Annotated in this window: 49 protein-coding genes and 1 tRNA gene (1 of these 50 running past the window's edge); 27 read left to right on the top strand and 23 right to left on the bottom strand. The window is 67.0% G+C overall.

Annotated features, from left to right (window positions below; translation table 11 throughout):
* From OZ10_RS03985 to OZ10_RS03965, 5 genes are all read left to right on the top strand, one after another.
* Positions 1-1,543, top strand: partial view of an MDR family MFS transporter gene (locus tag OZ10_RS03985; RefSeq protein ID WP_039563992.1) — the 3' portion only. 44 nt of this gene lie to the left of the window's left edge; only the last 1,543 of its 1,587 coding nucleotides appear in the window; the start codon falls outside the window, past its left edge; its stop codon occupies positions 1,541-1,543.
* Between the two features lie 4 nt (positions 1,544-1,547).
* Positions 1,548-3,035: an efflux transporter outer membrane subunit gene (locus tag OZ10_RS03980; protein WP_039564005.1), complete on the top strand. Its 1,488-nt coding sequence runs from the start codon at positions 1,548-1,550 to the stop codon at positions 3,033-3,035.
* A 276-nt stretch (positions 3,036-3,311) separates the two neighbouring features.
* The gene (locus OZ10_RS03975; RefSeq protein WP_039407850.1) at positions 3,312-4,442 is read left to right on the top strand and encodes an ABC transporter ATP-binding protein; all 1,131 of its coding nucleotides are present in this window, start codon (positions 3,312-3,314) and stop codon (positions 4,440-4,442) included.
* Positions 4,439-5,353: an ABC transporter permease subunit gene (locus OZ10_RS03970; RefSeq protein ID WP_039407848.1), complete on the top strand. Its 915-nt coding sequence runs from the start codon at positions 4,439-4,441 to the stop codon at positions 5,351-5,353. Before OZ10_RS03975 ends, OZ10_RS03970 begins: the two co-directional genes overlap by 4 nt.
* A complete protein-coding gene (locus tag OZ10_RS03965) occupies positions 5,350-6,198 on the top strand; it encodes an ABC transporter permease subunit (RefSeq protein WP_039407846.1) in 849 nt (282 codons plus the stop codon). The genes OZ10_RS03970 and OZ10_RS03965 overlap by 4 nt, the downstream gene beginning before the upstream one ends.
* A 145-nt stretch (positions 6,199-6,343) precedes the next feature.
* On the opposite strand, the gene OZ10_RS03960 is transcribed toward OZ10_RS03965, so the two are convergent.
* Positions 6,344-6,757 (bottom strand): hypothetical protein, encoded by a 414-nt coding sequence (locus OZ10_RS03960; RefSeq protein ID WP_228890899.1) that lies wholly within the window; start codon positions 6,755-6,757, stop codon positions 6,344-6,346.
* A gap of 235 nt (positions 6,758-6,992) precedes the next feature.
* Between OZ10_RS03960 and OZ10_RS03955 the strand changes: the two genes are divergently transcribed.
* Positions 6,993-8,384, top strand: a complete 1,392-nt coding sequence (locus OZ10_RS03955; protein ID WP_425511544.1) for an NAD-dependent succinate-semialdehyde dehydrogenase — start codon at positions 6,993-6,995, stop codon at positions 8,382-8,384.
* 241 nt (positions 8,385-8,625) lie between these two features.
* On the opposite strand, the gene OZ10_RS03950 is transcribed toward OZ10_RS03955, so the two are convergent.
* The 9 genes from OZ10_RS03950 to OZ10_RS03910 form a co-directional block, all read right to left on the bottom strand.
* A complete protein-coding gene (locus tag OZ10_RS03950; RefSeq protein ID WP_039407843.1) occupies positions 8,626-9,627 on the bottom strand; it encodes a magnesium and cobalt transport protein CorA in 1,002 nt (333 codons plus the stop codon).
* A gap of 14 nt (positions 9,628-9,641) precedes the next feature.
* Positions 9,642-10,892: a lipoprotein N-acyltransferase Lnb domain-containing protein gene (locus OZ10_RS03945; RefSeq protein ID WP_039407841.1), complete on the bottom strand. Its 1,251-nt coding sequence runs from the start codon at positions 10,890-10,892 to the stop codon at positions 9,642-9,644.
* Entirely contained in the window at positions 10,889-11,767 is an 879-nt protein-coding gene (locus OZ10_RS03940) for a CorC family transporter (RefSeq protein ID WP_039407839.1), read from the bottom strand. Before OZ10_RS03940 ends, OZ10_RS03945 begins: the two co-directional genes overlap by 4 nt.
* 95 nt (positions 11,768-11,862) lie before the next feature.
* Positions 11,863-12,381 carry a hypothetical protein gene (locus OZ10_RS03935; RefSeq protein ID WP_039407836.1) on the bottom strand — a complete coding sequence of 173 codons (519 nt, stop codon included), beginning with the start codon at positions 12,379-12,381 and terminating at the stop codon, positions 11,863-11,865.
* Positions 12,381-12,866 (bottom strand): rRNA maturation RNase YbeY, encoded by a 486-nt coding sequence (gene ybeY / locus OZ10_RS03930; RefSeq protein WP_039407834.1) that lies wholly within the window; start codon positions 12,864-12,866, stop codon positions 12,381-12,383. Before ybeY ends, OZ10_RS03935 begins: the two co-directional genes overlap by 1 nt.
* Positions 12,867-12,891: 25 nt before the next feature.
* Complete coding sequence (locus tag OZ10_RS03925; RefSeq protein WP_039407832.1) at positions 12,892-13,389, bottom strand: hypothetical protein; 498 nt, start codon at positions 13,387-13,389, stop codon at positions 12,892-12,894.
* The gene (locus OZ10_RS03920; RefSeq protein ID WP_039407887.1) at positions 13,386-14,375 is read right to left on the bottom strand and encodes a PhoH family protein; all 990 of its coding nucleotides are present in this window, start codon (positions 14,373-14,375) and stop codon (positions 13,386-13,388) included. The genes OZ10_RS03925 and OZ10_RS03920 overlap by 4 nt, the downstream gene beginning before the upstream one ends.
* Positions 14,376-14,987: 612 nt before the next feature.
* Positions 14,988-16,457 carry a tRNA (N6-isopentenyl adenosine(37)-C2)-methylthiotransferase MiaB gene (gene miaB / locus OZ10_RS03915; RefSeq protein WP_039407830.1) on the bottom strand — a complete coding sequence of 490 codons (1,470 nt, stop codon included), beginning with the start codon at positions 16,455-16,457 and terminating at the stop codon, positions 14,988-14,990.
* A gap of 38 nt (positions 16,458-16,495) precedes the next feature.
* Positions 16,496-17,137, bottom strand: a complete 642-nt coding sequence (locus OZ10_RS03910) for a glutathione S-transferase family protein (protein ID WP_039407828.1) — start codon at positions 17,135-17,137, stop codon at positions 16,496-16,498.
* A 93-nt stretch (positions 17,138-17,230) separates the two neighbouring features.
* On the opposite strand from OZ10_RS03910, the gene OZ10_RS03905 reads away from it, so the two are divergent.
* The 7 genes from OZ10_RS03905 (at position 17,231) to OZ10_RS03875 (ending at position 24,155) form a co-directional block, all read left to right on the top strand.
* Positions 17,231-18,196: a helix-turn-helix transcriptional regulator gene (locus OZ10_RS03905; protein ID WP_039407826.1), complete on the top strand. Its 966-nt coding sequence runs from the start codon at positions 17,231-17,233 to the stop codon at positions 18,194-18,196.
* Between the two features lie 48 nt (positions 18,197-18,244).
* Positions 18,245-19,237, top strand: coding sequence for a lytic transglycosylase domain-containing protein (locus tag OZ10_RS03900; RefSeq protein ID WP_039407824.1), 993 nt, complete (start codon positions 18,245-18,247; stop codon positions 19,235-19,237).
* 368 nt (positions 19,238-19,605) lie between these two features.
* On the top strand, positions 19,606-20,250 hold the full coding sequence (gene petA, locus OZ10_RS03895) for a ubiquinol-cytochrome c reductase iron-sulfur subunit (protein ID WP_039407822.1): 645 nt from the start codon (positions 19,606-19,608) through the stop codon (positions 20,248-20,250).
* On the top strand, positions 20,250-21,509 hold the full coding sequence (locus tag OZ10_RS03890) for a cytochrome b (RefSeq protein WP_039407820.1): 1,260 nt from the start codon (positions 20,250-20,252) through the stop codon (positions 21,507-21,509). Before petA ends, OZ10_RS03890 begins: the two co-directional genes overlap by 1 nt.
* Complete coding sequence (locus OZ10_RS03885) at positions 21,502-22,260, top strand: cytochrome c1 (protein WP_039407818.1); 759 nt, start codon at positions 21,502-21,504, stop codon at positions 22,258-22,260. Before OZ10_RS03890 ends, OZ10_RS03885 begins: the two co-directional genes overlap by 8 nt.
* 740 nt (positions 22,261-23,000) lie before the next feature.
* On the top strand, positions 23,001-23,636 hold the full coding sequence (locus OZ10_RS03880; RefSeq protein ID WP_039407816.1) for a glutathione S-transferase N-terminal domain-containing protein: 636 nt from the start codon (positions 23,001-23,003) through the stop codon (positions 23,634-23,636).
* A gap of 78 nt (positions 23,637-23,714) precedes the next feature.
* Positions 23,715-24,155: a ClpXP protease specificity-enhancing factor gene (locus tag OZ10_RS03875; RefSeq protein ID WP_039407814.1), complete on the top strand. Its 441-nt coding sequence runs from the start codon at positions 23,715-23,717 to the stop codon at positions 24,153-24,155.
* A gap of 488 nt (positions 24,156-24,643) precedes the next feature.
* Here OZ10_RS03875 and OZ10_RS03870 read toward each other — a convergent pair whose 3' ends face one another.
* Positions 24,644-24,988: a DUF3301 domain-containing protein gene (locus OZ10_RS03870; RefSeq protein ID WP_039563991.1), complete on the bottom strand. Its 345-nt coding sequence runs from the start codon at positions 24,986-24,988 to the stop codon at positions 24,644-24,646.
* 295 nt (positions 24,989-25,283) lie between these two features.
* Here OZ10_RS03870 and OZ10_RS03865 point away from each other — a divergent pair, with 295 nt between their 5' ends.
* The gene (locus OZ10_RS03865) at positions 25,284-29,678 is read left to right on the top strand and encodes a DEAD/DEAH box helicase (RefSeq protein WP_039407810.1); all 4,395 of its coding nucleotides are present in this window, start codon (positions 25,284-25,286) and stop codon (positions 29,676-29,678) included.
* Here the strand turns inward: OZ10_RS03865 and OZ10_RS03860 are convergent.
* Positions 29,618-30,241: a DNA-3-methyladenine glycosylase gene (locus OZ10_RS03860; RefSeq protein ID WP_039407808.1), complete on the bottom strand. Its 624-nt coding sequence runs from the start codon at positions 30,239-30,241 to the stop codon at positions 29,618-29,620. The two genes, OZ10_RS03865 and OZ10_RS03860, sit on opposite strands and share 61 nt — an antisense overlap.
* A 296-nt stretch (positions 30,242-30,537) precedes the next feature.
* Here OZ10_RS03860 and OZ10_RS23295 point away from each other — a divergent pair, with 296 nt between their 5' ends.
* Together OZ10_RS23295 and OZ10_RS03850 are read left to right on the top strand one after the other, a co-directional pair.
* The gene (locus OZ10_RS23295; protein WP_039563990.1) at positions 30,538-32,196 is read left to right on the top strand and encodes a methyl-accepting chemotaxis protein; all 1,659 of its coding nucleotides are present in this window, start codon (positions 30,538-30,540) and stop codon (positions 32,194-32,196) included.
* A gap of 11 nt (positions 32,197-32,207) precedes the next feature.
* Positions 32,208-32,717, top strand: a complete 510-nt coding sequence (locus tag OZ10_RS03850; protein WP_039563989.1) for a chemotaxis protein CheW — start codon at positions 32,208-32,210, stop codon at positions 32,715-32,717.
* 37 nt (positions 32,718-32,754) lie between these two features.
* Here OZ10_RS03850 and OZ10_RS03845 read toward each other — a convergent pair whose 3' ends face one another.
* The 4 genes from OZ10_RS03845 to OZ10_RS03830 all read right to left on the bottom strand — a co-directional run bounded on the left by OZ10_RS03845 (position 32,755) and on the right by OZ10_RS03830 (position 34,930).
* Complete coding sequence (locus OZ10_RS03845) at positions 32,755-33,843, bottom strand: GGDEF domain-containing protein (protein ID WP_039407802.1); 1,089 nt, start codon at positions 33,841-33,843, stop codon at positions 32,755-32,757.
* A 197-nt stretch (positions 33,844-34,040) separates the two neighbouring features.
* Positions 34,041-34,217 carry a hypothetical protein gene (locus OZ10_RS22670; RefSeq protein WP_202902981.1) on the bottom strand — a complete coding sequence of 59 codons (177 nt, stop codon included), beginning with the start codon at positions 34,215-34,217 and terminating at the stop codon, positions 34,041-34,043.
* Positions 34,218-34,366: 149 nt separating this feature from the next.
* Positions 34,367-34,442, bottom strand: a tRNA-Ala gene (locus OZ10_RS03835).
* An 86-nt stretch (positions 34,443-34,528) separates the two neighbouring features.
* Entirely contained in the window at positions 34,529-34,930 is a 402-nt protein-coding gene (locus OZ10_RS03830; protein ID WP_039407796.1) for an H-NS histone family protein, read from the bottom strand.
* Positions 34,931-35,149: 219 nt separating this feature from the next.
* On the opposite strand from OZ10_RS03830, the gene OZ10_RS20530 reads away from it, so the two are divergent.
* Together OZ10_RS20530 and ligD are read left to right on the top strand one after the other, a co-directional pair.
* Positions 35,150-35,326 (top strand): DUF3606 domain-containing protein, encoded by a 177-nt coding sequence (locus OZ10_RS20530; RefSeq protein ID WP_068835655.1) that lies wholly within the window; start codon positions 35,150-35,152, stop codon positions 35,324-35,326.
* A gap of 13 nt (positions 35,327-35,339) precedes the next feature.
* Positions 35,340-37,922 carry a DNA ligase D gene (ligD, locus tag OZ10_RS03825; RefSeq protein WP_039563988.1) on the top strand — a complete coding sequence of 861 codons (2,583 nt, stop codon included), beginning with the start codon at positions 35,340-35,342 and terminating at the stop codon, positions 37,920-37,922.
* An 81-nt stretch (positions 37,923-38,003) separates the two neighbouring features.
* Here ligD and rnd read toward each other — a convergent pair whose 3' ends face one another.
* Positions 38,004-39,098, bottom strand: coding sequence for a ribonuclease D (rnd, locus tag OZ10_RS03820; protein WP_039410662.1), 1,095 nt, complete (start codon positions 39,096-39,098; stop codon positions 38,004-38,006).
* A 118-nt stretch (positions 39,099-39,216) separates the two neighbouring features.
* On the opposite strand from rnd, the gene OZ10_RS03815 reads away from it, so the two are divergent.
* Complete coding sequence (locus OZ10_RS03815; protein ID WP_039563987.1) at positions 39,217-41,061, top strand: formylglycine-generating enzyme family protein; 1,845 nt, start codon at positions 39,217-39,219, stop codon at positions 41,059-41,061.
* Positions 41,062-41,364: 303 nt separating this feature from the next.
* The gene (locus tag OZ10_RS03810) at positions 41,365-42,612 is read left to right on the top strand and encodes a virulence factor family protein (protein ID WP_039563986.1); all 1,248 of its coding nucleotides are present in this window, start codon (positions 41,365-41,367) and stop codon (positions 42,610-42,612) included.
* A 293-nt stretch (positions 42,613-42,905) separates the two neighbouring features.
* On the opposite strand, the gene xseA is transcribed toward OZ10_RS03810, so the two are convergent.
* Both xseA and queG read right to left on the bottom strand, forming a co-directional pair.
* Positions 42,906-44,243: an exodeoxyribonuclease VII large subunit gene (xseA, locus tag OZ10_RS03805; protein ID WP_039410668.1), complete on the bottom strand. Its 1,338-nt coding sequence runs from the start codon at positions 44,241-44,243 to the stop codon at positions 42,906-42,908.
* Positions 44,244-44,389: 146 nt separating this feature from the next.
* Positions 44,390-45,457, bottom strand: coding sequence for a tRNA epoxyqueuosine(34) reductase QueG (gene queG, locus OZ10_RS03800; protein ID WP_039410671.1), 1,068 nt, complete (start codon positions 45,455-45,457; stop codon positions 44,390-44,392).
* A 24-nt stretch (positions 45,458-45,481) separates the two neighbouring features.
* Here queG and OZ10_RS03795 point away from each other — a divergent pair, with 24 nt between their 5' ends.
* From OZ10_RS03795 to OZ10_RS03770, 6 genes are all read left to right on the top strand, one after another.
* The gene (locus tag OZ10_RS03795) at positions 45,482-46,969 is read left to right on the top strand and encodes an NAD(P)H-hydrate dehydratase (protein WP_039410673.1); all 1,488 of its coding nucleotides are present in this window, start codon (positions 45,482-45,484) and stop codon (positions 46,967-46,969) included.
* Positions 46,966-47,466, top strand: a complete 501-nt coding sequence (gene tsaE / locus OZ10_RS03790; protein WP_039410676.1) for a tRNA (adenosine(37)-N6)-threonylcarbamoyltransferase complex ATPase subunit type 1 TsaE — start codon at positions 46,966-46,968, stop codon at positions 47,464-47,466. Before OZ10_RS03795 ends, tsaE begins: the two co-directional genes overlap by 4 nt.
* Before the next feature lie 70 nt (positions 47,467-47,536).
* Positions 47,537-49,198 (top strand): N-acetylmuramoyl-L-alanine amidase, encoded by a 1,662-nt coding sequence (locus tag OZ10_RS03785; protein ID WP_039410679.1) that lies wholly within the window; start codon positions 47,537-47,539, stop codon positions 49,196-49,198.
* Between the two features lie 139 nt (positions 49,199-49,337).
* Entirely contained in the window at positions 49,338-51,203 is a 1,866-nt protein-coding gene (gene mutL, locus OZ10_RS03780; protein WP_039410681.1) for a DNA mismatch repair endonuclease MutL, read from the top strand.
* Positions 51,203-52,138: a DUF1684 domain-containing protein gene (locus OZ10_RS03775; RefSeq protein ID WP_039410683.1), complete on the top strand. Its 936-nt coding sequence runs from the start codon at positions 51,203-51,205 to the stop codon at positions 52,136-52,138. Before mutL ends, OZ10_RS03775 begins: the two co-directional genes overlap by 1 nt.
* 33 nt (positions 52,139-52,171) lie before the next feature.
* A complete protein-coding gene (locus tag OZ10_RS03770) occupies positions 52,172-53,122 on the top strand; it encodes a TraB/GumN family protein (protein ID WP_425511555.1) in 951 nt (316 codons plus the stop codon).
* Positions 53,123-53,306: 184 nt separating this feature from the next.
* Here OZ10_RS03770 and phaR read toward each other — a convergent pair whose 3' ends face one another.
* The 3 genes from phaR to gluQRS form a co-directional block, all read right to left on the bottom strand.
* On the bottom strand, positions 53,307-53,882 hold the full coding sequence (phaR, locus tag OZ10_RS03765; RefSeq protein WP_039410688.1) for a polyhydroxyalkanoate synthesis repressor PhaR: 576 nt from the start codon (positions 53,880-53,882) through the stop codon (positions 53,307-53,309).
* Between the two features lie 159 nt (positions 53,883-54,041).
* Entirely contained in the window at positions 54,042-54,782 is a 741-nt protein-coding gene (phbB, locus tag OZ10_RS03760) for a beta-ketoacyl-ACP reductase (RefSeq protein ID WP_039410690.1), read from the bottom strand.
* A gap of 73 nt (positions 54,783-54,855) precedes the next feature.
* Positions 54,856-55,755, bottom strand: a complete 900-nt coding sequence (gluQRS, locus tag OZ10_RS03755) for a tRNA glutamyl-Q(34) synthetase GluQRS (RefSeq protein ID WP_039410693.1) — start codon at positions 55,753-55,755, stop codon at positions 54,856-54,858.
* Between the two features lie 97 nt (positions 55,756-55,852).
* On the opposite strand from gluQRS, the gene htpX reads away from it, so the two are divergent.
* A complete protein-coding gene (gene htpX, locus OZ10_RS03750) occupies positions 55,853-56,731 on the top strand; it encodes a protease HtpX (RefSeq protein ID WP_039410695.1) in 879 nt (292 codons plus the stop codon).
* Between the two features lie 216 nt (positions 56,732-56,947).
* Here the strand turns inward: htpX and OZ10_RS22020 are convergent.
* The coding region (locus tag OZ10_RS22020; protein ID WP_139051267.1) for an EAL domain-containing protein at positions 56,948-57,098 on the bottom strand (151 nt) is incomplete at its 5' end.

The following is a 57,098-nucleotide window of genomic DNA, read 5'->3' as shown; positions in this document are numbered from 1 at the left end:
CAGCCGCGAGAAGGCCGAGCCCGGCGCTTGGTTGGCGGTGCTGGCCGGCACCATCGGCTCGTTCATGGCCACGCTGGACATCTCCATCGTCAATGCCGCGCTACCCACCATCCAGGGTGAGGTCGGCGCCAGCGGCACCGAGGGTACCTGGATCTCCACCGCGTATCTGGTCGCCGAGATCATCATGATCCCGCTGACCGGCTGGTTCGTGCGCACGCTGGGCCTGCGCAATTTCCTGCTGATCTGCGCGTTGATGTTCACGGCGTTCTCGGTGGTCTGCGGATTGTCGACCTCGTTGACGATGATGATCATCGGCCGCGTGGGGCAGGGGCTGGCCGGCGGCGCGCTGATTCCTACCGCGCTGACCATCGTCGCCACACGCCTGCCGCCCAGCCAGCAGACCATGGGCACCGCACTGTTCGGCATGACCGTGATCATGGGCCCGGTGATCGGCCCGCTGCTGGGAGGCTGGCTCACCGAAAACGTCAGCTGGCACTACGCGTTCTTCATCAACGTGCCGATCTGCGCGGGCCTGGTGGCGCTGTTGCTGCTTGGCCTGAAGCACGAAAAGGCCGACTGGGCCGGCCTGCTCAACGCCGATTGGCTGGGCATCTACGGCCTCACTGCCGGCCTGGGCGGGCTCACCGTGGTGCTGGAAGAAGGCCAGCGCGAGCGCTGGTTCGAATCCAGCGAGATCAACATGCTGAGCCTGATCTCGTTGAGCGGGTTCATCGCGCTGGTGATCGGCCAGTTCCGCAGGCGTGCGCCGGTGATCCGGCTGTCGCTGCTGCTGCATCGCAGTTTCGGTGCGGTGTTCATCATGATCATGGCAGTGGGCATGATCCTGTTCGGTGTGATGTACATGATTCCGCAGTTTCTGGCGGTGATCTCCGGCTACAACACCGAGCAGGCCGGCTACGTGCTGCTGCTGTCCGGCCTGCCCACCGTGCTGCTGATGCCGATGATGCCCAAGCTGCTGGAGGTGGTGGACGTACGCATCCTGGTGATTGCGGGGCTGATCTGTTTCGCTGCCGCCTGCTTCGTCAATCTGGGGCTGACCGCCGACACGGTGGGCATGCATTTCGTGGCCGGGCAGTTGCTGCAGGGCTGCGGACTGGCGCTGGCGATGATGTCGCTCAACCAGGCGGCCATCTCCTCGGTGCCGCCGGAGCTGGCCGGCGATGCGTCGGGCCTGTTCAATGCCGGCCGCAACCTGGGCGGTTCGGTCGGCCTGGCGCTGATCTCCACCTTCCAGGAGCGCCGCATGACCTTCCATACCGAAACCATCGGCAGCGCGATCACCGCCAACGCACCGCGCGCGCAGGAATTTCTGGCCGGCGTGACCGCGCAGATGCAGGGCAGCGCCGGTGGCGAAGCGGCGATTCGTTCCGTCGCCCAATTCGCACGCGTGGTGCAACAGCAGGCGTTGGTGATGACCTACAGCGACCTGTTCTGGATCTTCGGTGTGATCGTGGTCTGCACGATTCCGCTGGCCTTTTTGCTCAAGCCGTTACCCAAGGGGACGCACCTTGCAATGCACTGATTCCCTGCGCGCGATGCGCCTCCCACTGGCTGCGGCGCTGAGTGCCGTGCTGCTCGGCGGCTGCATGCTCGGCCCCAACTACACCAAGGCACCGGCCGTGGCCGATGCCGCCATGCAGGCGCCCGCGCTGCATCGCGCCAGTGGCGCGCAGGTGGTTGCCGCCGCGCCGCTGAACCACTGGTGGGAGCAATTGAACGACCCGCAGCTGACCCAGTTGGTGACCCAGGCGCTGGCCGACAGCCCCAACCTGCGCGCGGCGCAGGCCAGGTTGCGCGCCAACCGCGCGCTGGCGCGCCAGCGCCGCGCCGAACGCCTGCCCAAGCTCAACGCCAGCGCCGTGTACGCGTATGCCGAGCCGCCGCAGACCATCGTCGACACGCTGGGCGGGCTGCAGCAAGGCCAGCCTGGGCAGCCGGGACAGGGCGATCAGGCGCTGGATCTGGAAAAGACCCAGATCTACAGTGCCGGTTTCGATGCCAGCTGGGAGCTGGATCTCTTCGGCCGCCGCCGCCGCGCCGCCGAAGGCGCACTGGCCCAGGCGCAGGCCTCCGAAGCCGAGCTGGCCGATGCGCAGGTGCAGTTGGCCGCCGAAGTAGGGCAGGTCTATCTCAACTACCGCGGCTTGCAGGCGCGGCTGGCCATTGCCGATGCCAATCTGGACAAGATCCGGCAGTCGCTGCAACTGGTGCAGCAGCGCCGTGACCAGGGCGCCGCCTCCGACCTGCAGGTCGAGCAGATCGCCACCCAGGTGCAGCAACAGGAGGCGCAGCGCCTGCCGCTGGAGATGCAATCGCAGGAAGCGCTGGACCAGTTGGCGCTGATGGTCGGGCGCGAACCCGGCGCACTGGATGCGCAGTTGCGCGCGCCGCAGCCGCTGCCGATGCTGCCCAGCGAAGTGCGCGTGGACGATGCGGGGGCATTGATCCGCCGCCGCCCGGACGTACGCAAGGCCGAGCGCGAGCTGGCCGCGTCCAGCGCGCAGATCGGCGAAGCCTTGAACGGCTACTTCCCGCAGGTGACCTTGCTGGGTGGCCTGAGCTGGGTGGCCGGCTCGCCGAGCGATTTCAATTCCGACGCGTTGACCACCCTGGCGGTGCCGATGCTGCGCTGGTCGATCTTCGATTTCGGCAAGACCCGCGCGCAGGTGGAGCAGGCACGCGCGGGCAATGCCGGGCGCGAGGCGGCGTATGAAGGTGCGGTGCTGGCTGCGTTGCAGGATGCAAATTCGGCGTTGGCGCGCTTCGGTTCGGCACGCAAGCAGCTGGTGGTCGCGCGGCAGGCCGAGGCCTCGGCCACGCGCTCGGCCGGGCTGATGCAGCAACGTCGCGATGCCGGGGCTACCTCGTCGATCGATCTGCTGGACGTGCAGCGCCAGCAGCTGTCGGCGCAGGACGCCGCCGCGCAGGCGCAGGTGCAGTTGCTGGTCAACTACGTCGCGCTGCAGAAGAGCCTGGGCCTGGGCTGGAGCGGGGCACCGCCGGAAACGCGCTGACCGGCAGGGCGGTCGCCCTGCGGCCGCCGCAGCCAGGGCAGCATTGCCTGCCGCAGGTCGCAGGCAGTGCCGCCATTGCCCCTGGCCACGCTCGTCCCACGCGCGGCGGTGAATGCATGAGTCCGTGTCGGCCGCCTTCGTGGTTATGGGCTGCCCCACCGTTGATGCTGCACGCCGCGTCCCGGACCGCGCGCACGGCGGTGGACACATGCTTTTGCCATCATGGCGCCCAGGCTCCGCACACGGCGCCTGCGCGTCCCCCCAGCGAGAGGAACCATGTCACTGACCGAGGCCTTGCCGCCCATTACCAGCAGCGCAGATGCCGGCTACCTGTCCATCAGCCAGGTCCGCAAGGAGTTCGATGGATTCGTGGCGGTGGACGATGTCAGCCTGCAGATCCGCAAGGGTGAAATCTTCGCGCTGCTGGGCGGGTCGGGCAGCGGCAAGTCCACCTTGCTGCGTTGCCTGGCCGGATTCGAGCGGCCGACCAAGGGGCACATCACGCTCGATGGCCAGCCCATCGATGCGCTGCCGCCGTACGAGCGGCCCATCAACATGATGTTCCAGTCGTATGCGTTGTTTCCGCACATGAGCGTGGAGCAGAACATCGCCTTCGGGCTGAAGCAGGAAGGGCTGTCGAAGGCGGCCATCGCCGCCCGCGTCGGCGAGATGCTGGAGCTGGTGCAACTGGGCGCGCTGGCCAGGCGCAAGCCGCATCAGCTCTCCGGTGGTCAGCAGCAGCGGGTGGCGCTGGCACGCTCGCTGGCCAAACGGCCCAAGCTGCTGCTGCTGGACGAACCGATGGGCGCGCTGGACAAAAAGCTGCGCTCGCAGATGCAGCTGGAACTGGTCAACATCATCGAAACCTCCGGCGTCACCTGCGTCATGGTGACCCACGACCAGGAGGAAGCGATGACCATGGCCACGCGCATCGCGTTGATGGACCAGGGCTGGATTCAGCAGGTCGGCACGCCCGATGAAATCTACGAACAACCAGCCAATCGCTTCGCCGCCGAGTTCATCGGTTCGGTCAATCTGCTCGACGCAGTCATCGTCGAAGACCAGCCGCAGTACGTCAGCTTGCAGACGCCGGCCTTCCCCGCCTGCATCCGCATCGGCCACGGCATCACCGGCTTCGAAGGCCAAGTGGTGGCCTTCGCGCTGCGCCCGGAAAAGCTCGCCATCGGCAAGGACGAGCCGGCGCAGGCCTGCAACAAGGCGCAGGGGGTGATCGAAGACATCGCCTATTTCGGCAGCCATTCGGTCTACCACGTGCGCCTGCCCAGCGGGGTCAAGCTGATGGCCAACTTCGCCAATCGCCAGCGCTGGGCCAGCGAGGCGCTGACCTGGGGCGACACCGTGTGGGTGGGCTGGGGCGAGGACGACGGCGTGGTGCTCACCGCATGAGGTCGCGTCTGTTCCGTCGCCGCTTGCCAGGCGCGCGCTGGGGCGTGATCGCCGCGCCGTATCTGTGGCTGCTGGTGTTCTTCGCGATCCCGTTCCTGATCGTGCTGAAGATTTCCTTCGCCGAGCGTGCCACCACCATGCCGCCGTATACGCCGCTATTCGCCTACGCAGCCGATGGGGCAGTGAGCGTCAAGCTGCATCTGGGCAACTACCTTGCATTGGTGCGCGACAGCCAGTACGTGGCCGCGTACCTGAGTTCGATCAAGATCGCGGTCATTTCCACCGCGCTCGCGTTGTTGATCGGTTACCCGATGGCGTATGTCATCGCGCGCCTGCCGTTGGCCACGCGCAACGTGGCAATGATGCTGGTGGTGTTGCCGTCGTGGACCTCGTTCCTGATCCGCGTGTACGCCTGGATCGGCATCCTCGATGGCAACGGCCTGCTCAATCGGGCACTGCTGGCGCTGGGCGTGATCAAGCAGCCACTGCAACTGCTTTACACGCCGATCGCCGCCTACATCGGCATCGTGTACTGCTATCTGCCGTTCATGGTGTTGCCGCTGTATGCCAACCTGGTCAAGCACGACAGCCGCCTGCTGGAAGCGGCCTACGATCTTGGCGCGCGCCCGTGGCGCGCGTTTGTGCGCATCACCTTGCCGCTCTCGCGCAACGGCATCGTGGCCGGTTGCATGCTGGTGATGATTCCAGCGGTGGGCGAGTTCGTGATCCCGGAAATGCTCGGCGGGCCGAACACCTTGATGATCGGCCGCGTGCTGTGGGGCGAGTTCTTCAACAACCGCGACTGGCCGGTGGCCGCCGCCGTGGCCACCGTCATGCTGGTGTTGCTGCTGGTGCCGATCGTGATCTTTCACCGCTACCAGCAGCGCGAGCTGGAAGGACGGCTGACATGATGCCCGCCTCCCGCAGCGGGCGCCTGCTCGGTGGCGCCGTCCTCGCGCTGGGGTTTGGCTTCTTGTACCTGCCGATCCTGTTGCTGATGGTGTACTCGTTCAACGCCTCGCGCCTTGCCACGGTGTGGGGCGGATTTTCGACACGCTGGTATGGCGAGTTGCTGCGCGACCGACAACTGCTGGAAGCGGCCTGGGTGAGCCTGGAGGTGGCGTTCTGGACCGCCGGTGCCGCCATGGTGCTTGGCACGATGGCGGCGATGGCGATGGTGCGCATGCGCCGCTTTCCCGGCAAGACCGTGTTCGGCGCATTGATCACTGCGCCACTGGTGATGCCCGAGGTGATCATCGGCTTGTCGATCCTGCTGCTGTTGGTCTCGATGGGTGGCGTGCTCGGCATCGCACCGCGTGGCGAAGTGGCCATCTGGGTGGCGCATGTCACCTTCACCGTGTCGTTCGTGACGGTGGTGATTTCGTCCCGCCTGCAGGAGCTGGATCGGTCGCTGGAAGAAGCGGCGATGGATCTCGGCGCAACGCCGCTGAAGGTGTTCTTCCTGATCACCCTGCCGCTCATCGCCCCGGCCTTGGCATCGGGCTGGCTGCTGGCCTTTACGCTGTCGCTGGACGATGTGGTGATCGCCAGTTTTCTGGCCGGGCCCAGCTCCACCACGCTGCCGATCAAGGTATTTGCGTCAGTGCGGTTGGGCATCAGCCCAAAGATCAACGCACTGGCCACACTGATGGTGCTGGCGGTATCGGTCGCTGCAGTGATCGGTTGGTGGCTGCTGGCACGCAGCGAAAAGCGACGCCTGCGCGATCAGCAATTGGCGCAGCAAACTCTTGCCTGAGAGCACCAGCGCTGAGGTGGCCAATGAACCGCAGCGAACGTCCGCCAGTTAGACGCAAACGCTGGAGCCCCCGACGTGTGCGAAGGCTGCTTGCCTACTCAGACCGCTTAATGCGCCTGCTGGGGACTGAGCGTAGCACTTCATATCACCTGGCTGCTGGCGTGTAACCATTGTCCCAGGGCTCTGGCTTGGTCAGGTAGCACTGGTACTCGGCCCTGATGTTGTAGCCGTGTTGCTCGACCCTAGGTTGTTCGTCCGCGCTGTCCCTGCGGTTGTTCTTTTCGTCGTCCTTGGACTTTCGCTTGTCGGGAAAGATCATGACCATATTCGGCGACGAAAACGTGGTGATGAGTTGGCGGATGGCAGTGTCCGCGCAGGCACGCAGCGCCTCTTCCTCGCAGGGTTGCGCGGGATCGGGCTGCAGGCTGGTGCAGTTCACAGTGACAAACCCGGCCTGGTCGGGCCGCGGGCCACGCAAAAAATCCTGCATGACCGCACATCCAGGCAGGCACACGCTTGTGGCAAGTACAGCCATAAAAATGTGATTGCGGCGCATCATGGTGATCCTCCCTGGATGAATGCATCTGCCGATTGCCGCATGCTAAAGCACGTCGCGCGGCGGAACATTGTGTGAGGGCAGGGCTACTCGTGACGGTGTTGTGCCGTATGACTCCAGGCCCATGACAACGCGCTTTGTGCGGTGAAGATGCGGCGTTGCGTCGCAGCGCAGGTAAACACAGCGTTGCAGTGGTTTGCAGCGGTTGTGACGCGGCTACAACTTTCCGGCGATTAGCATGGCGGCCTTGCTACTGGAGACCGTCATGTCCTACGACACCGTGAACCCGGCCACCGGCCAGGTCGAGCACACCCAGCAGACCCTGGACGCCGCCGGCATTGAAGCGCGTCTGGCCGCCTCCGCCAGGGCGTTTCCGGCATGGGCCGCGCTGCCGCTGGCCGAGCGGGGTGCCTTGCTGCGCCGCGTTGGCGAAGAGCTGACCAGGCGACGCGAGGACCTGCAACGCATCATGACCGCCGAAATGGGCAAGCTGCGCGTCGAGGCGCTGGCCGAGATCGACAAGTGCGCGCAGGGCTGCGCCTATTACGCCGAACACGCAGCCGAGTATCTGGCGCCGCGCAATATTCCTACCGAAGCGCAATCGAGCTATGTGCGCTACGAACCGCTGGGCTGCGTCTTCGCGGTAATGCCGTGGAATTTCCCGCTGTGGCAGGTGTTTCGGTTTCTGGCGCCGGGCCTGATGGCCGGCAACGTGGCACTGCTCAAGCACGCCAGCAATGTGCCGCGCTGCGCCGATGCCATGAAGGAGGTGCTGGACGCCGCAGGCATCCCGCCGGGCGTGTTCGATGTGCTGCACATCGACAACGACCAGGCCGCCGACGTGCTGCGCGACGACCGCATCGCCGCAGTGACGCTGACCGGTAGCGAACGCGCCGGGCGTTCCCTGGCCGCGAATGCGGGCGACCAGCTGAAGAAATGCGTGATGGAGTTGGGCGGCAGCGATGCGTTCGTGGTGCTGGAAGACGCCGAGTTGGAGCACGCGGTGCAATCGGCAGTGCAGTCGCGCTTCGACAACAGCGGGCAGACCTGTATCGCCGCCAAGCGCTTCATCGTGGTGGACGCGATTGCCGACCGGTTCATCGAGCGCTTCGTCGCTGCGACGTCCAAGCGCGTGGTTGGCGACCCGCAACAGGAAAGCACCACATTGGCGCCGATGGCACGCGCCGATCTGCGCGAGGAACTGCACAAGCAGGTGCAGGCCAGCGTCGCCAAGGGCGCCACCGTCCTGCTGGGCGGCGAACCGGTGGCCGACTCGCATGCGGGCTACCCGGCGACCATCCTGGACAATGTGGCGCCCGGCATGCCGGCCTACAACGAAGAATTCTTCGGCCCGGTCGCTTCGATCATTCGGGTGGCCGACGAGGCAGAGGCGGTGCGCGTCGCCAACGACACCACCTTCGGGCTGGGCGGCAGCGTGTGGACGGCAGACGCCAAGCGCGGCGAACGCGTCGCCCAGCAGCTGCAGTGCGGCGCGGCCTTCGTCAACTCGGTGGTCAAGAGCGACGTGCGCCTGCCGTTCGGCGGCATCAAGCGCTCAGGCTTCGGCCGCGAGCTGGCCGATCACGGCATTCACGAGTTCATGAACATCAAGACGATTTATGTAGCTTGAAAGCCGGGATTCGGGAATCGGGATTTGGGATTCGCAAAGGCCAGGGTGCTTCCTTCTCCCGCCGGGAGAAGGTGCCCGAAGGGCGGATGAGGGGCACCGGCAGAGCTTGAGCAGTCTGGGTGAAACGATCAGCGCAACAGCAATTGAAACACAACCATCGCTCAAGCTGGATCAGCAAGCAGCAAACCCGCTCTAGCGACTCCCCAATCCCGACTCCCCAATCCCAAGCCGCTACGCGGCTCTAAAGCCACCGAGCGCGCTTGAACAGGCGATACAACACCAGGCACGAAGCAACCACGCCGCCCACCAGCAGCGGGTAGGCGTAGGGTTTGTCGAGCTCGGGCATGTGGGTGAAGTTCATGCCGTACCAGCTGGTGATCAGGGTGGGGGCGGCCAGCAGCGCGGCCCAGGCGCCCAGGCGCTTGACGGTTTCGCCCTGGGCCAGGGTCACCATCGACAGGTTGACGCTCAGCGCGGTGCCCAGCATTTCACGCAAGGTGTCGATGGCATCGTTGATGCGCACCGCATGATCGAGCACGTCGCGGAGATAGATGCCGACCTCGTCGTGAATCAGCCCGCCGGGGTTGCGCTTGAGGTGCGAGAGCACATCCTGCAGCGGCGCCACCACCAGGCGCATCTTGTTGAGCTCGCGCTTGAGCTCATACAGGCGCACCACGGTTTCGCGCTTGTAGTTGTCGGCGAAGATGTCCTTTTCCAGGCCTTCCAGCGTGTCGCGAAACTCGTCCATGATCGGCAGGTAGTTGTCGACCACGAAATCCAGCACGCCATACAGGCAGAACGAAGCGCCCATGCGCAGCATCGCCGGTTCGCGTTCGACCCGGTGCCGCACCGGCGCATACGACAACGATGCGCCGTGGCGTACCGTCAACAGAAAGCGTGCGCCCAGAAACGCATGCGTTTCGCCGTAACGGATGCGTTCGTTGACCAGCTGTGCGGTGTTGACCACCACGAACAACGAGTTGCCGTAGCTCTCCGCCTTGGGGCGCTGATGCGCCTTGAGCGCGTCCTCGATCGCCAGATCGTGCAGGCCGAACTCGTCCTGCAACTTGTGCAGCACCGATTCCTGCGGTTCGTACAGCCCGACCCACACACAGCCGTCGGGGCGCTGCAGCACATCGCTGATCTGCTCCAGGCTGATGTCGTGGCGTGTGCCGTCACCGTCGTAATAGGCGCAGGTGATGACGCAGGACGGATTGTCTGGATGACGGCCGTGGGTGTTCATGGGCGCATCCTGGATCAGCGCGTGTGGACGGGCAAATCACGCCGGCGCAGGGCGACCGCGAGCGCAGCGTGGATGGGCAACAGCAGCATCACCCACTGCAGGTTGTCCTGGGCCTGGAAGGAGAGCCAGTGGATCACCAACGCCACCAATGCGCCGGCGGCCACCAGCCATGCCAGCACGTTGAACCAGCGGCCCGGCCGACGGCCCAGCTGCAGCCGGATGCCGCCAAACCACAGCAACACGCATAGCGGATTGACCAGTAGCAGGTTGCGGTTGGCCCACGCGGATTGATGCGCGGTGAAGCCCCACAGATACACCAGCAGGCCGCCGCCGATGGCGCACAGCAACCACAACGGCAGTGCCAGCCCGGCCAGCAGACGTTGCCGGCGGCGCAACGCCAGCACGCCGGCGGCCACCAGCACGCCGGCCAGCAGCCACGGCCACCAATGCCGCTGCCGTTCGGCAGGCTCGGGGGCCACGCGGTGCGGCAGCAGTACCTGGGTGGATTGCACCAACGGCCGGCCGGCGCTGTTGTGCACCTGGGTCAGGCTGTCGGCCAGACGCATCGGCACGAACGCTTCTTCCCAACGCGACAGCGGACGATCGGCATATGGCCCAAGGCCGAGGTCGAAGCCCAGCCACATCCACGGCGCAGGGGAGGCCAGGCGTACCGCTTCGCTGCGGTAGGTGTTGCCGCGCGAGCGGCCGGCCAGTTGCGACTTGAGCGTGCCGCCCATGGCACGATCCAGTGCATCGCGCACCATGGTGGCGCAATTGGCTTCGAAGTAGTCGTAGTGATACCGCGCGTTTTCCGGCCGGCTGCGGACAGCCAGTCCGTCGGCCAGGGCGCGTGCCTGTGCGGGCGGCAGATCCAGCCACTGGATGCTGACGCCACGGCCGACGCTGCGGTACTGCGACAGGTCTTCTTCCAGCGGCAACGCCACCAGGTAGTACATCATTTCGCCGCGCGCAAAGCGCGGTACGAAGTCCGGCTCGCTGGGGTCGAAGAAGCCGAAGTTGTAGGAGGTCGCCTGCTGGGTGAGCGGGTCCACCACCACGATGGCGTCGTGCCCGAACCGTTCGAAGAACACTTCGCCGGGCTGCATGGTGACCACGCCCACCCGCGGCGCCGGCGGCTGTGCGTTCTGGGCGAATGCAAACGGCGCCAGCAGCGACATCAACAGCAACAACGCGCAGGCAGCCAGCCATTGCCGGGCGCCACGGCGCGGCGGCGCAGTGGCGGTGCTGCAGGTGGTCGGGTTCAAGCGTCGTCCTGCGGGTCGGGCGGGAGAATGGTGACGTGGAAGGCATGCACGCGGCGCGCATCGGCCTTGGCCACACGGAACGCAAACCGACCCAGGGTCAGCTCTTCGCCGGTCTCGGGCAGATGGCCGATCGCATCGGTGACCAGCCCGCCGACGGTGTCGTATTCGTCGTCCGGGAATTCGGCGCCGAAGCGCTCGTTGAAGTCCTCGATCGGCGTCAGCGCATCGACCACGTAGCGGCCATCGGCCTGGATCGCGATCAGCGAATTCTCTTCCTCGGCGTCGTCGTGCTCGTCGTCGATCTGGCCGACGATCTGCTCCAGCACGTCTTCGATGGTGACCAGGCCGGCAACGCCGCCGTACTCGTCCACCACGATCGCCATGTGGTTGCGCGAGAGGCGGAATTCCTTGAGCAGCACGTTGAGCTTCTTGGACTCGGGGATCAGCACCGCCGGGCGCAGCAGTTCGCGCACGTTGCCGGGCCCGTTGTCGGCAACCACGCCGCGCAACAGGTCCTTTGCCAGCAGGATGCCGAGTACTTCGTCTTTGTTCTCGCCGTGGACCGGGAAGCGCGAATGGCCGGATTCGACCACCTGCTTCATCAGGTCGATGAAGCGCGCTTCTACCGGCAGCGAAACCATCTGCGAGCGCGAGATCATCACATCGCCCACGGTGAGCTCGGACACGGAGATCGCGCCTTCCATCATGCGCAAGGTGTCTGCGGCGATGAGACCGTCCTGCTCGGCGGTGCGCAGCAGCGCGACCAGTTCGTCGCGGGTGTGGGGCTCACCGGAGAAGGCCGCGCTCAGGCGTTCGAGCCAGCTGCGGCGTTTTTCGGAGGGTTCTGAGGTGTAGCTACTGTCGTCTTCGGACATCGTGACGGGGAAGGGCACCCGGCAAACCAGGCATTAGCGATCAGTCTAGCAGGAAGCCGCTAACACGCTGTGGATGCGCGGGCAGGGGCCAGGTTTCAGGGCAGGTCCAGGCTGTATCCGCAGCCGACCACGGTCTTGCCGGGGTGCGATTTGACGTTGGTCGCGCTCAGCACCACCGATTCGATCATCGCCTCGCCGGTCTTGGGGTTGGTGGTGTCCTCGCTGACCAGCTCGCGGCCGTACATGACCTTCTCGGCGTTATCCACGCCCAGTTCCAGCTGCAGCTGCCTGGCCAGCGGGCGCGGATCGGGCAGGTCCAGGATCGCCATGATGCTGGCGCCGGAAAAGGCGATGTGGTTCGTGCTGTGGCCAAACACGCGGATCGGCGTGTTGAGGGTGTACTCGGTCATGAACAAGTTGGACTGATCCAGCGGCGTCCAGCCCAGCGCCACCGCCTTGAGCGGGTCGGCCAGCACCGGCGCCAGCGCGTTGAAATCGCCGATGCGCTGGCGGCACTCGATCAATGCCGGCAGGTCGGGACGCACCGGGGCGGCCTGCGCCCAGCCCGTCACCGGACTCAGCAACAGCCCCGCGATGACGATGGCAGCGCGCATCAACGCTCCCCCGCGTAGGGATCGCCGATGCCCAGATCGGCCAGGATTTCGCGCTCCAGCTGTTCCATCGCATCGGCCTCCTTCTCGTCTTCGTGGTCCCAGCCCAGCAGGTGCAGGGTGCCGTGCACGGTCAGGTGCGCATAGTGTGCAGCCAGCGACTTGCCCTGTTCGGCGGCCTCGCGCGCCACCACCGGCGCGCAGATCACTAGATCGCCCAACAGGGGCATCTTGATGCCCTTGGGCAGGCCCTCGGGCAGCTCGGCCGGAAAGCTCAGTACATTGGTGGCGTAGTCCTTGCCGCGGTAGTGATGATTGAGCGAGCAGCCTTCCTTCTCGTCGACCACGCGCACCGCCAGATCGGCCTCGCGGATGCGGCCCTTCAGCGCAGCAGCCACCCACTTGCGAAAACTCACCGCCGAGGGCAGGCCGGCGCGTGGCAACGCATAACTGACGGCGACGTCGAGGCGGACGGGTCCACGGGTCATGGCGAGCGCTTCCTGGGCAAAGAGATCAACGAGTGCAGGTGATCAGCAGGAGCACCGTGGGCCCATTGGGCACGCGGTAGCTTGAGCTGCCAAGCGGGCCGCGCCCGCAACCGTGATTGTAATCGCGCACCCGCACGCTTGAAACGAACCCGGGCTGATCGTGCAACCAGACCGCCGCAATGCCGTCTTCCAGCAACTTGCCGATCAGCAACTGGCTGGCACGGTGCGCATGCGCGACCGGTGAACTTTCGCAACCGCGTGCATCGTTGACGGTTCCAGGCAAATCGAGCAACCAGCGTGCCGAGGGATACCCGGGCACCATCGCCTGCAGCGTTGCGGTGGGAACACTGATGCTGACAGCTTCGGTAGCCAGGGAAATACAAGGAGGCGTCACCTGGACGGCCGGAATGACATCGCGGTCGACGATCTCTGGCGGTAGCGGCGTCTGGCTGGCGTTGACTGATGCCGGCGTCGCCATTGCAATTGCAATTGCCAGCATCAGGCCGGCAATTGTCCTGCTCACTGGGGATTGCCCTTGGCAGCGCTTTCCTGCTGATCGCGCTTGTCGTAGGCAGTGACGATGCGTTGCACCAACGGGTGACGTACCACGTCGCGCGCTTCGAAGAAGGTGAAGCTGGCACCTTCCACGTCGCGCAGCACCTCGATGGCATCACGCAGGCCGGATTTGACGTGCTTGGGCAGGTCGATCTGGGTCAGGTCGCCGGTGACCACGGCAGTAGAACCAAAACCCAGGCGGGTCAGGAACATCTTCATCTGCTCGATGGTGGTGTTCTGTGCCTCGTCCAGGATCACGTAGGCATCGTTGAGCGTGCGGCCGCGCATGTAGGCCAGCGGCGCGATCTCGATGACGTTCTTCTCCAGCAGCTTGACCACTTTTTCCACGCCAAGCATTTCGTAGAGCGCGTCGTACAGCGGCCGCAGGTACGGGTCCACCTTCTGGCTGAGGTCGCCGGGCAGGAAGCCCAGCTTCTCGCCGGCTTCCACCGCGGGGCGCACCAGAATCAGGCGCTGCACGCGCGACTCGTTCAAGGCTTCCACCGCGCTGGCCACGGCAAGAAAGGTCTTGCCGGTACCGGCCGGGCCGATGCCGAAGTTGATGTCGTGGGTGGCGATCGCATGCAGGTATTTGGCCTGGTTGGCGCCGCGGCCACGCACGGTGCCGCGTTTGACCTTGATGGCCACATCCTGGGGCTGGTAAGCGCGTTCGGCCACCTGCCCGACATTGGCATCGTTCAAGCGCAGGTGGATGGCGTGGTTGTCGAAGGTGACCGAGGCCGCTTCGTCATACAGCGCGGTCAGCAGCGACTGCGCGGCGGCGATTGCCGGCTCCGGGCCGGTGATGCGGAAGATATTGCCGCGGTTGGCGATCTCAACGCCCAGCTTGAGTTCGATCTGGCGCAGATGCGCGTCGAAGGGGCCGGCAAGATTGGCCAGGCGCTCGGTGTCGTCGGGTTCCAGGGTGAAGTCGCGGTAGGCAGGTGAGTTCATGGTCGGATCGGACAGCGCGCGCAGGCGGCGTCGGTAGGGCGGCAGACGAGGGTAGCGCGCGGCATGTGATCCCACCAACAAACCGGACGGCGCAGCGTGGCGGCCTGCGGGCGGGGATGTTCTCCACAATCGCTGTGGAGTCACGCATCACTAACCTGTGGATAGAGTGCGGCAGCCCTGCTGGCACAAGGCCTGGTAGGTGAGTGGCGAAAAAATCGCCAGTGCGCGGACGGTTGTCCACAAACGATGTGGATCGAATTCGGCAAAGCCTGTGGGTAAGTGCGGCGGCACCTTGTGCAGCAAGGCGCCTCGGATGTGTGGTGAAATTTTGACCAGCGGCCGAAGGCTGCAGCCACGGCACGCGGAGCAGCCAGCCACGCGCGCACGGCGCCGGGCACGCAGATGGCGTGCACGCAATGCGTGATCCCGCTGAGAACGCTGTGCCGGGGCACGCGCATGCAAACGGCGTGCGCCGCTGCCGATCACCAGCCTCGCGATCGATGGCTGATGCAGGTTACTGCGCGCGCCGAAATGCGCGTCAGCTCGCTCGACAGACGCACTGCTGCGGTCGATGCTGCGACCGGCAACGACGACTGCGCTGCCGGAATCGGATCAAGCCTCGTCGTCTTTCAGATGAAGGCGGCCGCGCAACGAATTGCTCATCGCCTCGGTGATCAGGACATCGACAAACTGCCCGATCAGCCGCGGATGGCCGGGGAAATTCACCGGGCGCATGTTTTCGCTCTTGCCGGTCAGCTCGTTCGGGTCGCGACGCGACGGGCCTTCCACCAGCACGCGTTGCACGCTGCCGACCATGGACTGCGAAATGCTCGCCGCATGCGTGTTGATGTGCGCCTGCAAGCGGGCCAGGCGCGCCTGCTTGACCGCTTCGGGCGTATCGTCCTGCAGGTCCGAGGCCGGCGTGCCCGGCCGACGCGAATACACGAACGAAAAGCTTTGATCGAAGCCCACGTCTTCGATCAACTTCATGGTCTTTTCGAAATCCGCTTCGGTCTCGCCGGGGAAGCCGACAATGAAGTCCGAGCTGATCGAGATATCCGGACGCACCGCCCGCAGCTTGCGGATCTTGGATTTGAATTCCAGCGCGGTGTAACCGCGCTTCATCGCCGACAGGATGCGGTCGCTGCCTGCCTGCACCGGCAGATGCAGGTAGTTGGCCAGCTGCGGCACATCGCGATAGGCATCCACCAGCGAATCGGAAAATTCCAGCGGGTGCGAGGTGGTGAAGCGGATCCGGCCAATGCCCTCGATCTGCGCAATGGTGCGAATCAACAGCCCCAGGTCGGCGTACTGCGCCGCGTCGCCGGCGTCGGCACCGTAGGCGCCGCGGTAGGCATTGACGTTCTGGCCAAGCAGGTTGATCTCGCGCACGCCTTGCGCCGCCAGCTGCGCCACTTCCACCAGCACGTCCTCGAACGGCCGGCTGACTTCCTCGCCACGTGTGTAAGGCACCACGCAGAACGAGCAATACTTGGAGCAGCCCTCCATGATCGACACGAACGCCGACGGGCCCTCGGCGCGCGGTTCGGGCAGGCGGTCGAACTTTTCGATCTCCGGGAAGCTGATATCCACCTGCGACTTGCCGGACGCGCGCCGTGCACGGATCAGCTCCGGCAGCCGGTGCAGCGTCTGCGGCCCGAACACCAGGTCCACGTATGGCGCACGCTTGACGATGCCATCGCCTTCCTGCGACGCCACGCACCCACCCACGCCGATGATCACCGGCGTACCGCCGGCCTTGGCGCGGCTTTCCTTGAGCAGCCGCCAGCGCCCCAACTGGCTGAACACCTTCTCCTGCGCCTTCTCGCGGATGGAGCAGGTGTTGACCAGCACCACGTCGGCTTCTTCGGGGTTGTCGGTCAACTCCAGGCCTTCGGCGGCGGCGAGCACGTCGGCCATCTTGGCCGAGTCGTACTCGTTCATCTGGCAACCGTGGGTCTTGATGTACAGCTTGCCGCGCACCACGGCAGGCGTCGCCGGGCGGGCGACCGGCAACGGCAGCAGGGCAGGGGCGTCCACGGCGGTGGCCGCGGGCAGATCGGAAACGGATGTCCCGGGCATGGCGCTTAATCCAGGCGGGTTGAAGTGAGCCGCGCAGTTTACCCGCTTGGGCAGGCAGCGTCCGCACCGGGCCGGCCGTCGACCGCTGCAGCGCGGGCCACCGCCGGCCGTGCGGCCATCCGGGCGATGTAGGCACGGGTCGGTGCCGGCGGGTCGATCAGGCCGAATTCCACCATCCAGCCCAGTGCGCCGCCCCACAGCACATCGGCCGCGCTACAGCGCGCACCCAGCAGGTAATCGCCCTGCGCCAGCTGCGCATGGACCACCGCCAGCACGGTATCGGCGTCGGCATAGGGCGAGAGCGAGCGCGGTGGCGCCTCGCGCTTGAGCGCAAGATCCATGATCGCCGGCTCGAAGGCCGAGCCGTAGAACGCCAGCCAGCGCAGGTAGGCGCCACGGTCGGCGTCGCCTGGCGCCGGCGACAGCCCGGCTTCCGGATACATCTCTGCCAGGTACTGGTAGATGGCGCCCTGTTCGGTGACGACGCTGCCCCCATGGACAATGGTCGGGATCTTGCCCATCGGGTTGATCGCCAGGAACTCCGGCGAGCGCTGCTGGGCGTGTTCCAGATCGACCAAGCGAACATCGTAGCTGGCGCCCAGCTCTTCCAGCAGCACCAGCACACCGCGCGAGCGCGAACGGGGATTGTGGAACAGGGTGATATGGCGGGCGTCGGACATTGCGGGCTCCTGGAATGTGGCTGGGCAGTGATGGCTGGTATGCAGATCTTAGGGTCTATTGCGGACAGTTTCCGTCCGCAATACGGTTACGTCATGGCTTCGACCGCTGCCCGTCTGTTGCGACTGCTCTCCCTGCTGCAAGGTGGCCGGCACTGGCCCGGCACGGCCCTGGCCGAATGGCTGGAAGTCCACCCGCGCAGCCTGCGCCGCGACATCGAGCGGTTGCGCGAGCTGGGTTACCCGGTGCATGCCACTTCCGGCAGCGGCGGCGGCTATTCGTTGGGGCAGGGAGCGGCCGCCTTGCCGCTCCTGTTCGAGGAAGAAGAAGCGTTGACCGTGGCGATCGCACTGCGCGCGGCAGCGCCGGCCATCGCCGGGATGGACACCGCCGCCGCGCGGGTATTGGCCAAACTGGACCCGTTGCTGCCGCGGCGCAGCGGCCAGCGTGCCAGTGCCGCGCACGCGGCCATGGCCAGCATGCCGCTGGCCGAGGCCGGCACCCTGGTGGACGCGGCGATGCTGGCGCTCCTGGCCGGCGCGTGCCGCGACCGTGCCACGCTGCGGCTGCACTATCGGCGCCACTCCGGTGCGGCCATCATGCGCTGCGTCGAGCCGGCGCTGCTGGTCAACTACGGCCGGCGCTGGTACCTGCTGGCCTGGGACTGCGAGCGCCAGGACTGGCGCACCCCGCGCGCCGACCGGATCGACCAGGCCATCGCCACCGGCGCCCGGTTCGCCGCGCGTGCGCTGCCGGAGGAGCCGCTGCAACTGCTGCGCAAGGCCATCGGCGAGGCGCCGTTCCCGTGCCGTGTCCGAGTCCGCCTGGCCGGATCGCTGGAAACGCTGGCCGCGCAGATCCCGCCATGGCTGGGCGCGCTGGAAGCCGACGGGGCGGGCCATTGCTGGCTCGGCCTGGGAGCGCCGAGCCTGCCTGCGTTGGCAGCCAACCTGCTGCTGCTCGACTTGCCGTTCGAGGCGATCGCGCCGGCTGAGGTGGGCGCGTCGTTGCGCATTGCCCTGGAGGCATTGCAGACGCGACTGGACCGGTTATCGGCCTGAACGCTGACGCCCTTGGCAAGCCCGGGGCAAGCTGGGACACTCCGCCGCATGAAGGGGATGTCAAGAACGTTGGGGCTGTTGCTTTTCACGTTGTCGGCCGCGCCGGTCAGCGCCGGCACGCTGTACAAGTGCGTCAGCAGCGACGGCATCACCAGCTACCTGAGCAAGCGCCAGAGCGGGGCGACGTGCAACGTCATCAGCAGCTACGCGCCGGATCGTTCGGCGCGGCGCGTGCCGCCGGTGTCATCGCTGGCGGCACCGGGAGTGTCCGCCGGGTCCGCGCGGCCAATTGCCAGCATCAACAGCATCGACAGCGGCGCGCCTGCCACGATCATCAGCCCCCTGCCGCCACGGCGCACTGCCGAGACCGCGGCGGTTGCGGTGCCGCGTCCGCCGGCAGAGCGCGCGACATCGCTCATGCCGGTCCCCGCGCCGGCTGCAGCGGTCAATCCGCGCCGGGTGGTCAGCGGGCAGGTCTATTCCTATATGAAAGACGGCGTGCGCCACTACACCAGCGCACGCCCACGCCAGGTGGCCAGCATCGAAGGGCTGCGCACCATCCACTACAGCTTCATCGAGACCTGCTACGCCTGTGGCGCCAAGCCGGGCGTCAACTTCGGCGCGATCCGGCTCAACACGGCCGCCTACCAGCAGGAGATCGCCTCGGCAGCGCGCGAATTCGGGGTCGAAGAAGCGATCGTGCGCGCCATCATCCATGCCGAGTCAGCCTACAACCCGCTGGCACTCAGTCGCGCCGGAGCGCAGGGGCTGATGCAGCTGATGCCCGGCACCGCACGTCGCTTCGGTGTCAGCGATGCTTATGATGCATCGCAAAATATTCGCGGCGGTGTGCAATACCTGTCGTGGTTGCTCAAGCGCTTCAACGGCGATCTGACCCTGGCGGCGGCCGGCTACAACGCTGGCGAAGGCGCGGTGGATCGCTACGGCGGTGTGCCGCCCTATAGCGAGACCCAGCGTTACGTCCAACGCGTCGGCCTGCTGGCCGGCCGTTATCGCGGGCAGAACGCAAGCGCCAACTGAGCGCGCACCTCGCACGCTCACCCTGCGATGCAGCATGGCACGCTGTCGCGTGCCGGCCGATGCTGCGACGCAGTTCGCAGTGTGGTCGGCGCCGCACCCGTGTCGTGATGCAGTGACAGTGCGGCGCACTGGGTTCGCGGTGGGCCGCTTGCACGTGTGACAGCGCTGCGATGCACCGTGGTCCTGCAAGGAGTGCACAGGGCGCACCGCGGTCGTCTGCAGCGGCCATTGCATCGCGCAGCTCCGACTGCGTACATTGCATTGTCTGTGCATTAAGCGTTCCGCTACACTGCGGTCGATTCATCACGGCTGGACCCCCCGCCAGCCGTTGGCAGCCTCACGCTACCTAATCAAGATCGGAGAGCCGGATGGCCAACGATGGGGTTAACGCACCTGCCGATACCGGGCGTCGTCGGTTTTTGACCGCGACAACAGCCGTGGTCGGTGCGGTCGGAGCAGGATTTGTCGCAGTTCCGTTCGTGAAGTCGTGGAACCCCAGTGCACGCGCCAAGTTGGCCGGCGCACCGGTGACCGCCGACATCAGCGCCTTGCAGGAAGGGCAACGGCTGGTCCTGGAATGGCGCGGTCAGCCCATCTGGATCGTCAAACGCTCCAAGGCGATGCTTGATGCATTGCCGTCGCTGGACGGCCGGCTCAAGGACCCCAAGTCCGAGAACAAGGACCAGCAGCCGGAGTACGTGCTGAAAAATCCGGAATACCGCTCGATCAAATCCGACATCTCGGTGCTGGTGGGGCTGTGCACGCACCTGGGTTGCTCGCCGGAAATGGTCGCCGAGATCCGCCCCGAGCCCTACGACCCGCAGTGGAAGGGCGGTTACTTCTGCCCCTGCCACAAGTCGCGCTTCGACATGTCCGGCCGCGTCTTCGACGGCGTGCCCGCACCGATCAATCTGCTGGTGCCCCCACACCATTACGTGGACGACAACACCCTGGTGATCGGCGTCGATCCGGACGGTGCCGGTTCGTCGGCGAAAAGCACGGGGGCTGCCTGATGAGCAATATCCTGGTCCGTACTGCCAACGGCGTGTTCGATTGGGTCAACGAACGCGCGCCCGGGCTCATGCCCATGTACCGCAAGCACATCAGCGAGTACTACGCGCCGAAGAACTTCAACCTCTGGTACTACTTCGGCTCGCTGGCCATCGTGGTGCTGGTCAACCAGATCGTCACCGGCATCTTCCTGACGATGCACTACAAGACCAGCGCCGCCGATGCATTCGCCTCGATCGAATACATCATGCGCGACGTGGAGTGGGGCTGGCTGATCCGCTACATGCACAGCACCGGCGCCTCGCTGTTCTTCATCGTGGTGTATCTGCACATGTTCCGCGGCCTGATGTACGGCAGCTACCAGAAGCCGCGCGAGCTGGTGTGGATCCTGGGCATGCTGATCTACCTGGTGCTGATGGCCGAAGCCTTCATGGGCTACGTGTTGCCATGGGGGCAGATGTCGTTCTGGGGCGCGAAGGTCATCATCTCGCTGTTCGGTGCCATTCCAGTCATCGGCAATGGGCTGACCGAATGGATCATGGGCGATTACCTGCCCGGCGATGCCACGCTCAACCGCTTCTTCGCGCTGCACGTGATCGCGCTGCCGCTGGTGCTGTTGCTGCTGATCGTGCTGCATATCGGCGCGCTGCATGAAGTGGGTTCCAACAACCCCGACGGCGTGGACATCAAGAAAGGACCGAAGGGCAATCGCTGGGATGCGCACAAGCCCGCCGATGGCATCCCGTTCCATCCGTACTACACGGTCAAGGATCTGGTTGGGGTCGGGTTCCTGCTGCTCATCGCCGCCTTCATCATCTTCTTCGCGCCGGCCTTCGGCGGCCTGTTCCTGGAACACGACAACTTCACCGAGGCCAACCGGCTGGTGACGCCGGAGCACATCAAACCGGTGTGGTACTACACGCCGTACTACGCGATGTTGCGCGTGGTGCCCAACAAACTGGGCGGTGTGCTGGTGATGTTCTCGGCGATCGCCATCCTGTTCCTGGTGCCGTGGCTGGACCGCGCGAAGGTGCGCTCGGTGCGCTATCGCGGCTGGATTTCCAAGCTGGCGTTGGGCGTGCTGGTGGTGTGCTTCGTGTGGCTGGGCGTGATCGGCTCCGGCCCCGGCACCGACGCGCACGAGACCTATGTCGGGCGGGTGCTGACCTTCCTGTATTTCGCCTTCTTCATCACCATGCCGGTGTGGACGCGGCTGGACAAGACCAAGCCGGTACCGGAGCGGGTGACCACCCATGACTAATTCCAACGTGAGGTCATGGAGGTCGCGCGTGTTCGCCTTGCTTTGCGGCCTGGTGGTTGCTGGCGGTGCGGTGGCGGCCGAAGGTGGGGCGGTGCAGCAAGCTGGTAATGATTTGAGCGATCGCGCATCGCTGCAACGCGGTGCGCAGCTATTCATGAATTACTGCTCCGGCTGCCACTCGTTGAAGTACCTACGTTATTCGCGCATGGCCAGCGATCTGGGCTTGAGCGAAGCGGAGGTCATGACCAACCTCAACTTCACCGGTGCCAAGATCGGCGAGCACATCGAAGGCACCATGCCGCACGATGCGGCCACCAAGTGGTTCGGCAAGGCGCCGCCGGACCTGACCTTGATTGCACGCGTGCGCGGTACCGACTGGGTCTACACCTATCTCAAGTCGTTCTATCTGGATCAGACCCGCCCGCTGGGCTGGAACAACCAGTTGTTCCCCAACGCCTCGATGCCCAATCCGTTGTGGGAGCTGCAAGGTCTGCAACAGGCGCAGTTCGGCCCGGCCGACAAGGCCACCGGCGACAAACCGGTCGAAGCGCTCAAGCTCGGGCAGCCTGGCCGTCAGACGCCAGTGGAATTCGACCAGACCGTGCGCGATATCGCCAATTTCCTCGAATACGCGGGCGAACCTGCCGCGTTGAAGCGGCAGAGCATGGGCGTGTGGGTGATCCTGTTCCTGGCCCTGCTGACCTTCATCGCCTACCTGCTGAAGAAGGAATACTGGAAGGACGTGCATTGAACGGACCGCACGCGCACTGATCCGGTAGTAAGCAGGCAGCAAGACCAGGCAGCAAAGCCAGGCGGCAAAGCCAGGCAGCAAAGCCAGGCGGCAAAGCCACGCAGCCCCTCTCCCGGCGGGAGAGGGGTTAGGGTGAGGGTACGGCGCGCAAGTGGAGCCTGGCGCTCGCAAGCAAGCGCACTCAGCCTATCGGTCACCAGCATCCTTCGAGATGCTGCGCGGCACACGCCGTTGAACACAGCACACGATTGCGCAGGCCTAACGCGCCAAGTCGCGCTTGATAGCGCGCGCAGCCCTTTCATCAGACCTGGGTCCGCGCTCCTCGTGCGTGCACATTTTGCTGTTGCTGCAGTAATTGCAGCCCGAGCCGTCGACCGGCCATCGCAGCAGCCGACCCGGCCCCGCATCAACACGCCAGCTGCCACATCGAACGTCCTGATCGCGTCATGTACCGGTCAAACAGCATCGATGCACGGCACGCCGACGTCGATGCCCATCCAGCTGCCAGCCTCCGTGGACACTGGGCGGCGCGCACGTCACCGACGCTGGGTCGATCCGTCAGGCCACGCCCTCCATCCCTGACTGACCCGCAACATCACCTGCTGCCCAGGTGTCAATGCGCCCTAGCACTCTTGGCTTTTGCGTGACGTGATTGCACACTCGATAGACCGTGGTGACGGTCGGCGTTGGGCCGGCCGCGCCGATGCGGCCGGCGGATTCCGGTCGTCGGAGAGCCTTGAATGGCGACGAGTGTGCGTATGCGGAATACCTTGACTTTGTTTTCGTCCAACGACGACGTGTTGTGCCACCGGGTCCGTCTGGTCCTGGCGGCGAAAGGGGTGACCTACGACCTGGTGCCGGTCGACCCGCAAAATCCTCCCGAAGATCTGATCGATCTCAATCCCTATCATTCGGTGCCAACCCTGGTGGAGCGCGATCTGGTGCTGTACGCGGCCTCGGTGGTCAGCGAGTACCTGGATGAGCGTTATCCGCATCCGCCACTGATGCCGGTCGATCCGTTGTCGCGCGCGCGCCTGCGCCTGGCGATGCTGCGCATCGAACACGATTGGGTGCCACAGGTGCAGGCGATCCAGCTCGGTAACAAGACCCAGGCCGAGGCCGGCCGCAAGCGTCTGAAGGAGTTGCTGACCGCGTCGGTGCCGCTGTTCAAGGCCAGCAAGTTCTTCCTCAATCCGGAAATGAGTCTGGCCGATTGCGCGATGGCGCCGATCATCTGGCGACTGGATGCGTTGGAGATCGGCCTGCCCAAGGATGGCAAGGCCATCGAGGACTATGGCAACCGGATCTTCCGCAATCCCGGTTTCATTCGCAGCCTCACCGAGCAGGAAAAGAAGCTGCGCGACCTGCCGGGCTGATGCGACGGCTGTATGCCAACAGACCGACTTGCGATCCGCTCGCCGCCGTTGCGGGTCGTGTCCGGGTAAAATGACGCCATGAGCGAAGATTTCCCCCGCATGACCAGCCACCGCCCGTACCTATTGCGGGCCTTGGTCGAATGGATCAACGACAACGGCATGACGCCGCACGTTCTGGTGGACGCAGGACTGCCGGGCGTGCAGGTGCCGGCAAGTGCCGTCAAGGACGGCCGGGTCGTGTTGAACATCGCCGAGCGTGCCGTCGTCGGCCTGCAGGTCGACAACGACAGCGTGAGTTTCACTGCGCGCTTTGGCGGCGTCAGCTATCCCGTCATGGTGCCGATGGCTGCGGTATTGGCAGTGTATGCACGCGAAACCGGGCAGGGCATGGCGTTGCCGGACGACATCCCCGGCACCAGCAGCGAGCCGCCGGATCCCGGTACACCGCCGCCGAGCGCACCGGCGCCGGACGAGCCGCCCAGCGGCGGCAAGCGCCCGCATCTGCGCGTGGTCAAGTAGGCTTGCCGACGGTCACGTTCCAGTCCCGGTGGAGCGCGTCCGTCACATCGCGCACGATGCAGCGGATGCCTCCGGCACGTGCGTTTGCCCCGACCAATACGTCATCTAGCGCGTCATTGAAGGCGCGGCGTGTCTGGTTGCGCGCAGCGACACCGACACGCCCGCTGCCGCGTGCCTCTTCGGCACCGAGAACGACGCCATATCTCGCCTGCCGACGCGTGCCGGGCGTGCGATCGGCTGTGCGCATGCGCGCGGACGCATTGACCGCATCTGCGCGGGGAGACGAGGTAGAGCTGCCCTGATTGAGGGGGGGAGACGGATACCAGCCATTGCCGGTGAGCTCGCAGCCAATTGGCCGAACCGTTCCGTACGCCGTGCTGGCTGGCACAATGCGACCGACCGGCACTTGCAGCGCAGCGGGTTTCCGACGCGTCGTCGCGGTGTCAGATGTCGCTACGTGGAAGGATGCGCGCGGCGATCACGGCGCATCATTCCAGCCGCTCCTGCTCCGGATGCAGCGCGCGCACGGTGGCGACCTGCGGAGCGGTAAAGGCGATCAGCTGGTCGCCGCGCAGCACCAGCTTGCCGCTGTGGCGGTCGGCTCCGTCGTAGGAATATTCGAAGCGGAAGGTGCGCTCGAAGCCGAGCCATCCGTTGGGCATTCTGCAGATGCGGATGTTGGTGGAGTGCACGCTCTGATCCAGCCACTGCACATCGGCGGCGCGGCAGGCATTGCGGCCGAGGATATCGGCACGTTCGGCAGCGGCGCGCGAGGAGTTCCAGAACGCGAACAGCGCGGCGCCGGCAATCATGAAGAGAATGAGACTGGGCATGGCAGCCAATGTGCCATGGCGGGCGGCTGGACGACAATCCAGTGGTGCCGCCGCGTTGCAGGTGCGAGGACGCGACGACTTGGACGGCGCGCTTGTCCGCGCGTTCGGCATGAGGTCCTGAAATCCTTGCGCAAGCGATCGACTGTCGGTGCAGGACACAACCGCACTAAACCGTTCACGCGCTTGCGTGGGTCAGCCTTGCATGCACGGCATCGAACCCCCATCCAGTGCAGTCCCGCCGAGTTGAATCCGATCGCCGCGCGGCCGGTTGCCGTGGTGGCGTCGGGCACTGCCCATGCATTCTGTTCTGCAGCAATTCCATCCCGTTGTCGCTGCGTGGTTTGCGCAGACCTTTGCTGCGCCCACGCCTGCGCAGATCGCCGCATGGCCGGCAATCCAGGCCGGGCGGCATACGCTGGTGGCCGCGCCAACCGGCTCGGGCAAGACGCTCACTGCCTTCTTCGCAGCCATCGATGCATTGATCCGCGACGGACTCGAGCATGGCGGGATGCTGCCCGATGAGACCCGCGTGGTCTATGTGTCGCCGCTGAAGGCGTTGTCCAACGATATCCATCTCAACCTGGAGGCGCCGTTGCAGGGCATCCGCGCGGCGCTGGCCGCCAGTGGCCTGCCGGATGTGCCGGTGCGCACGGCGGTGCGCACCGGTGATACCCCGCAACGCGAGCGGGCGCAGGCGCGGCGTGTGCCGCCGCATATCCTGGTGACCACGCCGGAGTCGCTGTACGTGCTGCTGGGGTCGGCCTCCGGCCGCAACGCGCTGCAGCATGTGCGGACCGTCATCGTCGATGAAATTCATGCGGTTGCCGCAGACAAGCGCGGCAGTCACCTGAGCGTGACACTGGAGCGGCTGCAGCGGCTGGCCGAGCGGCCGATCACGCGGGTTGGGCTGTCGGCCACCCAGAAGCCGATCGAGACGGTGGCGCAGTTCCTGGTTGGCGTTGGTGAAGACGGCGCGCCGCCGCCCTGCGAGATCGTGGACATCGGCTACACGCGCGCGCGCGATCTGGCGCTGGGGTTGCCGCCGACCCCGCTGAGCGTGGTGATGTCCAACGACCAATGGCTGCAGGTGTATGCCGAAGTGGCTGCGCTGGCGCAGAAGCATCGCACCACGCTGGTGTTCGTCAACACGCGGCGCATGGCCGAGCGTGCGGCGCGGCACCTGGGCGATCTGTTGGGCAAGCAGCGGGTCGCCGCGCATCACGGCAGTCTGTCGCGCGAGACGCGCCTTCTGGCCGAGCAGCGCCTCAAGGCCGGCGATCTCACCGTGCTGGTGGCGACCGCCTCGCTGGAGCTGGGGCTGGATATCGGCGATGTCGATCTGGTGTGTCAGCTCGGCTCGCCACGCTCGATCGCCACGTTCCTGCAGCGTGCGGGCCGCTCCGGGCACAAGGTCGGCGGCACCCCGAAGGCGCGGCTGTTTCCGCAGACCCGCGACGAGCTGGTCGAATGCACTGCCTTGCTGGACAGCGTGCGCCGCGGCGAACTGGATGCCTTGCGCATTCCGCTGGCGCCGGTCGATGTGCTTGCGCAGCAGATCGTGGCCGAAGCGGCATGCGAGGACTGGGACGAGGATGCGCTGTTTGCGCTGATGCGCCGCGCCTGGCCGTTCGCTCGGCTGAGCCGCGCCGCCTTCGACAGCGTGGTGCGGATGCTGTGCGAGGGTTTCAGCACCCGGCTGGGCCCGCGCGCCGGCTATCTGCATCGCGACGCGGTGCATCGTCGGCTGCACGCACGTCGCGGCGCGCGCATGACGGCGCTGACCTCCGGCGGCACCATTCCGGAAACCGGCGATTACAGCGTGGTGCTGGAGCCGCAGGCCGAGAAGATCGGCACGGTGAACGAAGATTTCGCAGTGGAAAGCCTCACCGGCGATGTGTTCCAGCTCGGCAATGCCAGCTACCGGATCCTGCGTGTGGATGCAGGCCGCGTGCGGGTGGAGGATGCCCGCGGGGCGCCACCCAATATTCCGTTCTGGTTGGGCGAGGCGCCTGGCCGCAGCAATGAGTTGTCGGCGGCGGTGTCGCGCCTGCGTGGCGAGATCGCGGCGCGGCTGGACAGTGCCCCGCAGCAGCGCGCGCGTGACTGGCTGTGCGAGACCTTGGCGCTGTCTGCCGAGGCAGCGCAGCAACTGGTGGACTACCTTGCCCAGGCGTGCACTGCGCTAGGCGCCATGCCCACCCAGCAGTGCCTGGTGATGGAGCGTTTCTTCGATGCCAGCGGCGGCACCCAGTTGGTGATCCATTCGCCGTACGGCAGCCGCATCAACCGCGCCTGGGGCCTGGCACTGCGCAAGCGCTTTTGCCGCACCTTCAACTTCGAGCTGCAGGCCGCAGCGACCGAAGACGCCATCGTGCTGTCGCTGTCCACCAGTCATAGTTTTGCCCTGGAAGAGGTGGCGCGTTACCTGCATTCGTCGTCGGCCGAGCATGTCTTGATCCAGGCATTGCTGGACGCGCCGTTGTTCGGCGTGCGCTGGCGCTGGAACGCCACCAATGCGATGGCGCTGCCGCGGTTCACCGGCGGCAACAAGGTGGCCCCGCAGTTGCAACGCATGAAGTCCGAAGACCTGCTGGCTACCGTATTTCCGGATCAGGTCGCCTGCGCGGAAAACCTGGCAGGCGAGCGCGAGGTGCCGGACCACCCGCTGGTGACCCAGACGCTGGAGGACTGCCTGCATCAGGCGATGGATAGCGAGGGGTGGTTGCAGGTACTGCGCGGGCTGGAATCGGGAGCCATCCGCCTGGTGGCGCGCGATCTGGCCGCACCGTCGCCATTGGCGGCCGAAGCCTTGAACGCGCGTCCGTATGCGTTTCTGGACGATGCGCCGCTGGAAGAGCGGCGCACCCAGGCGGTACAGGGCCGGCGCTACACGCCGCAGAGCAGCGACGATCTGGGGCGCCTGGACCCGCAGGCCATCGCATCGGTCCGCGAAGAAGCGTGGCCGCAACCGCGCGATGCCGAAGAGATGCACGAGGCACTGGTCGGGCTGGGCGTGCTGCCGGTGGACGAGGCGTCCGATGCGCAATGGCAGGCCTGGTTGGCCGCGCTGGCCGCCGCTGGCCGCGCCAGCTGCCTGATCATCGACGCTGCGCCCGCGCTGTGGATCAGCGCCGAGCGCATCGAGTGGTTCATGCCGCTGTATGCAGGCGCCGTGGCGCAACCGCCATTGCAGGTGCCCGCCGATTGCCGGGTGCCCGACTGGGAACGCGACCGTGCAGTGCGCGAGCTGTTGCGCGGGCGGCTGACGGCTGTGGGCCCTGCGCAGGTGAGCGGGCTCGCCGGCGCCCTGCGCCTGCCCGAGGAGGAAATCGCCCTGGCGCTGCTGGCCTTGCAGCGCGAAGGCTATGTCATGGCCGGGCAGTTCAGTGCGCAGGCAGCATCGCAGGAGTGGTGCGAGCGTCACCTGCTGGCGCGCATCCACCGCTACACGCTGGGGCGGTTGCGGCGCGAGATCGAGCCGGTCTCGCAGCGCGACTACGCCCGCTTCCTGTTCGAATGGCAGCATCTGGACAGCGCCAGCCGGGTCGCGGGCCCGGATGCGCTGGCGGGCGTGGTGGGGCAGCTGGAAGGGTTCGAAGCCCCGGCCGTGCTGTGGGAAGGCGAGTTGCTGCCGGCGCGCGTGCGCGACTACCAGCCGGCCTGGCTGGACGAACTGTGCACCGCCGGGCGCACGGTGTGGGCGCGCCTGCGGCCCGGCGGCGGGCGCAGCGGCGCGGCGCTGCGGGCCACGCCCATCGTGCTGCTGCCGCGGCGTGAGGCGCAACGCTGGAGCGGGCTGGCGCGTGCGGCCGACGACGAGCCGCTGGGTTCGCGCGCGCAGCGGGTGGTGGAAGTCCTGCAGCAGCAGGGCGCGCTGTTCTTCGACGAAATTGCCGATGCCGCGCATCTGATGAGCACCGAGCTGGAAGATGCCTTGAGCGAACTGGTGATGCGCGGCCGCGTGCATTGCGACAGTTATGCCGGGCTGCGCGCGCTCCTGGTGCCGGCCTCCAAGCGGCCGTCGGCACTGTCGCGCCAGCGGCGTCGCGCCAGTGCGCTGGGCATCCGCGATGCCGGCCGTTGGGCGCCGGTCCGCGCGCTTGCGGAGTTGCCGCTGGCCGAGGCCGGCGAGCGGCATCAGGAGATGCTCGAACATGTGGCGCGCACGCTGCTTCGCCGCTACGGCGTGGTCTGCTGGCGGCTGCTCGAGCGCGAGGCGGCGTGGTTGCCGCCGTGGCGCGAGTTGCTACGCATGTACCAGCGCCTGGAAGCGCGTGGCGAGATCCGTGGTGGCCGCTTCATTGCCGGCCTGTCCGGTGAACAGTTTGCGTTGCCGGAGGCGATTGCCGCACTGCGCCGCGTGCGGGCGCAGGCTCCGCAGCAGCAGTGGGTCTGCGTGAGCGCCAGCGACCCGGCCAATCTGCTGGGCAGCCTGCTGCCCGGCGAACGCGTCGCGCGGGTACCCGGCAACCGCGTGGCCTCGCTCGATGGCCTGCCGATGGCGGTGTGGGCGGCAGACCGTTTCCAGCCACTGCAGGAACTCACGCCGGAACAGTCCGGGCAGGCCTTGCGCCTGCTGCAACGCGGGCCTGGTGCCGCCGAGCCGACGCCGATGGAGCAGTGGCTGGCTCAGTCGCCCGCCACCGGCGCACGGGTGCCGGTGACGCGTGGCAGCGGGCGCGACAGATAGGCACTGTCCGGGACCACCCAGCGCCAGGGCAGGTCGACCGCCTTGCGGATGCCGATGCGCGGCGTCGCCAACGGCACCGAAGGGGGCGGCATGCCGTCATCCTCCACCCACAGGCGTGCCGTGGCAGCAGTCAGGTCCAGCCCGTTGTCCGCCGCGGTTACGCCGAAGGCCTGCGCCAGGCGGCCGGGGCCGGTGGTCAACAGCCTGGCCGCTGCGGTGCCGCCACGCGCGGCCTGCATGGCCTCCAGCCCGGCCAGCGGCTGCAATGCGCGGATCAGCACCGCATGCCCGGGGGCACCGCCGCACACGGCGTTGATCGCCCAATGCATGCCGTAGATGAAATACACATACAGGTGCCCGGGGGCGCCGAACATCACCTGCGTGCGCGGGGTCATGCCGCGGAACGAGTGCGCGGCCGGGTCTTCGCTGCCGCAATACGCCTCGACCTCGGTGATGCGGCCGCGCCGGCCGTCTGCACTGACCAGCACCTTGTTGAGCAGGCAAGGCGCGACCTGGCGCGCATCGTGGGCGTAGAAGGTGCGGGGTAAGGGCGTGGACGACATGCGGCAAGCCTAGCGGCCGCGCCGTGATGTCCCTGCGGACTCTCCTGGACAGTTGGGCGAGCGGGGGTAGGGGTTTTCCGAATGGAGACGCGCAGGAGCGTCTGACCTGTCACAAAAGCGCATATCCAATCGGCTGAATAGGCGCGTTGGCGGCGCTCGCATCTCAAGCAGGTTTTGCCATCGCCGATAGCTATCAACGATTGGTTAGACGCGTCCGCATCCCTGTGATCGGCACGCCCAGCACGGTCGATTGCCATGCACTGCATGTCGCCCACGCATCACTTACGAGAACTCCAATGTTAGGCAACTTCAAAATCGGAACCCGGCTGATCGTGGCGTTTCTGATCGTCTCGGCGATCGGCGCATGCATCGGGTGGGTGGGCTATTCCAATTCCGGACGCATCAGCGACCTGTCGACCTCGCTGTACGAACGCGAGTTGCTTGGCTTGTCCAACGTCAAGGAAGCCAACATCAACCTGATCTATGCCGGCCGCGCACGCGCCAACCTGCTGCTGGCCAGCAGTGCGGAAGAGCGCCAGTCGCACGTGCAGAACATCGACAAGTACACCGCCAAGGTGGTCGATTACATGACCCGTGCACGCGGTAGCTTCCAGACCGAAGAGGGCAAGGCCAAGCTGGCGCAGTTCGACCGCGCGTGGCAGACCTATCTGGATGAGCGCGGCCGCTTTATCGAAGCCGCCAATCGCGAAGCATTGCGCGAGGCCAACCCGGAACTTGCCGCACTGTCGCGTGCGGTACGCGCCAGCTCGGACGAAGTGGATGCCTTGATGACCGACCTGAGCGGCCTGCGCGAACGCAGCGCGGCCTCGGCCAATGCGGAGACCGGCGCCATCCATGCACGCAGTTCCAAGCTGTTGATCGCCATCATCTGCAGCGGCGTATTGCTGGGCGCCGTGCTGGGCGTGGTGATCAGCCGCAGCGTCACCGGCCCGATCCGGCGCGCGGTCACCGTGGCCAACGGCCTGTCCGAAGGCGATCTGACCATGCAGATCGATGTGCACGGCCGCGACGAAACCGCGCAATTGCTCGAAGCGATGCGCACCATGGTGCAGAAGTTGTCGCAGGTGGTGGGCGAGGTGAATACCAGCGCCGAAACCCTGACCAGCGCCTCCGAAGAAGTCAGCGCCACCGCGCAATCGTTGTCGCAGGCTGCCAGCGAACAGGCTGCCGGCGTCGAGGAAACCAGCGCGTCGCTGGAGCAGATGACCGCCTCGATCAGCCAGAACACCGAGAACGCCCGCATCACCGACGGCATGGCCACCCAGGCCGCCAAGGAAACCATCGAAGGTGGCGAGGCGGTGGTTGCCACCACCCAGGCGATGAAGCAGATCGCGCAGAAGATCGGCATCATCGACGACATCGCCTACCAGACCAATCTGCTCGCGCTCAATGCCGCGATCGAAGCCGCACGTGCCGGCGAGCATGGCAAGGGCTTTGCGGTGGTCGCCGCCGAAGTGCGCAAGCTGGCCGAACGCAGCCAGGTGGCTGCGCAGGAGATCGGCGAGGTGGCCGGCTCCAGCGTGGAACTGGCCGACCGTGCCGGGCGCCTGCTCGATACCATCGTGCCCAGCATCAAGCGCACCTCCGACCTGGTGCAGGAGATCTCCGCCGCTTCCGAAGAACAATCCTCCGGCGTCAGCCAGATCAACTCGGCCGTGGTGCAGTTGAGCCAGACCACCCAGCAAAACGCCAGCGCGTCCGAAGAACTGGCCGCCACGGCCGAAGAGATGAGCGCGCAGGCCGAACAGCTGCAACAGAGCATGGCGTTCTTCCGGTTGGGCGGGCAGGGCACCGCAAGCACGCCGCCCAAACGCGGCAAGCAGGTGGCCGCACGCCCGGTCCGTGCGGCCGGTACCCGTGGCTGGCGCAGCAGCGCCGCGCCAGCCTATGCGATGTCCGAGGGCCCGGACGAAGGCCAGTTCGCCCGCTTCTGAGAGACCGATCGATGACCGCACAGACTTCCGATGGCATGCCGGGCGACGCCGACGCGGCCGCCCAGTACCTCACCTTTCAGCTGGACGGCGAAACCTTCGCCACCAGCATTCTCGGCATCCGTGAAATCATCCAGTACCGCGCGCCCACGCCGGTGCCATCGATGCCGTCCTGCGTGCGCGGGGTGATCAACCTGCGTGGCGCGGTGGTGCCGGTGGTCGATCTGCAGGCGCGGCTGGGGCGGGCCGGCGGTGCCATCAACAAACGCAGTTGCATCGTGATCCTGTCCACCGGGCAGGCGCAGGGCACGCAGGCGATCGGGGTGCTGGTGGATGCGGTCAATGCCGTGATCGAGCTGGCCGACCAGGACATCGAAGCGGCGCCGGCGTTTGGCACGCATATCCGCCGCGATCTGCTGCGCGGCATGGGCAAGGTGGGCGAGCGCTTCGTGGTGCTGCTGGACATGGAGCAGGTGCTGCAGGTGGACGAGATCGCCGGCACTGCCGACACGCTGGCTGCCTGAGCGGCGCAGATCACCGATACAGGAGCGGGCGCGACGCTCAGTCGTGCAACTGCCATCCGCTGAATCGGTGCACTCGGTTGCGTCCGTCGCGGATCGCACGCTGCAAGGCATGCCGGGCGCGTGCCAGCAGGATGCTGCTGTCCGGGGCCTCGCCCGCCGCCACGTCGACCAGCCCGACGCTGATGGTCAATGCACCGATGGGCCAGGTCGCCGCTTCGATGGCCTGCCGGATGTCGTCGGCGGCCTCTGAGGCGGCCGATGGCGAGGGACTGGCAAGTGCCACGCAGAAGCGGTCGCCGTCCAGCCGTGCCACGAGCGCGGAGGGCGGCAACCGAGTCTCGATCAGCTGCGCGGCCTGGGCCAGGGTCGCATCGGCCGCGGCCGCACCTGCCTGCAGCTTCTGGCGCTTGAAGCCGTCCAGATCGATCAGCACAAACCCCAGCGCGTGCTGCCCGGTCTCGTCTGCGCGCGTGGTCGCAAGGTCCTGCAAGCCGCGCTCCAGCCCGGCGCGGTTCCAGAGCCCGGTGCGTTCGTCGCGCAATGCGTCCAGCTCAACCAGCCTGGCCGCACGCCGCAGTTCGATGGTGTCCACCACCTGCCGGGCCAGTGCGCGCAGCGCGTCACGCTCGGCACCGGACAGACGCCGCGGCGTCCGGTCGAGCACGCACAGGGTGCCCAACGCAATGCCGTCGGATGTCAGCAGCGGAGCGCCGGCATAGAAGCGGATCTGCGGCTCGCCAGTGACCAGCGCGTTGTCGACGAAGCGCGCATCCAGATGGGTGTCGGACACTTCCATCAGCTGATCGGGTTCGAGAATGGCGTGCGCACAGAACGACAGCGTGCGTGGCGTTTCGGCCGGCTGCATGCCGATCCGTGACTTGAACCATTGCCGCTGCGTATCGACCAGCGAAATCAGCGCCATCGGCGTGCCGCACACGGCTGCTGCGTCGGCGGTGAGCGCGTCATAGGGCTGCTCGGCAGGGGTATCCAACAGCTGACAGGCGTGCAGCGCCGCCACACGCTCGTCCTCGTTGGCCGGTGCGCGCGCACCCAGCACCGCGCCGACCTCGCCCGGCAACAGGGTCGCGTGGATCAGATGCAACGCGGGCGCGTCTGGAAGCTGCATGCAAGGCCTTTGCAACAAGACGCCATCTAGGCGTGGAAATGTCGGCGGCAATGATCGCTGCCGTGGTGCGAGCCGGCCATCCGGCGGTCGCCGACCCCTTGGCGGTCAACGTTGTCCGGATCTTGCCACATCCCGGGGCCGCGGCAGGCGGCCTGGATCCCAGTCCGGCCGTGCCGCGGGCGATGAGGCTGGGTGGATCATTCGCCCTGGCCGGCGTTGCCCTTGGGGCGACGGCTGTGCTTGTCATGCACCTTGAGGTCCTCCTGGCCTGGGCGTTGCTTGGCCGCTTCGTCCTGCTCGCGCGACTCCTGGCTCTCGGAGACGCCACTGGCGTCGTCGGCGTCGGTGTCAGGTGGGCGCTGTTGGTTGCTCATGGCGTCGGCTCCGGTGTGTTGGTGCGGCGCACGTTAGCGCAGCGGGTGTGATCCCGGTGCCATGGCGGCGGCTGCCCGGCACGCACGCGGGGTGCCCCCATACGCAAGAGCCCCGGACGCGGACGTCCGAGGCTCTTGGTTTGATGCCGTGGTGGAGCGGAAGGGGATCGAACCCTCGACCTTCGCGATGCGAACGCGACGCTCTCCCAGCTGAGCTACCGCCCCACGTGTCTGGATTCTAACCACATGCCACCAGGTTCGCCAAGACAACCGGCAATTGACCGCGCCGCAAGGGCGCGATCCTGCACTGCTTACTCGCGTACCAGCGGGAACTTGAGGTCCGGGTTCTTGGCCTTCCATTCCTTGTACGACACCGAGCCTTCCCACGCGGCAAAGGCCTTCGGGGTACGGCCACGGCCGGACCAGGTCTCTCCGGTGTGCGGCAGTTCGTACTTCGGCTTCACTTCGCTGCGGCCGCTCTTGACCACTTCCTTGCGCGCAGCGGTGGTGCCCAGGTAAGCGGCGATGTCGTTGCGTTGCTTGGTGCTGAAGTGACCGGCGAACTGCTCGAGCAGCGAGACGATGGTGGCGTGCGCAGAGGATGCCTCGCTCGCGCGCTCGGTTTTCTCCTGTTCTTCCAACTTCTGCAGCTCGTCCAGCAACTTGGCTTTGGCTTGCGCGATGGAATCCAGTTTCGAAGAGGTATTGCTCACAGAGGTATGGCCTCGGAATAAAGAGTGGAGACGCCGCCGGGGGCGCGCGCCATTATGGCATGCGGCCCGGGGGCGGCCGCTGCGGGTGCGGTTGCTTGCACATGGCGTGAACAGGCCTTTCACGAGATCTGTTCGGCCGCTTTCGCATCGTCGTTGCAGGCGTTGTCCAGCTTACACGCACGCCAGCAAACCCGACCACGACGATACAGGAGCCAGCTGATGAGCGACGACAAACACAACACCGGCTCGCCCGACCGCGACCGCATCAATGTCAACGAAGCCTATGAGCTGCAGTACTGGACCAAGGCGCTGGGGGTCAGTGCCGACGAACTGCGCGCTGCCGTAAAACAGGTCGGCCCGGTCGCTGCCAGCGTGCGTGAGCATCTGCGGAAGTAGCCCCGGCGCCCCGATGAGCCTGAGCGAGTACCGCCGCAAGCGCCGCTTCGACAAGACCCGCGAGCCGGAGCCCGGCAAGACCGTGCCGGCCGGGCAACGCGCGATCTTCGTGGTGCAGCTGCACCACGCCAGCCGGCGTCATTACGACTTCCGCCTTCAGGTGGGCGATGCGCTCAAGAGCTGGGCGGTGCTGAAAGGGCCGAGCTATGACCCCAAGGTCAAGCGCATGGCCGTGGAGGTGGAGGATCACCCGGTCGACTACGCAGAGTTCGAAGGAGAGATTCCCAAGGGCGAGTATGGCGGCGGCCACGTGGCCCAGTTCGACCAGGGGGTATGGGCCACTGCTGGCGACCCCGAGGCGCAATTGGCCAAGGGGCATCTGCGGTTTGAGTTGTTCGGCAGCAAGTTGAAGGGCGGCTGGCACCTGGTACGGTCCGGCAAGCCGGCGCGGCAGCCGCAGTGGTTGCTGTTCAAGGAAGACGACGCCTATGCCGGCACGCTGGAGGCCGACGACCTGCTGGCCGATGTCGCTGCCGCGCCAGCCGCCGATGTGCGTCGCGCCGGTGCCGGCAAGGCCGGGCGCAAGGCACTTACGCACGTGCCTGCGCCGGTCGCCGGCAAGCGCCGGGACTGGGCGAAACAGGCGCTCGCCCTCAGCAACGCGCGCCGCGCCGAGCTGGCCGATGCGCCGTTCGAGCCGCAGCTTGCCAAGCTGGGCCAGGCGCCCCCCGATGGCGCGCAGTGGGTACACGAAATCAAGTGGGATGGTTACCGCATCCTGGCGACCGTGAGCGACGGGCAGGTGCGGTTGTGGTCGCGCAATGCGCTGGAGTGGACCGACAAGACGCCCGAAATCCGCGATGCGATCCAGTCGCTGGGTCTGCGCTCGGCGCAACTGGACGGCGAGCTGATTGCCGGGCGCGGCACCAAGCAGGACTTCAATCTGCTGCAGGCGACCTTGTCCGGTGAGCGCCAGATGCCGCTCGCGCTGGCAGTCTTCGATCTGCTGCATGTGGACGGCGTGGACATCAGTCAGGCGCCCCTGATCCAGCGCAAGCAACTGTTGCAGGAGGTAATGGCCGCCGCGCCGACGGCGCACCTGGCGTACAGCTCGCATGTGGAAGGCGACGGACAGCAGGCGTTCCGCGTCGCGGGCGAGCAGCATTTCGAAGGCATCATCTCCAAGCGCGCGGACCGCCCGTATCACGGTGGGCGCAGTGACGACTGGCGCAAGACCAAACAATTGGCCAGCCAGGAATACGCGGTGGTGGGCTATACCGCACCCAAGGGCAGCCGCACGGGGTTCGGTTCGCTGCTGCTGGCCACACCCGACCCGGTGCACGGCTGGCTGTACGTCGGCCGGGTGGGATCGGGCTTTTCCGATGCGCTGATGCGCGAGGTGACGCCGCAGCTGGAGGGCGGCACGCGGACACCCACCGCCCATGTGCCGACCGACGATACCGATCTGCGCGGCGCAACCTGGTTTGCGCCGCGGTTCGTGGTGGAGGTGTTCTACCGCGGCATCGGTGGTCAGCAGCTATTGCGGCAGGCCTCGTTCAAGGCGCTGCGCCCGGACAAGCACATTGCCGACCTGGCCGACAGCGATGCGGTCGGCGGTGCGGCGGCCGGTCTGCGCAAGACGCCATCACGCCGGTCCAAGGGAGCGCCTACGTCGTCGCCTGCATCGTCTTCGCCGCCCAGCGCGCAGAGCGCCACGTCCGCGTCGGCGGTGCCGGCGCTGTCCAGCCCGAGCAAGCTCATCTACCCGGATATCCGCGCGACCAAGGGCGACGTCTGGGACTACTACCAGGCCGTGATGGACCATCTGCTGCCGGAAATCGTCGGCCGCCCGCTCTCGATCATCCGCTGTCCGAACGGGGCAGAGAAGCCGTGCTTCTTCCAGAAACACCACACCGCCGGGCTGGAGCGCGTCAGTTCGGTCAGGTTGAAGGAAGACACCGGTAGCAATGCCTATTACCTGGTCGTGGACGATGCGCCCGGGCTACTGGAGTTGGTGCAGTTCAACGCGTTGGAGTTTCATCCCTGGGGCTCGCATGCTGCCCGCCCCGATGTGGCCGACCGGGTGGTGTTCGACCTGGACCCGGGCCCGGACGTACCGTTTGCCGAGGTCAAGCGCGCGGCGACCGATATCCGCAAGCTGCTGGCGCAGCTGGAACTGGAATCGTTCCTGCGCGTGTCAGGCGGCAAGGGGGTGCATGTGGTGGTGCCCCTGAACCCGGGCTGCGACTGGGACCTGACCAAACGCTTTGCCAAGGGCTTTGCCGATGCGCTGGCGCAGTCGGAACCGGAGCGCTTTGTCGCCACCGCGACCAAGCGGTTTCGCAACAAGCGCATCTTTGTCGATTATCTGCGCAACGGGCGCGGCGCCACGGCGGTGGCGTCGTATTCGCTGCGGGGCCGGCCGGGCGCACCGGTGGCCTTGCCGCTGCCGTGGTCGGATCTGCCCAAGCTGCACCGTGCCGACGCATTCACGCTACGCGATGTACCGGAGAAACTGCGCCGCCGGCGCAAGGACCCATGGGCAGACATGGACCATATCCAGCAGAACCTGGCACGTTGGGCGGCGCAGGATTGACGCCTGCCAGGGGATCGCAGGTGGGCCGATGCACGCAATGAAAAGCCCGCATGGCTGCGGGCTCTTTGCGTGAAGCCGATCTTACTGCGCGGCAGGATCGGCCAGCAGCGGCAGCAGCTGTGCTTCCAGCAGCTGCCGGCGCCATTGGCCCAGGGCCGCGGGCCAAGCGTGTTGCTCGATCAGCGTTTCAAGATGTCGCCGCGAAGCAAGCAGGCCGTCCGGTAGGCCCAGTTCGCGACTGCGCTGCGCCACGGCGTCCTGCAGGCGCTTGAGCACCGCCTTGTTTCCATCGGTGGCCGCTTGCGCCAGCGGGGCGCTGTCTTCGTCCGGCAGCGGCGTGTTGAGTGCCTCCCAGACCGCAGCGGCGAGCTTGCGCGGGGCCTTGGGGAACTTGTCGAACTGGCGCAGCAGCGCGTCCAGGTCCGCAGGCGGAAACCGCGCCAGCTGGCTGGCCAATTCGTTGTCCAGGATCCAGCTGCGCGGACGGTCGCTCTGGCGCGCCTGCAGATCGCGCCAGCGCAGCAGCCGCAGCAGCCGACGTTGCGCGGCCGGCTCCAGAAACTGCGCGGTGCGCAGGCTCACATGCGGCCAACGCTCGCCATCGTCGTGCTCGACGGTGGCGAGCAGCCGCTCTGCATCTTCGGCCAGCCAGCCCAGGCGGTGCTGCTCGGTCAGGCGACGGGTCAGCTCATCGTGCAGCGCAAACAGATAACGCACGTCGTCGGCGGCATATTCCAGCTGCGACGGAGAGAGCGGGCGGCGCATCCAGTCCGAGCGCGTCTCGCCCTTGGTCAGCAAGGTGCCGGTCACTTCCTGCACCAGTTTCTGATAGCCCATGCCGCCGCCGACACCGGCCAGGGCGGCAGCGATCTGGGTGTCGAACAGCGGCCGCGGCAGCACCCCGCACGCGCACTTGAAGGTGACCAGGTCTTCGCTGGCGCTATGCATCACCTTGACGATGTCGGTGGCCGTCAACCACTCCTTGAGCGCCGCGTTCATGCCCGGGATCAGCGGGTCGATCAGCAGGATCTCCTCGCCGATGGCCATCTGCACCAGCGCCAGCTGCGGCCAGTAGGTGCGTTCGCGAATGAATTCGGTATCCAGGCCGATGCGCGATGGGCGCGCTGCCTGCAGGCGCTCGGTCAGCTCGGAGGGGTGGGTGATCCAATGGGGCACGTGATTTCCGTCGACAGCAAGGGTTTGCGCAGAACGCGCAGAATAGCCTAACGTCGCGATCGCCTGTCGTGCGGCAGAGCACTGGAAGGAGCAGGTGGTGGGCAAGTGCGGTAACCGGATGGCAACGTGGGCACTGGTGGCGCTCAGCATGTGTGCCTGTTCACGTGCCCCGGCACCGACTCCGGCGCCGGCTGCACAAGCGCCGGCGGCGACGCGGCAGCCAGGCACACCCAATGTCTCCATCGGCGGCGAAGAATCCGCCGAGACCGTTGCACAGTGGCAACCGCCGGCCGTGGATCTGGGCGATGAGCCCCTGGCGCAGGCGCGCAAGCGCGCCGACGCGGCCTTGCAGGACGATCGCCTGTACCGCGACGCCGACGATGCGATCCCGTTGTACCTGGCCATCCAGCAACGCGCCGGCGGCAAGGACGCGGCCAGCCGGCGCGGGCTGGAGCAGGCGCGCGCGCGCTTGCTCGAGCGCGGGCAGGCCTTGATTGCCCAGACCGAGCGTCAGGACGATGCGCTGGAACAGGCGCGCGAGCTGGCCATCGTGGCGCTGGCGCTCGCACCGCAGGACCCGAAGGTGCGTGCGCTGCAACGCGAAGTGGAAACCGCCCAGCGCGTGCTCGGGTTCAACCGGGCCGGTGAAGACGATCTGCGCGGAGGCCGGTTGGGCGAAGACGGCAACGGCGCGCTGGTGAACTTTCGCGATGCCGCGCAGCTGGACCCGGACAACCCACGCACGCGCCAGGGCCTGGCCGCAGTGGAAAGCGGACTGCTCGAACGCGCCGAACAGGCCGCCGACGCCGGCGATTTCGTCGGTGCGCGGTACTGGCTGCAGATGGCCGGGCAGGTGCGCGACCGCGCGCCCACCATTGCCGATGCGCGCGCGCGCATCGAGCGCACGCGGCGCGCGCAGATCGCGGCCCTGCACGATGCCGGCCTGCACGACCTGACGTCGCCGCGCGGTCTCAAGGCCGCCGGTGAGAAACTGGCCGAGGTGCTGCGCATCGCCGACCCCGGCGACCCGATGGCGGGCGATCTGCGCCGTCGGCTGGAATTGGCCACCCATTACGGCAGCTTCCGGCCCGGGCAGGTGTTCACCGACGGGCTCAAGCTGGGCGGGCGCGGACCGCAGATGATCGTGGTGCCGCATGGTGCCTTCCAGATGGGTGCCGGCGATGCCGAACCGGGGGCCTCCGACAACGAGCGCCCGGCGCATTACGTGCGCTTCGCACGCGGCTTTGCGTTGTCGATCACCGAGGTGACGGTGGCCGAGTTCCGCCAGTTCGTCGAGGCCACCGGTGCGCGACCACGGGCCACCCGGCGCGGGCATTCGGTGGTGTACGACGAGCGCAGCGGCAACTTCATCCGCCGCAGCGGCGTGGACTGGCAGTCCGACTACAACGGCGCACGGGCCGCGCCCAACAGCCCGGTGATGCACGTCAGCATCCGCGACGCCGAGGCGTATGCGTCCTGGCTGTCGGAGCAGACCGGCCGCCATTATCACGTGCCCAGCGAGGCCGAGTTCGAGTACGCGGTGCGCGCCGGCACCACCGGGCGCTATCCGTGGGGGAATGCCGGCTCGCCACCGCGCGACACGGGCAATTTCACCGGCGGCAACGACGTATCGCGCAGCGGCCGGCACTGGAACAACGGCTTCGTCGGCTACGGCGACGGCTTCTGGGGCCCGGCACCGGTAGGCAGTTTCCGCGCCAACGCCTGGGGTCTGCACGACATGGGTGGCAACCTGAGCGAATGGGTGGCCGACTGCTGGCACGCCAGCTATCGCCGGGCACCGGCCGATGGCGCGGCATGGTTCAACCCGGGCTGCCGGCAGCGCATGATCCGCGGCGGCAGCTGGGCCAACTCGCCGCAGCAGACACGTGCGGCGTGGCGGCAATCGCAGGACTCCGATACCACCAGTGCGCGGATCGGGTTCCGGCTGGCGCGCGGGATCTAGAGTGAGGAGATGGATGCTTCGGGACGGCGGTTCGATTCCGCCCACCTCCACTAATCCGCTCACCTCCACCAAACAGCGTTTCCTGAGACGAGCGACTACAGCCTGGAATTCTCGATGCAGAGATTTTTCGGCCTTCGATGCGCATTGCGGATGCCGGATGCAGGCTGCGTAGCGCCGGCCCAGCCACCATGCATGACATGTCTGGATCCGTTGGCTTAACCGCAGCGAACACTGCCCGCCCGGGGATGGAACCGGTAAGGCGTGCGGCGGTCGAAGCGCCAGCGCTTCTGAAGGACTGCCGCGATGAGCATGGGGATCACGATGTTTCGTTGGGTCATGGCGGCCTTGCTGATCGGCGGCAGCGGCTATGCCGTGGCGCGGCACATGCAGGAGGGCAACACCGCCGGGCACTACCACGCAGTGGAGATCGTGCGCCCGGAAGGCACGCCCAAGGCCATGGTGGTGTTGCTGCCCGACAGTGCCCATCCGCAGGACGGCCAGCACCTGGCCGACATGCTGAGCGATGACGGTGCGCTGGTTGCGGTGGTCGATACCGCCAGCTACCGCGAGCGCCTGCGCTCGCACCACGCGGCCTGCAGCTCGCTGGCCGACGACGCCGAGCGGCTCGGCAAGAAATTGTTGCGCGCCGAACATGTGGATGCCTTCCTGCCGCCGGTGCTGGTGGGGCAGGGCGATGGCGCTGTGCTGGCACGCCAGGCGCTGGCGTCGTCGGCGCCGGACGTGCTGGGCGGTGCGGTGGTTGCCGATGCCGGCACCACCGACACCGGCCTGGCCTGTTCGCGCGACGTGCCCGATGCCAATCAGGGCTTTCTCGACGATCTGGTCGACGGCGCCAGCCCGATGCAGATCGCTGCGGCCACGCGCGGCCACTTCCGGGCGGCCCAGGCACAGGGCCTGGGCGACCTGCCGCTGGTCGAGTTGCACGCACCCGGCAGCGACCGCCTGGTGGTGATGCTCTCCGGCGATGGCGGCTGGCGCGAGCTTGACAAGGGCATCGCCGCGCAGCTGCAGCAGCAGGGCGTGTCGGTGGTGGGCTGGAACAGCCTGCGGTACTTCTGGGCCAGCCGTACCCCGCAGCAGGTGGGCGCGGACCTGGACCGGGTGATCGCGGCCTATCGCCAGCGCTGGCATATCCAGCACGTCGCGTTGGTGGGGTATTCGTTCGGTGCCGACGTCCTGCCGTTCGCCTACCCGGAACTGTCGCCGCAGCAGCGCGCCTCCGTGCAGTTCGTCAGCCTGCTCGGGCTTGGCCACCAGGCCGACTTCAAGGTGCGTGTCGGCGGCTGGCTGGGCTGGCACAACGATGCCGAGCGCGATGTGGAGCCCGCCATCCGGTCGCTGGACGCGCATCGGCTGCAGTGCATCTATGGCAGCGAGGAAAAGGACACGCTGTGCCCGGAGCTGCGCGCGCGTGGCGTCGAGGTGGCGGTGCGGCCCGGCGGCCACCATTTCGATCACGACCCGGTGGTGTTGGCCACGCTGCTGATGCAGGGCTGGCAGCACGCCGCGCAGATGCCTGGCAGCTCTTGACGCCGCTCTGCGTTGAAGAAGCACTAGACAACGTTTTCCGGAGCGTGTGATCGACAACCGACGATCGCAGTCGAGCACGCTCTGCCAGGCACCGGTGCCTGATTCCTGGCGGCGGTGGCCGCAGTGCCCGGGCGCAATGCCGGGTCTGCCCGTCACCCCACGGCTTATTCAAGGTGCGCTGTCAGCGCGCCGACCGATGGCGGCCCGACTTGGCGCGGCACTCTTCGACTGGTCAAGCAGGCGCCGAGCGGCAGCAGTGCTGCAGACATCGCGTCGTCGTGGGCTGCTTGCTTTCAGCCTTCGTCAGATTCCACCCGCACAGCGATGCTGCCATCGGCCAGTTGCGCACGCAGGCGCTCGCCGGTGACCACGTCGGCGGCGCTGCGCACCACGCTGCCATCGGCAGGGCGGGTCACGATGGCATAGCCGCGTGACACGGTGGCAAGCGGGCTCACCGCTTCCAGCGAGCGCGCCAGGCCGCGCAGCCGCAACTGATCGTGCTGCAAGCGCCGTTGCATGGCCGCTTGCGGATGCAGCGCGCGCAGCCGCTGTTGCAAGCTGGCGAGGTTGCGCTGCGGGTTATGCACCTGCAGGTGCGCCTGCCCGCGTTGCACGCGTGTCTGCAGGCGCTCCAACACCTGGGCCATGCGCGCGCGCAGCTGACGGCCGGCCTCTTCCTGGCGCCGGTGCAGCAGCTGCAGCCGCGCCTGCGGGCTGTGCGCACGCAGGCGCAGCGCAAGCCGGTCGGCGCGTTGCATCGCGTTCCGCAGGGCATGCTGTTGCAGCTGCGCCATGCGTGCCTGCGCACGCCTCACCCGCGCCACCAGTTCACGCTGATCGGGCACCAGCAGCTCGGCCGCCACCGACGGCGTGGGCGCACGCACGTCGGCCGCGAAATCGCTCAGGCTGAAGTCGGTCTCGTGGCCGACCGCCGAGACCACCGGGGTATGCGCAGCGGCGATCGCGCGCGCCAGGCGTTCGTCGTTGAAGGCCCACAGGTCTTCCAGCGAGCCGCCACCGCGGGTGATCAGGATGACGTCGTAACGCCCGGAGGCATCGGCGCGCTGCAGCAGGGATGTCACTTGTGCCGCGGCGCTGTCGCCTTGCACCAGCGACGGCAACAGGTCGACCTCCAGCAGCGGGAAGCGTCGCGCCAGCACACTGAGCACATCGCGCACCGCCGCCCCGCTGGGCGAGGTGATCACCGCCAGGCGGCGTACATGCGCCGGCAGCGGTTGCTTGCGCTCGGCATCGAACAGGCCTTCGGCTGCCAGGCGCGTACGCAGTTCGTCGAAGGCACGTCGCAGCGCACCTTCACCGGCTTCTTCCATATGGTCGAGCACCAGCTGGTAGTCGCCGCGCGCTTCGTACAGGGTGAGGCGGCCGCGTGCGAGCACGCGCAAGCCCTCGCGCGGCTGGAACTTCAGCCAGGTGCTCTTGGGCTTGAACATCGCGCAACGGATCTGCGCGCGTGCGTCCTTGAGCGTGAAGTACAGATGGCCCGAGGCCGGGCGGGTGACGCTGCTCAGCTCGGCTTCCACCCACACCAGCGGGAAGCTGCCTTCCAGCAGGTCGCGCGCCAGTGTATTGAGCTGGCTGGGAGTGAGGATCTGTTGGTTGCGGTCGGCCATCGCCGCATTATCCCGTAGCGGGGAAGCGTGTGGGTGATCGCCGTCCGAACGCCCGGGCGGCCGGTGGCAGAGTGTGGCCGTCGCCTGCTGGGCGCATGCCGCAGATGCCATAGGCTGCATCGGTGCACGCAGCGAATGCCGGCGGCTCAGATGCCGTGCTGCGCCAGCGCCCAGCCGGCGTGTTCGCGTACCAGTTCGGAGTCGTGATGGCGACGCGTCTCCAGGGCGGCCAAGACTTCCGGCGTGCCCGGTGCATTGCCCAGGCCCACCGCGATATTGCGCAGCCAGCGTTCGTGGCCGCTGCGGCGGATCGGGCTACCTTCGGTGCGGCGCAGGAATTCGTCTTCGTCCCAGGCAAACAGCTGCGGCAGCGTTGCCACATCCAGCGCATTGCGCGCGCGGAAGTCGGGCTCATCGGTGCGCTTGGCGAACTTGTTCCAGGGGCAGATCAGCTGGCAATCGTCGCAGCCGAAGATGCGGTTGCCGATCGGCTTGCGCATCTGTTCCGGAATTGGACCGTCGTGTTCGATGGTGAGGTAGGCAATGCAGCGGCGCGCATCCAGCCGGTACGGCGCAATGATGGCCTGGGTCGGGCAGATGTCGATGCAGCGCGTGCAGGTGCCGCAATGCGCGGTGGCCGGCGTGTCGATGGGCAGCGGCAGATCCAGATAGATCTCGCCCAGGAAGAACCACGAGCCGCCGTTGCGATCGATCAGACAGGTGTGTTTGCCGATCCAGCCCAACCCCGCGTTGCGCGCCAGTGCACGCTCCAGCACCGGCGCGGAATCCACAAACACGCGGTAACCGAAGGCGCCGATCTCGCCCTGGATGCGCTCGGCCAGTTTCTGCAGCCGGTTGCGCATGAGCTTGTGGTAGTCGCGCCCCAGCGCATAGCGCGCCACGTACGCACGGTTGCCGTCGTGCAAGGTATTCCAGGCCTCGGTGTCGTCCTTGCGGCCGTAATCCATGCCCACCGACAACACCCGCAAGGTGCCCGGCACCAGCTCCTGCGGGCGCGAGCGTTTGTCGCCGTGCTGGGCCATCCAGTGCATCGTGCCGTACAGGCCTTCTTCCAGCCAGCTGCGCAGATGCACTTCGTCTTCTCCCAGTTCGATGCCGGCGATACCGCAGCGTTGAAAGCCCGATTCGCGTGCAAGTGCACGGATGCGCGCGGCGGCATCGGTGGGGTCGGGGCGGGCGAGGACGGCAGACATGGCGACAAGTATAGAATTCCCGGCATGTACGCACCGCTCGCTCTTTACGATTCCGCTGCCGCGCGCACGCTCGATGCGCAGGCCACCGCACTGCTCGGTGGCGATGGCTACCTCCTGATGCAACGTGCCGGGCAGGCCGCCTGGCAATGGTTGCTGGAGCGCTGGCCGCAGGCGCGCCGCATCGTGGTGGTCTGCGGGACCGGCAACAACGGTGGCGATGGCTATGTGCTGGCGCGGTTGGCGCAGCGCGCCGGGCGCCAGGTGCGGGTGGTGCATCTGCCCGAGCGGGGCCCGGCATCGGAGCTGGCCCAGCGCGCCTGTACCGACTACCTGGCGATGGGCGGCGTGATCGAGCTGTTCCCGTATCCGCTGGGGCAGGCCGATGTGATCGTGGATGCGCTGTTCGGCATCGGCCTGAACCGCGCGCCCGATGCGTCAACCGCAGCGCTGATCGAGGCGGTCAACGGTTGCGGCGTTCCGGTGCTGGCGCTGGACGTGCCCAGCGGCATCGACGCCGACCATGGCGTGGCGTTCGAGACGGCCGTGCGTGCGCAGGCGACCTTGCAATTCATCGTGCCGCATGTCGGCCTGTACACCGGCGACGCCCTGGAATACGCAGGCGACCGCAGCATCGCAACGCTGGACGTGCCGGGCTCTGCATTCGACGGGCTCACGCCTGCGGCACATCGCTGGGACATCGACGCGCTGGCGGCGCAGTTGCGGCCCCGGCGGCGGAACACGCACAAGGGTGAATCGGGCCGGGTGCTGTGCGTGGGCGGCAATCTGGGCAGCGGCGGGGCAATCATGCTGACCGCCGAAGCCGCGCTGCGCAGCGGCGCCGGGCTGGTGCAGGTTGCCACCCGTGCCGAGCACGTGACCCCGTTGCTGGCGCGTTGCCCCGAAGCGATGGTGCGCGCGGTGCAGGCGGGCGACGACATCGCCGCCCTGGCCGATGCCGCCGATGTGGTCGCGCTCGGTCCCGGGCTGGGCCAAGACGCGTGGGCCCAGACGTTGTGGCATGCGGTCCTGGGCTCGGGCAGCGCCGTCGTCATCGATGCCGATGGCCTGAACCTGTTGGCGTTGAATCCGCTGCCCACGCGCGGCCCGCGGGTGCTGACCCCGCATCCCGGCGAAGCCGGGCGATTGCTGGGGCTGTCCACCGCGCAGGTGCAGCGCGACCGCCTGACCGCCGCTGCCGCGTTGGCCCAGCGCTTCGGCGCGGTGGTGGTCCTCAAGGGCGCCGGCAGCGTGGTGGCGGCCCCGCACGCGGTGCCGCGCATCATCGACGCCGGCAACCCGGGCATGGCCGTCGGTGGCATGGGCGACCTGTTGACCGGCGTGATCGCCGCCTTGCTGGGGCAGGGCTGGGCGGCCCTGGATGCCGCCAGCCTGGGCGCCTTGCTGCATGCCTGCGCCGGCGACGCGGCAGCGCGCGACGGCGAACGCGGCCTGTTGCCCACCGACCTGCTGCCGCAGCTGCGTCGCCTTGCCAATGCCGGAGCCACTGCATGACGCCTCTTGCTGCTTACCTGATCGATGCCGAGGCCACCGAGACGCTGGGCCGCGCAATGGCCGCAGTCCGGCCCGCCAACGCGATGGTCCAGCTGCACGGCGACCTGGGCGCGGGCAAGTCCACGCTCGCGCGCGCGCTGCTGCGGGCGCTCGGTGTCAGCGGGCCGATCCGCAGCCCGACCTATACCCTGATCGAACGCTATCCGCTGGGCCCCGGCGACGAAGCCTGGCACCTGGACCTGTACCGCATCGGGCAGGCCGGCGAGCTGGATTTCCTTGGCCTGGACGAAGGCAGCGCCAGCCTGTGGTTGGTGGAATGGCCGGAGCGGGGCGCAGGTGCCCTGCCGGCGGTGGACGTAGATGTGGAACTGGCTGTCGATGGCGATGGCCGACGTGTTCGTCTGTTGGGCCGCAGCCAGACCGGACGCGACTGGCTGGCGCGCCTCGCCGATCAGGCCGAGTTGCAGGCGCTTTTTGTCAGCCCACAGGAAGAATGAACGCCAGGTTACGGATTATTAAGGGAAATCACCTTGCAATTCACCCGTTTGGGTGATTGAATCCAGCGCCATGACACCGGGGATCCGCCAGTTCAGTCGTGCCGCCCTGACCGCCAGCCTCAGCCTGGCGGTTTTTGCTGCGTGGGCCGGCGAAATCAAGGGCGTCGGCGTCAGCACCGGCGCCACCGGCACCCGTGCAGAGATCCAGTTGGCCGGCAGCGGCGGCTTCAAGACCTTGTCGCTGGCCAACCCCAATCGGTTGGTGGTGGACTTCCCGGATTCCGCCGCGGCGCGTGGGCTCAAGCTGCCCCCGGCCGCCGGCCTGGTGACCTCCGTGCGCACCGGGCAACCGGTGCCGGGCACGTTCCGCGTGGTGTTCGAGCTGTCCAGCGCGGTCACTGCGCTGAAACCGCAAATGCAGACGCTCGGCAGTGCCTCGACCCTGGTGATCGAATGGCCCGGCGATCCAGCACCTCCCTCCGCCGTTGCCAGCGCACCAGTACCTGCCGCGGCACCGCCGCCACGCGCCGTCGATGCACAGGCCGAAGCGGCGCGTGCCACCGCAGCGCTGGCCGCATCCGCGCAACGTGCATCTGCGACACCACCTCCGCCGCCGGCCCCGGTCGTGGTGCCTGCTTCGGCGATGCCGACCGTCACGCAGGCAGCAGTGCCGACGACAGTCGCCACCGGGGTGCCGACGCCGCGTCCCGGAACCGCTGCTGCGGCCGCGCCGACGACGGCCGGCAGCACCCAACCCAATCGCATCGTTGCGGGCCCGGGCACGCCGGTGCCAGGTGCGCCCACAACGGCCGGTGCCTCCGCGGCCGCCATCCTCAATGGTGGCGGCGCGCCGATGGCCGCTGCGGGCGCAGGTCCAGCCGCGGCAATGCCGGGCGCGGCTACCGACGACGACCTGCCGCCGCGTCCGGTGCTGCCCAGTGAGGCATCGCGGGTCAAGATGGCGCCCGGCATGCGGCCGTTGATCGTCGCCATCGACCCCGGCCACGGTGGCCAGGATCCCGGCGCCATGGGCCCCACCGGCAAGCGCGAGAAAGACGTGACCCTGGCGGTCGGCCGCGAGCTGGCCCGCCAGATCAACGCCACGCCCGGCATGAAGGCGTACCTGACCCGCGACACCGACGTGTTCATCCCGCTGCCGATGCGCGCGCAGAAGGCACGCGCCGCCAAGGCGGACATCTTCATTTCGATCCACGCCGATGCGGCCGAAAACCGCAGCGCCACCGGATCGTCGGTGTACGTGTTGTCCACCAAGGGCGCCTCCTCGCAGCGCGCGCGCTGGCTGGCCGACAAGGAAAATGCCGCCGACCTGGTCGGTGGCGTGCGTCTGCAGCAGACCGAAAGCACGCTGGCCAACGTATTGCTGGACCTGGCCCAGAGCGGGCACATGAAAGCCTCCGAAGACGCCGCCGGCCACGTGCTCGGTGGGCTCAAGCGCATCGGCAACAACCACAAGCCGCAGCTGGAGCGGGCCAATTTCGCGGTGCTGCGCACCTCGGATATGCCGGCCATGCTGGTGGAAACCGCGTTCATCTCCAATCCGGACGAAGAGCGTCGCCTGATCGATCCGGCCTACCAGCGCAAGATCGCCGCTGCGGTGCTGGACGGTATCGATACATTCTTTACGCGCCAGCCGCCGCCGGGCACCTTGTTCGCCGCGCGCGCGCAGGCCGAAGCCGATGCCGTCGGCACCGTGGCCGGCGGCAGCCGCTGACCCGCTCGGCTATCATTCGGCCCTGAATCCCCGAGATGTCGGTGCCTGTGCGCCGGCTGGTCGCCGTGCCGAGGTCTGTCTTGTCCGTGTCACCCCCGCTGTACTGCATGCCGCGCGTCCTGCGCCGGAGTGCGCGCTGATGGCGATCCGCCAGCTGCCTGAGATCCTGATCAACCAGATCGCTGCCGGCGAGGTCGTCGAGCGACCCGCCTCCGTGGTCAAGGAACTGGTCGAGAACGCGCTCGACGCCGGCGCCACCCGGGTGGACATCGAGCTGGAAGAAGGCGGCGTGCGCCTGATTCGCATCCGCGACAACGGTGGCGGCATCACGCCCGACGAGCTGCCGCTGGCAGTCTCGCGGCATGCCACCAGCAAGATCGCCTCGCTCGACGATCTGGAAACCGTGGCCACGCTCGGTTTTCGCGGCGAGGCCTTGCCCTCGATCGCCTCGGTCAGCCGCTTCACCCTGATCTCGCGTCGCGCCGATGCCGAGCACGGCTCGGCGCTGCAGATCGACGGCGGCCGGCTGGGTGAGGTGACCCCGCACGCACACGCGCCCGGCACCACGGTCGAGGTGCGCGAGCTGTTCTTCAACGTGCCGGCCCGCCGCAAGTTCCTGCGTGCCGAACGTACCGAGCTCGGGCACATCGAAGAATGGCTGCGCTCGTTGGCGCTGGCGCGCCCGGATGTGGAATTGCGCGTGTCGCACAATGGCAAGCCGTCGCGTCGCTACAAGCCGGGTGACCTGTATTCGGACGCACGCCTTGGCGAAACGCTGGGCGAGGATTTTGCGCGCCAGGCGCTGCGCGTGGATCACAGCGGCGCCGGCCTGCGCCTGCACGGCTGGGTGGCGCAACCGCATTACTCGCGTGCCAGCACCGACCAGCAATATCTCTACGTCAATGGCCGCTCGGTACGCGATCGCAGCGTGGCGCACGCGGTCAAGATGGCCTATGGCGATGTGCTGTTCCATGGCCGCCAGCCCGCCTACGTGCTGTTCCTGGAACTGGACCCGGCGCGGGTGGACGTCAACGTGCATCCGGCCAAGCACGAGGTGCGCTTCCGCGAAGCGCGGCTGATCCACGACTTCGTCTACCGCACCTTGCAGGATGCGTTGGCGCAGACGCGTGCCGGTACCACGCCCAACAGCATCGGCAGCGACGCTCCTGCGGCGGACGCCGTGGGTGCGATGGGAGCGGGTTTCAGTGGCGGCGCGAGCTACGGCAGCACCGCCAGCGGTGGCGGCGGTGGCGGCGGCTCCGGACGCTATGCCAACTGGACGCCCTCGCAGACGCCGTTGGGCTTGCGCGTGGACGAGGCGCGCGCGGCCTACAGTGCGCTGTATGCGCCGCCGCCCGGCAGTGCGCAGCTGCCACAGCTCTCCGGCACCGGCCTGCCGGTCACCGCCGAAGACAGCGGGGTGCCGCCGCTTGGCTACGCCGTGGCGCAGTTGCACGGCATCTACATCCTGTCCGAAAACGCCGAAGGCCTGATCGTGGTGGATATGCACGCCGCGCACGAGCGCATCGGCTACGAACGGCTCAAGAACGCGCACGACAGCATCGGCCTGCATGCGCAGCCGCTGCTGGTGCCCATCACGCTGGCGGTGGGCGAGCGCGAGGCCGATACCGCCGAGCGCGAAGCCGATACCCTGGCCAGCCTGGGCTTTGAGATCACCCGTGCCGGCCCGCAATCGCTGCACGTACGCAGCATTCCCGCGTTGCTCGCCAACGCCGAGCCGGAGGCGCTGCTGCGCGATGTGCTCGGCGATCTGCGCGAACATGGGCAAAGCCGGCGTATCGCCAGTGCGCGCGACGAACTTCTCTCCACCATGGCCTGCCACGGCGCCGTGCGCGCCAACCGTCGCCTCACCGTGCCAGAAATGAACGCGTTGCTGCGCGATATGGAAGCCACCGAGCGCTCGGGTCAATGCAACCATGGCCGACCCACCTGGGCTCGGTTTACGCTGAGCGATATCGATCGTTGGTTTCTCAGGGGACGTTGATGGCAGTGCACGGGGGGAGGGGCTGGCTGCTCGGCATGCTGGTGGTCGCAACGCTAGCCGGCTGTGGGCGCGACAGCGCACCGCCGCAGGCGCCGGTGGCGCTGGACAAGACGTTTCTGGCCGATACCGCCGCCTGGCGCGAAGCGCGGCTGAAAGAACTGCGCGCACCCGATGGCTGGACCAGCCTGGTCGGCCTGCACTGGCTCTCGCTGAAGGCGCACTACATCGGCAGCAGCGCAGACAGTGGGATCAAACTCGCGGTCGGCCCGCCGAAGATGGGCATGGTGTCTAGCGAGGGCGGTGTGGTGTGGTTCGTGCCCGAGCGCGGCGCGGCCCTCAGCGTGGACGGCAAGCCGCTGACCGGCAGGATCCGCTTCCAGTCCGATCGCGATGCGCGGCCGACGCTGATCCAGTTCGACGAGGGCAAGGGCGTGCTCAGCCTGATCCATCGCGGCGACCGCTATGCATTGCGCGTCAAGCATGCCGACGCGCCCTCGCGCACCCACTTCGCCGGGCTGGACTACTGGCCGGTGGATCCGGCATGGCGCATCGCCGCGCGCTACGTACCCAACGATGTCGGCAAGACCATCCCCATCGTGGACATCGTCGGCATCAGCAGCGAACAGCCCAATGCAGGGGCGATCGAGTTCGAGCGCGACGGCAAGACCTATCGTCTGGAAACGATCGGCGAGCCGGGGCGACCCATGTTCGTGGTGTTCGCCGACCGCACCAGCGGCCACGGCAGCTATCCGGCCGGGCGTTTTCTGGACCTGGACGTGCCCGACGCCTCCGGACACGTAGTGGTCGACTTCAATCGCGCCTACAACCCGCCGTGTGCGTTTACCCCGTTCGCCACCTGTCCCTTGCCGCCACCGGAAAACCGGATCGACCTGGCGGTGTCGGCCGGCGAAAAGGCCTACAGGGTGCCGCACTGACGTGATGAGGGGGAATCGGTAATGGTCAACGCAATGAAAGTGCAGCTGGCTGCCTGGGGCCGCAGCGCGATGCTCGGCCTGGCACTGTGGAGCGGGGCGGTGGCGCCGGTCTGCGCACATGCGGCCAACGAGGTGCCCGCCAACCCGCCGGTGCCGCTGCTATGGAAGGTCGATGGCAAGGGCGGCACGCTCTATCTGCTCGGCTCCTTCCATGTGCTCAAGCCCAGCGATTACCCGCTGTCGCCGGACGTGATGCAGGCATTTGCCAAGGCCGACCGGCTGGTCTTCGAGTTGCCGCCATCGGACGCGCAATCGCCGCAGCTGGCCAGCCGCATGTTGCAGGTGGCGCGCCGCAGCGACGGACGGACCCTGCAGGACGTGCTGGATGCCAGGACCTGGCAGGCGCTCGGCAGCTACGCACGCACGCACGGCATGTCGGTCGACGCATTGCAGCCGCTCAAGCCCTGGTTTGTCGCGCTCTCGATCAGCATGGCCGAGATGGCCCGCCAGGGCATGGACCCGAATGCCGGCCTGGACCATTACCTGATGCAGCAGGCGCAAGCCAGGGGCAAGCCGGCCGAAGGGCTGGAGCGCGCCGAAGAGCAGATCGCGTTGCTCGACGCGATGTCGCCAACCGAGCAGCATCAGTTGCTGGAAGAGTCGCTAGACGAAGCCGCGACCACCGATCAGCTGCGCCAGCTGCACGCGGCCTGGCGCAGGGGGGATGTGCAGACGCTGTCCACGCAGATGGCCGAAGACCTGCGCCGCCAGTACCCGGCGCTGTATCAGGACATCAATGTCGAGCGCAATGCGCGCTGGGTGCCGCGGCTGGAAAAGCAGCTGGGCAAGGGCAGCGGCACCACGCTGGTGGTGGTCGGTGCGTTGCACCTGCTCGGTAACGACGGGGTTGTGGAGCGCCTGCGCGCGCGCGGCTACCACGTGGAGCGGATCTGTTCGGCCTGTGCGGAACCGCCGGGCCGCTGACGGATCGTGTCCGGCGCAGAAGCGCGCGGGCCCGATGGGTGCGACACGAAGCGTCAGTCAGTGGCGCACAGTGCTGGAACACTCGATGCGTCCAGGGTGCAGCAAGGTCGGACGAGCGGTCATGCCTGCCTGAGAATGGAGCAGCAGGTGGATTCGCTGCTGCTCCCGGATGCCACCGTGCGCGTCAACCGCGGTTGCGGGCCTTGCCGGTGGTGCCGGTATGGCTGCCGGAGGTGCCGTGCGTGCCGGTGCCCATCGGGCCGCTGCCCATGCTGCCGGCGCCGGGCGGGGTCGGCGGGGTGCCCGGGCCGCCCGGGCGGCCGAAACCGGCGCCGAAGTTGCGCTGGAACTCCTGCCACAACTCCAGGTTGCGCTCGGTCAGCTGGTTCATCATCGCCCAGGGGGTCTGCCCGAGCAGGTTGCCCATCTGCTGGCGGAACTGCTGCTGCTGGTCCAGGAACACCTGCATGCTGCGCTCCAGATAGTTGCCCATGAAGCCCTGCAGCGAATCCCCGTAGAAGCGGATGATCTGGCTCAGCAACTGGGTGGAAAGCATTGGCTCGCCGTCCTGTTCCTGGTCGGCAATGATCTGCAGCAGGACGGCACGACTCAAATCTTCGCCGCTCTTGGCATCGCGGACTTCGAACTCTTCGCCGTCGATGATCAACTGGCGCACATCTTCGATGGTGATGTAGCTGGAAATTTCCGTGTCGTAGAGACGGCGATTGGGGTACTTCTTGATGATGCGAAGTCCGGCCATGGAACGTTCACTCACACTGATAGTGCGCGCAGGATGGCGCAGCGCAGCAGCGGTTGCAACAGCCAAACAGCCTTATTTGCTTAAGCGGACACATTAAAAATGTTGCGCAGCATGGTTTTTGAGGTAAATCCATGCTGCACCGCAAAGTTGCAGCAAACGTTACCAGCCCATGTGGTGGCCACCGTTGATGTCCAGATTGGACCCGGTGATCCAGGCAGCCTCTTCGGCGACCAGGAACGCTACTGCATAGGCAATCTCTTCCGGGCGCCCCAGCCGGCCGGTGGGGATATCGGCCACGATCTTGGCGCGCACTTCCTCCGGAACCGCCATCACCATGTCGGTGGCCACATAGCCGGGCGAGACCGTGTTGACGGTCACCCCAAAGGCGGCGTTCTCGCGCGCCAGCGAAATGGTGAAGCCATGCATGCCGGCCTTGGCCGCGGCGTAGTTGGCCTGGCCGTACTGGCCCTTGAGACCATTGATGGAGCTGATCTGGATCACCCGGCCCCAGCCCCGCTTGCGCATGCCTTCGATCACCGGGCGGGTGACGTTGAACACCGAATTGAGGTTGGTGTTGATGACGTCATGCCACTGTTCGGCGGTCATGCGGTGGAAGGTGGTATCGCGGGTGATGCCGGCGTTGTTGACCAGCACCTCGATGGGCCCCAGTGACGCTTCGACGTCTTCGACCAGCGCGCGTGCATGTTCGGACGAGGCGACGTCGCCGCGGAACAAGGCCACCGCGTAGCCCTGCGCCTGCATGCGTTGCTGCCAGTCGCGCGCCTTGTCCTCGTTACGGAAGTTGCTGGCGACCCGGTGACCCTGGTCGGCCAGGCGCTTGCAGATGGCGGTACCGATACCGCCGGTGCCGCCGGTGACCAATGCGACGCGAGATGTCATGACGACTCCAATGAGCAGGTGAGGCCGAGGCGATCGGGGCGCAGGTGCCCGGTGCCGGTGCTGGGTCGCAATTCTAGTCACGCGCGGGCTGCGATGCGCGCCCATCAGTGCCCAGGGTTGCGCTCTGCGGCAGTCGCTCCGGCGAAAAATGCTGCACGGCATGTCGCAGCATCGTGTCCACGCTGCCGTGCTGCGGCAGCGCGGCCGGCAGCTGGCCCAGCGCGCGCCAGGCCGCATGCAGCGCCGGCAGCGGGTCGGTGTCGTCCAGTGCGGGCGCGGCGTGCGATTTGGACAGCTTGCGGCCGTCGGCGTCCAGGATCAGCGGCAGATGCAGGTAGCGCGGTTGCGGCAGGCCCAGGGCGCGCTGCAGCAGGATCTGGCGTGGCGTGGAATCGAGCAGGTCGGCGCCGCGTACGACATCGGTCACGGCCTGCGCGGCGTCGTCCACCACCACGGCCAACTGGTAGGCCCAATAGCCATCGGCGCGGCGCAGCACCACATCGCCGACTTCGGCATAGACGTCCTGCAGCACGCGGCCCTGCAGTCCGTCGTCGAAGCCGACCGGCGGCTGCGCCGGCACCCGCAGACGCACCGCGCGGCGCGCGCCCAGCGGGGCGACGCACGCATGGTGGAGACCGCCCATGGCGGCCAGATCGGCGCGGCTGCAGCTGCACTCGAAGGCCAGCCCGGCCTGCATCAGCGCGCTCAGTGCAGCGGTGTAGTGTGCCTCGCGCGCGGACTGCCGGATCACCGGCAGGTCCGACACCAGGCCGAAGGCGCTCAACGTGCGCAATTGCCGCTCGGACGCGCCCGGCTCGGCGCGCGGCGGGTCGATGTCCTCGATGCGCACGCACCACTGGCCGCCGGCATGGCGGGCAAGCAGCCAGCTGCCGAAGGCCGCCAGCAGGGAGCCGAAATGCAGCGGGCCGGTCGGGGAGGGCGCAAAACGGCCGCGATAGGGAAGTAGGCGCATGGGAGGCTGAATCGTCGGTCAGGAGCTTGCTTGATTTCAAGCCGCAGCGTCCGCAGATCCGCAGCAGTTCACCCCGCATGAGTGGAGCCACCGCGCCATGTTCAACCGCATTTTCCTGTTCCTGCTGACCAACTTTGCGGTGCTGATGCTCGCCGGCATCGTCATGTCGGTGCTGGGCGTCAATCCCGCGCAAATGAGTGGATTGTTGGTGATGGCTGCCGTCTTCGGTTTCGGTGGCTCGTTCATTTCGTTGCTGCTGTCCAAGTTCATGGCCAAGCGCAGCACCGGTGCGCAGGTGATCACCGAAGCGCGCACGCCGACCGAGCGCTGGTTGCTGGAGACGGTGCGGCGTCAGGCGCAGGCCGCCGGCATCGGCATGCCGGAAGTGGCGGTCTACGACGGACCGGAAATCAATGCCTTCGCCACCGGCGCCAACCGCAACAATGCCCTGGTGGCGGTGTCCACGGGCCTGCTGCAGAACATGAGCCAGGACGAGGCCGAAGCGGTGCTGGGCCATGAGATCGCGCACGTCGCCAACGGCGACATGGTGACCATGGCGCTACTGCAGGGCGTGCTGAACACCTTCGTGATCGTGCTGGCACGCGTCGTCGGCGGCATCATCGACAGCGCGATGTCGGGCAACCGCGAGAGTGGTCGAGGCTTTGCGTACTACATCATCGTGTTCGCGCTGGAGATGGTTTTCGGCCTGTTCGCGACCATGATCGCGATGTGGTTCTCGCGGCGCCGCGAATTCCGCGCCGACGCCGGTGGTGCGCATCTGGCCGGGCGCAGCAAGATGATTGCTGCATTGGAGCGCCTGTCGCTCAATCATGGCCAGAACACCTTGCCCTCGCAGGTGCAGGCCTTCGGGATTTCCGGAGGCGTGGGCGATGGGTTGCGTCGCCTGTTCCTGAGCCACCCGCCGCTGACCGAGCGTATCGCCGCACTGCGGGCGGCCAATGGCACGGCGGTGTAAGAGCGGTACCAGGATCGCTGCGGGCGCTGAACTCTGTGGAAGGCGCTGAAGCCGGGACTGGCTCCGATAGCTGGAGCGGTAGCGCCAATCTCCATGCCCACCGAACCGGTCCGCTGCATGGCCTGGCCAGCGACCAACTGGAGATCATTGCCAAAGACAACAAAAGGCCCGCGCACTGCGGGCCTCGTTGTGCTGCGTTGCCGGCTTGCGGTTGGCTCAGCCGAACTCGTAGTTCATCAGCGGCCCGGTCGGTGCCACGAAGTCGCCCTGCACGTAGTCCACGCCGGCACTGAAGAAGCTGCTCATCGATTGCGCATCGGCCACGAACTCGGCCACGGTCAGGATGCCGGCCGGCTGCGCGCGCGAG

It is taken from the genome of Xanthomonas cannabis pv. cannabis, from assembly GCF_000802365.1.
GTDB lineage: Bacteria > Pseudomonadota > Gammaproteobacteria > Xanthomonadales > Xanthomonadaceae > Xanthomonas > Xanthomonas cannabis.
Note: the sequence above shows the minus strand (reverse complement) of the source record. Positions and strands in the feature narration are given on the sequence as shown.

Excerpts from the sequence above, each read along its gene's own strand:
- OZ10_RS03885 (WP_039407818.1), top strand. The coding sequence starts at position 21,502 with ATGACTAATTCCAACGTGAGGTCATGGAGGTCGCGCGTGTTCGCCTTG.
- OZ10_RS03795 (WP_039410673.1), top strand. The coding sequence starts at position 45,482 with ATGTACGCACCGCTCGCTCTTTACGATTCCGCTGCCGCGCGCACGCTC.
- OZ10_RS03970 (WP_039407848.1), top strand. The coding sequence starts at position 4,439 with ATGAGGTCGCGTCTGTTCCGTCGCCGCTTGCCAGGCGCGCGCTGGGGC.
- tsaE (WP_039410676.1), top strand. The coding sequence starts at position 46,966 with ATGACGCCTCTTGCTGCTTACCTGATCGATGCCGAGGCCACCGAGACG.
- ybeY (WP_039407834.1), bottom strand. The coding sequence starts at position 12,866 with ATGACCCGTGGACCCGTCCGCCTCGACGTCGCCGTCAGTTATGCGTTG.
- OZ10_RS03870 (WP_039563991.1), bottom strand. The coding sequence starts at position 24,988 with ATGCCCAGTCTCATTCTCTTCATGATTGCCGGCGCCGCGCTGTTCGCG.
- ligD (WP_039563988.1), top strand. The coding sequence starts at position 35,340 with ATGAGCCTGAGCGAGTACCGCCGCAAGCGCCGCTTCGACAAGACCCGC.
- OZ10_RS03810 (WP_039563986.1), top strand. The coding sequence starts at position 41,365 with ATGAGCATGGGGATCACGATGTTTCGTTGGGTCATGGCGGCCTTGCTG.
- mutL (WP_039410681.1), top strand. The coding sequence starts at position 49,338 with ATGGCGATCCGCCAGCTGCCTGAGATCCTGATCAACCAGATCGCTGCC.
- OZ10_RS03875 (WP_039407814.1), top strand. The coding sequence starts at position 23,715 with ATGAGCGAAGATTTCCCCCGCATGACCAGCCACCGCCCGTACCTATTG.
- OZ10_RS03815 (WP_039563987.1), top strand. The coding sequence starts at position 39,217 with ATGGCAACGTGGGCACTGGTGGCGCTCAGCATGTGTGCCTGTTCACGT.
- xseA (WP_039410668.1), bottom strand. The coding sequence starts at position 44,243 with ATGGCCGACCGCAACCAACAGATCCTCACTCCCAGCCAGCTCAATACA.
- phaR (WP_039410688.1), bottom strand. The coding sequence starts at position 53,882 with ATGGCCGGACTTCGCATCATCAAGAAGTACCCCAATCGCCGTCTCTAC.
- OZ10_RS20530 (WP_068835655.1), top strand. The coding sequence starts at position 35,150 with ATGAGCGACGACAAACACAACACCGGCTCGCCCGACCGCGACCGCATC.
- OZ10_RS03845 (WP_039407802.1), bottom strand. The coding sequence starts at position 33,843 with ATGCAGCTTCCAGACGCGCCCGCGTTGCATCTGATCCACGCGACCCTG.
- htpX (WP_039410695.1), top strand. The coding sequence starts at position 55,853 with ATGTTCAACCGCATTTTCCTGTTCCTGCTGACCAACTTTGCGGTGCTG.
- petA (WP_039407822.1), top strand. The coding sequence starts at position 19,606 with ATGGCCAACGATGGGGTTAACGCACCTGCCGATACCGGGCGTCGTCGG.
- OZ10_RS03940 (WP_039407839.1), bottom strand. The coding sequence starts at position 11,767 with ATGTCCGAAGACGACAGTAGCTACACCTCAGAACCCTCCGAAAAACGC.
- OZ10_RS03785 (WP_039410679.1), top strand. The coding sequence starts at position 47,537 with ATGACACCGGGGATCCGCCAGTTCAGTCGTGCCGCCCTGACCGCCAGC.
- OZ10_RS03775 (WP_039410683.1), top strand. The coding sequence starts at position 51,203 with ATGGCAGTGCACGGGGGGAGGGGCTGGCTGCTCGGCATGCTGGTGGTC.
- phbB (WP_039410690.1), bottom strand. The coding sequence starts at position 54,782 with ATGACATCTCGCGTCGCATTGGTCACCGGCGGCACCGGCGGTATCGGT.
- OZ10_RS03935 (WP_039407836.1), bottom strand. The coding sequence starts at position 12,381 with ATGCGCGCTGCCATCGTCATCGCGGGGCTGTTGCTGAGTCCGGTGACG.
- OZ10_RS03910 (WP_039407828.1), bottom strand. The coding sequence starts at position 17,137 with ATGTCCGACGCCCGCCATATCACCCTGTTCCACAATCCCCGTTCGCGC.
- OZ10_RS03955 (WP_425511544.1), top strand. The coding sequence starts at position 6,993 with ATGGCGGCCTTGCTACTGGAGACCGTCATGTCCTACGACACCGTGAAC.
- OZ10_RS03860 (WP_039407808.1), bottom strand. The coding sequence starts at position 30,241 with ATGTCGTCCACGCCCTTACCCCGCACCTTCTACGCCCACGATGCGCGC.
- OZ10_RS03770 (WP_425511555.1), top strand. The coding sequence starts at position 52,172 with ATGAAAGTGCAGCTGGCTGCCTGGGGCCGCAGCGCGATGCTCGGCCTG.
- OZ10_RS03960 (WP_228890899.1), bottom strand. The coding sequence starts at position 6,757 with ATGATGCGCCGCAATCACATTTTTATGGCTGTACTTGCCACAAGCGTG.
- gluQRS (WP_039410693.1), bottom strand. The coding sequence starts at position 55,755 with ATGCGCCTACTTCCCTATCGCGGCCGTTTTGCGCCCTCCCCGACCGGC.
- OZ10_RS03965 (WP_039407846.1), top strand. The coding sequence starts at position 5,350 with ATGATGCCCGCCTCCCGCAGCGGGCGCCTGCTCGGTGGCGCCGTCCTC.
- OZ10_RS03850 (WP_039563989.1), top strand. The coding sequence starts at position 32,208 with ATGACCGCACAGACTTCCGATGGCATGCCGGGCGACGCCGACGCGGCC.
- OZ10_RS22670 (WP_202902981.1), bottom strand. The coding sequence starts at position 34,217 with ATGAGCAACCAACAGCGCCCACCTGACACCGACGCCGACGACGCCAGT.
- queG (WP_039410671.1), bottom strand. The coding sequence starts at position 45,457 with ATGTCTGCCGTCCTCGCCCGCCCCGACCCCACCGATGCCGCCGCGCGC.
- OZ10_RS03905 (WP_039407826.1), top strand. The coding sequence starts at position 17,231 with ATGGCTTCGACCGCTGCCCGTCTGTTGCGACTGCTCTCCCTGCTGCAA.
- OZ10_RS23295 (WP_039563990.1), top strand. The coding sequence starts at position 30,538 with ATGTTAGGCAACTTCAAAATCGGAACCCGGCTGATCGTGGCGTTTCTG.
- OZ10_RS03920 (WP_039407887.1), bottom strand. The coding sequence starts at position 14,375 with ATGAACTCACCTGCCTACCGCGACTTCACCCTGGAACCCGACGACACC.
- OZ10_RS03900 (WP_039407824.1), top strand. The coding sequence starts at position 18,245 with ATGAAGGGGATGTCAAGAACGTTGGGGCTGTTGCTTTTCACGTTGTCG.
- miaB (WP_039407830.1), bottom strand. The coding sequence starts at position 16,457 with ATGCCCGGGACATCCGTTTCCGATCTGCCCGCGGCCACCGCCGTGGAC.
- OZ10_RS03880 (WP_039407816.1), top strand. The coding sequence starts at position 23,001 with ATGGCGACGAGTGTGCGTATGCGGAATACCTTGACTTTGTTTTCGTCC.
- OZ10_RS03890 (WP_039407820.1), top strand. The coding sequence starts at position 20,250 with ATGAGCAATATCCTGGTCCGTACTGCCAACGGCGTGTTCGATTGGGTC.
- OZ10_RS03865 (WP_039407810.1), top strand. The coding sequence starts at position 25,284 with ATGCATTCTGTTCTGCAGCAATTCCATCCCGTTGTCGCTGCGTGGTTT.
- OZ10_RS03975 (WP_039407850.1), top strand. The coding sequence starts at position 3,312 with ATGTCACTGACCGAGGCCTTGCCGCCCATTACCAGCAGCGCAGATGCC.
- OZ10_RS03950 (WP_039407843.1), bottom strand. The coding sequence starts at position 9,627 with ATGAACACCCACGGCCGTCATCCAGACAATCCGTCCTGCGTCATCACC.